The organism is Ciceribacter sp. RN22 (assembly GCF_024054295.1).
GTDB classification, from domain to species: domain Bacteria; phylum Pseudomonadota; class Alphaproteobacteria; order Rhizobiales; family Rhizobiaceae; genus Allorhizobium; species Allorhizobium lividum.
The window spans coordinates 2,808,792-2,864,376 of record NZ_JAMXLD010000001.1; the positions used below are offsets into that span (position 1 = coordinate 2,808,792).

57 protein-coding genes, 1 tRNA gene and 1 pseudogene are annotated in these 55,585 nt (G+C 63.4%); 31 read left to right on the forward strand and 28 right to left on the reverse strand.

Annotated elements, in window-relative coordinates:
* The first annotated feature begins 86 nt into the window (after positions 1-86).
* Positions 87-284, forward strand: coding sequence for a hypothetical protein (locus NHF53_RS13675; protein ID WP_252834638.1), 198 nt, complete (start codon positions 87-89; stop codon positions 282-284).
* 189 nt (positions 285-473) lie between these two features.
* On the opposite strand, the gene NHF53_RS13680 is transcribed toward NHF53_RS13675, so the two are convergent.
* Complete coding sequence (locus NHF53_RS13680) at positions 474-617, reverse strand: hypothetical protein (RefSeq protein WP_252834639.1); 144 nt, start codon at positions 615-617, stop codon at positions 474-476.
* 154 nt (positions 618-771) lie between these two features.
* Between NHF53_RS13680 and puuD the strand changes: the two genes are divergently transcribed.
* Genes puuD through NHF53_RS13695 form a run of 3 tightly spaced genes read left to right on the forward strand, consistent with a single transcriptional unit; the run spans position 772 to position 3,785 of the window.
* A complete protein-coding gene (gene puuD, locus NHF53_RS13685) occupies positions 772-2,007 on the forward strand; it encodes a urate hydroxylase PuuD (RefSeq protein ID WP_252834640.1) in 1,236 nt (411 codons plus the stop codon).
* Positions 2,004-3,323, forward strand: coding sequence for a guanine deaminase (gene guaD, locus NHF53_RS13690; RefSeq protein ID WP_252834641.1), 1,320 nt, complete (start codon positions 2,004-2,006; stop codon positions 3,321-3,323). Before puuD ends, guaD begins: the two co-directional genes overlap by 4 nt.
* Before the next feature lie 21 nt (positions 3,324-3,344).
* Positions 3,345-3,785, forward strand: a complete 441-nt coding sequence (locus NHF53_RS13695; RefSeq protein WP_252834642.1) for a potassium channel family protein — start codon at positions 3,345-3,347, stop codon at positions 3,783-3,785.
* Between the two features lie 30 nt (positions 3,786-3,815).
* On the opposite strand, the gene NHF53_RS13700 is transcribed toward NHF53_RS13695, so the two are convergent.
* The 6 genes from NHF53_RS13700 to NHF53_RS13725 form a co-directional block, all read right to left on the reverse strand.
* Positions 3,816-4,556 (reverse strand): metallophosphoesterase, encoded by a 741-nt coding sequence (locus tag NHF53_RS13700; RefSeq protein WP_252834643.1) that lies wholly within the window; start codon positions 4,554-4,556, stop codon positions 3,816-3,818.
* Between the two features lie 3 nt (positions 4,557-4,559).
* Positions 4,560-4,916: a hydroxyisourate hydrolase gene (uraH, locus tag NHF53_RS13705; protein ID WP_114361238.1), complete on the reverse strand. Its 357-nt coding sequence runs from the start codon at positions 4,914-4,916 to the stop codon at positions 4,560-4,562.
* Positions 4,913-5,413 (reverse strand): ureidoglycolate lyase, encoded by a 501-nt coding sequence (locus NHF53_RS13710; protein ID WP_252834644.1) that lies wholly within the window; start codon positions 5,411-5,413, stop codon positions 4,913-4,915. The genes uraH and NHF53_RS13710 overlap by 4 nt, the downstream gene beginning before the upstream one ends.
* Positions 5,414-5,415: 2 nt before the next feature.
* Complete coding sequence (locus NHF53_RS13715; RefSeq protein WP_252834645.1) at positions 5,416-5,781, reverse strand: DUF86 domain-containing protein; 366 nt, start codon at positions 5,779-5,781, stop codon at positions 5,416-5,418.
* Complete coding sequence (locus tag NHF53_RS13720; RefSeq protein ID WP_114361235.1) at positions 5,778-6,071, reverse strand: nucleotidyltransferase family protein; 294 nt, start codon at positions 6,069-6,071, stop codon at positions 5,778-5,780. The genes NHF53_RS13715 and NHF53_RS13720 overlap by 4 nt, the downstream gene beginning before the upstream one ends.
* Positions 6,072-6,170: 99 nt before the next feature.
* Positions 6,171-7,205 (reverse strand): glutamine synthetase beta-grasp domain-containing protein, encoded by a 1,035-nt coding sequence (locus tag NHF53_RS13725; RefSeq protein ID WP_252834646.1) that lies wholly within the window; start codon positions 7,203-7,205, stop codon positions 6,171-6,173.
* A 403-nt stretch (positions 7,206-7,608) separates the two neighbouring features.
* Between NHF53_RS13725 and NHF53_RS13730 the strand changes: the two genes are divergently transcribed.
* Complete coding sequence (locus tag NHF53_RS13730) at positions 7,609-7,785, forward strand: DUF2735 domain-containing protein (protein ID WP_114361233.1); 177 nt, start codon at positions 7,609-7,611, stop codon at positions 7,783-7,785.
* Positions 7,786-7,803: 18 nt separating this feature from the next.
* Here the strand turns inward: NHF53_RS13730 and alc are convergent, their stop codons facing one another.
* From alc to NHF53_RS13755, 5 genes are all read right to left on the reverse strand, one after another.
* Complete coding sequence (gene alc / locus NHF53_RS13735) at positions 7,804-8,826, reverse strand: allantoicase (RefSeq protein ID WP_252834647.1); 1,023 nt, start codon at positions 8,824-8,826, stop codon at positions 7,804-7,806.
* Between the two features lies 1 nt (position 8,827).
* Positions 8,828-9,328 carry a 2-oxo-4-hydroxy-4-carboxy-5-ureidoimidazoline decarboxylase gene (uraD, locus tag NHF53_RS13740; RefSeq protein ID WP_252834648.1) on the reverse strand — a complete coding sequence of 167 codons (501 nt, stop codon included), beginning with the start codon at positions 9,326-9,328 and terminating at the stop codon, positions 8,828-8,830.
* 1 nt (position 9,329) lies between these two features.
* Complete coding sequence (gene puuE, locus NHF53_RS13745) at positions 9,330-10,253, reverse strand: allantoinase PuuE (protein ID WP_252834649.1); 924 nt, start codon at positions 10,251-10,253, stop codon at positions 9,330-9,332.
* 111 nt (positions 10,254-10,364) lie between these two features.
* Entirely contained in the window at positions 10,365-11,072 is a 708-nt protein-coding gene (locus NHF53_RS13750; protein ID WP_252834650.1) for a DUF1045 domain-containing protein, read from the reverse strand.
* Positions 11,073-11,185: 113 nt separating this feature from the next.
* Entirely contained in the window at positions 11,186-12,364 is a 1,179-nt protein-coding gene (locus tag NHF53_RS13755; protein ID WP_252834651.1) for an FAD-binding oxidoreductase, read from the reverse strand.
* Here NHF53_RS13755 and mnmD point away from each other — a divergent pair.
* Positions 12,363-13,094, forward strand: coding sequence for a tRNA (5-methylaminomethyl-2-thiouridine)(34)-methyltransferase MnmD (mnmD, locus tag NHF53_RS13760; protein WP_252834652.1), 732 nt, complete (start codon positions 12,363-12,365; stop codon positions 13,092-13,094). The genes NHF53_RS13755 and mnmD overlap by 2 nt on opposite strands.
* On the opposite strand, the gene NHF53_RS13765 is transcribed toward mnmD, so the two are convergent.
* Complete coding sequence (locus NHF53_RS13765) at positions 13,083-16,727, reverse strand: response regulator (RefSeq protein WP_252834653.1); 3,645 nt, start codon at positions 16,725-16,727, stop codon at positions 13,083-13,085. The two genes, mnmD and NHF53_RS13765, sit on opposite strands and share 12 nt — an antisense overlap.
* 227 nt (positions 16,728-16,954) lie before the next feature.
* Positions 16,955-17,635, reverse strand: coding sequence for a YafY family protein (locus tag NHF53_RS13770; protein WP_252834654.1), 681 nt, complete (start codon positions 17,633-17,635; stop codon positions 16,955-16,957).
* Between the two features lie 106 nt (positions 17,636-17,741).
* Here NHF53_RS13770 and NHF53_RS13775 point away from each other — a divergent pair, with 106 nt between their 5' ends.
* Positions 17,742-18,026 carry a hypothetical protein gene (locus NHF53_RS13775; protein ID WP_114361222.1) on the forward strand — a complete coding sequence of 95 codons (285 nt, stop codon included), beginning with the start codon at positions 17,742-17,744 and terminating at the stop codon, positions 18,024-18,026.
* Positions 18,027-18,078: 52 nt separating this feature from the next.
* On the opposite strand, the gene NHF53_RS13780 is transcribed toward NHF53_RS13775, so the two are convergent.
* Entirely contained in the window at positions 18,079-18,651 is a 573-nt protein-coding gene (locus NHF53_RS13780) for a cytochrome b/b6 domain-containing protein (protein ID WP_252834655.1), read from the reverse strand.
* Positions 18,651-18,926 carry a PepSY domain-containing protein gene (locus NHF53_RS13785; protein ID WP_252834656.1) on the reverse strand — a complete coding sequence of 92 codons (276 nt, stop codon included), beginning with the start codon at positions 18,924-18,926 and terminating at the stop codon, positions 18,651-18,653. The genes NHF53_RS13780 and NHF53_RS13785 overlap by 1 nt, the downstream gene beginning before the upstream one ends.
* A gap of 134 nt (positions 18,927-19,060) precedes the next feature.
* Between NHF53_RS13785 and NHF53_RS13790 the strand changes: the two genes are divergently transcribed.
* From NHF53_RS13790 to NHF53_RS13805, 4 genes are all read left to right on the forward strand, one after another.
* Entirely contained in the window at positions 19,061-19,561 is a 501-nt protein-coding gene (locus NHF53_RS13790; RefSeq protein WP_252834657.1) for a PepSY domain-containing protein, read from the forward strand.
* Positions 19,561-20,226, forward strand: a complete 666-nt coding sequence (locus tag NHF53_RS13795; protein WP_114361218.1) for a response regulator transcription factor — start codon at positions 19,561-19,563, stop codon at positions 20,224-20,226. The genes NHF53_RS13790 and NHF53_RS13795 overlap by 1 nt, the downstream gene beginning before the upstream one ends.
* The gene (locus tag NHF53_RS13800; protein ID WP_252834658.1) at positions 20,226-21,593 is read left to right on the forward strand and encodes a sensor histidine kinase; all 1,368 of its coding nucleotides are present in this window, start codon (positions 20,226-20,228) and stop codon (positions 21,591-21,593) included. Before NHF53_RS13795 ends, NHF53_RS13800 begins: the two co-directional genes overlap by 1 nt.
* Positions 21,594-21,854: 261 nt before the next feature.
* A complete protein-coding gene (locus tag NHF53_RS13805; RefSeq protein WP_252834659.1) occupies positions 21,855-23,222 on the forward strand; it encodes a DEAD/DEAH box helicase in 1,368 nt (455 codons plus the stop codon).
* 67 nt (positions 23,223-23,289) lie between these two features.
* On the opposite strand, the gene NHF53_RS13810 is transcribed toward NHF53_RS13805, so the two are convergent.
* Positions 23,290-24,174 (reverse strand): DMT family transporter, encoded by an 885-nt coding sequence (locus NHF53_RS13810; RefSeq protein WP_252834660.1) that lies wholly within the window; start codon positions 24,172-24,174, stop codon positions 23,290-23,292.
* A gap of 345 nt (positions 24,175-24,519) precedes the next feature.
* On the opposite strand from NHF53_RS13810, the gene NHF53_RS13815 reads away from it, so the two are divergent.
* The 3 genes from NHF53_RS13815 to NHF53_RS13825 are packed head-to-tail and all read left to right on the forward strand — an operon-like array spanning position 24,520 to position 27,715.
* Complete coding sequence (locus tag NHF53_RS13815) at positions 24,520-25,929, forward strand: circularly permuted type 2 ATP-grasp protein (protein ID WP_114361214.1); 1,410 nt, start codon at positions 24,520-24,522, stop codon at positions 25,927-25,929.
* Between the two features lie 4 nt (positions 25,930-25,933).
* A complete protein-coding gene (locus tag NHF53_RS13820) occupies positions 25,934-26,875 on the forward strand; it encodes an alpha-E domain-containing protein (RefSeq protein ID WP_252834661.1) in 942 nt (313 codons plus the stop codon).
* Positions 26,876-26,896: 21 nt separating this feature from the next.
* Positions 26,897-27,715: a transglutaminase family protein gene (locus NHF53_RS13825; RefSeq protein ID WP_252834662.1), complete on the forward strand. Its 819-nt coding sequence runs from the start codon at positions 26,897-26,899 to the stop codon at positions 27,713-27,715.
* On the opposite strand, the gene NHF53_RS13830 is transcribed toward NHF53_RS13825, so the two are convergent.
* Positions 27,681-28,571, reverse strand: coding sequence for a LysR family transcriptional regulator (locus NHF53_RS13830; RefSeq protein WP_252834663.1), 891 nt, complete (start codon positions 28,569-28,571; stop codon positions 27,681-27,683). The two genes, NHF53_RS13825 and NHF53_RS13830, sit on opposite strands and share 35 nt — an antisense overlap.
* Positions 28,572-28,686: 115 nt before the next feature.
* Here NHF53_RS13830 and NHF53_RS13835 point away from each other — a divergent pair, with 115 nt between their 5' ends.
* Entirely contained in the window at positions 28,687-29,655 is a 969-nt protein-coding gene (locus tag NHF53_RS13835; RefSeq protein WP_252834664.1) for a quinone oxidoreductase, read from the forward strand.
* A 71-nt stretch (positions 29,656-29,726) separates the two neighbouring features.
* Complete coding sequence (locus tag NHF53_RS13840; protein WP_252834665.1) at positions 29,727-30,197, forward strand: hypothetical protein; 471 nt, start codon at positions 29,727-29,729, stop codon at positions 30,195-30,197.
* Positions 30,198-30,203: 6 nt separating this feature from the next.
* On the opposite strand, the gene NHF53_RS13845 is transcribed toward NHF53_RS13840, so the two are convergent.
* On the reverse strand, positions 30,204-30,668 hold the full coding sequence (locus NHF53_RS13845) for a MarR family winged helix-turn-helix transcriptional regulator (RefSeq protein ID WP_252834666.1): 465 nt from the start codon (positions 30,666-30,668) through the stop codon (positions 30,204-30,206).
* A gap of 328 nt (positions 30,669-30,996) precedes the next feature.
* Between NHF53_RS13845 and NHF53_RS13850 the strand changes: the two genes are divergently transcribed.
* Positions 30,997-31,073: transfer RNA gene (locus tag NHF53_RS13850), tRNA-Arg, on the forward strand.
* 125 nt (positions 31,074-31,198) lie between these two features.
* Here NHF53_RS13850 and NHF53_RS24090 read toward each other — a convergent pair.
* Positions 31,199-31,516: pseudogene (locus tag NHF53_RS24090) on the reverse strand (helix-turn-helix domain-containing protein); the annotation flags it as partial.
* 63 nt (positions 31,517-31,579) lie between these two features.
* Positions 31,580-32,485, reverse strand: a complete 906-nt coding sequence (locus tag NHF53_RS13860) for a LysR family transcriptional regulator (RefSeq protein ID WP_252834667.1) — start codon at positions 32,483-32,485, stop codon at positions 31,580-31,582.
* A gap of 101 nt (positions 32,486-32,586) precedes the next feature.
* On the opposite strand from NHF53_RS13860, the gene NHF53_RS13865 reads away from it, so the two are divergent.
* Positions 32,587-33,348, forward strand: a complete 762-nt coding sequence (locus NHF53_RS13865) for an SDR family NAD(P)-dependent oxidoreductase (RefSeq protein ID WP_252834668.1) — start codon at positions 32,587-32,589, stop codon at positions 33,346-33,348.
* Between the two features lie 199 nt (positions 33,349-33,547).
* On the opposite strand, the gene NHF53_RS13870 is transcribed toward NHF53_RS13865, so the two are convergent.
* The 3 genes from NHF53_RS13870 to NHF53_RS13880 all read right to left on the reverse strand — a co-directional run bounded on the left by NHF53_RS13870 (position 33,548) and on the right by NHF53_RS13880 (position 35,885).
* Positions 33,548-34,366: a class I SAM-dependent methyltransferase gene (locus NHF53_RS13870; RefSeq protein WP_252834669.1), complete on the reverse strand. Its 819-nt coding sequence runs from the start codon at positions 34,364-34,366 to the stop codon at positions 33,548-33,550.
* 408 nt (positions 34,367-34,774) lie between these two features.
* Complete coding sequence (locus tag NHF53_RS13875) at positions 34,775-35,077, reverse strand: hypothetical protein (RefSeq protein WP_252834670.1); 303 nt, start codon at positions 35,075-35,077, stop codon at positions 34,775-34,777.
* A gap of 202 nt (positions 35,078-35,279) precedes the next feature.
* Positions 35,280-35,885 (reverse strand): recombinase family protein, encoded by a 606-nt coding sequence (locus NHF53_RS13880; protein ID WP_252834978.1) that lies wholly within the window; start codon positions 35,883-35,885, stop codon positions 35,280-35,282.
* A 399-nt stretch (positions 35,886-36,284) separates the two neighbouring features.
* Here NHF53_RS13880 and NHF53_RS13885 point away from each other — a divergent pair, with 399 nt between their 5' ends.
* From NHF53_RS13885 to NHF53_RS13900, 4 genes are all read left to right on the forward strand, one after another.
* On the forward strand, positions 36,285-36,980 hold the full coding sequence (locus NHF53_RS13885) for a hypothetical protein (protein WP_205687899.1): 696 nt from the start codon (positions 36,285-36,287) through the stop codon (positions 36,978-36,980).
* A 146-nt stretch (positions 36,981-37,126) separates the two neighbouring features.
* Entirely contained in the window at positions 37,127-38,077 is a 951-nt protein-coding gene (locus tag NHF53_RS13890; protein ID WP_114361206.1) for a serine protease, read from the forward strand.
* A gap of 228 nt (positions 38,078-38,305) precedes the next feature.
* On the forward strand, positions 38,306-38,695 hold the full coding sequence (locus NHF53_RS13895) for a group II truncated hemoglobin (protein WP_252834671.1): 390 nt from the start codon (positions 38,306-38,308) through the stop codon (positions 38,693-38,695).
* 8 nt (positions 38,696-38,703) lie between these two features.
* Positions 38,704-39,066, forward strand: coding sequence for a DUF423 domain-containing protein (locus tag NHF53_RS13900; RefSeq protein ID WP_252834672.1), 363 nt, complete (start codon positions 38,704-38,706; stop codon positions 39,064-39,066).
* A gap of 33 nt (positions 39,067-39,099) precedes the next feature.
* Here NHF53_RS13900 and NHF53_RS13905 read toward each other — a convergent pair whose 3' ends face one another.
* The 3 genes from NHF53_RS13905 to pobA form a co-directional block, all read right to left on the reverse strand.
* Positions 39,100-39,384 (reverse strand): hypothetical protein, encoded by a 285-nt coding sequence (locus tag NHF53_RS13905; RefSeq protein ID WP_252834673.1) that lies wholly within the window; start codon positions 39,382-39,384, stop codon positions 39,100-39,102.
* Positions 39,381-39,779, reverse strand: a complete 399-nt coding sequence (locus tag NHF53_RS13910; protein ID WP_252834674.1) for a DUF2325 domain-containing protein — start codon at positions 39,777-39,779, stop codon at positions 39,381-39,383. The genes NHF53_RS13905 and NHF53_RS13910 overlap by 4 nt, the downstream gene beginning before the upstream one ends.
* A gap of 183 nt (positions 39,780-39,962) precedes the next feature.
* Positions 39,963-41,132, reverse strand: a complete 1,170-nt coding sequence (gene pobA / locus NHF53_RS13915) for a 4-hydroxybenzoate 3-monooxygenase (RefSeq protein WP_252834675.1) — start codon at positions 41,130-41,132, stop codon at positions 39,963-39,965.
* Positions 41,133-41,240: 108 nt separating this feature from the next.
* On the opposite strand from pobA, the gene NHF53_RS13920 reads away from it, so the two are divergent.
* The 8 genes from NHF53_RS13920 (at position 41,241) to NHF53_RS13955 (ending at position 53,385) form a co-directional block, all read left to right on the forward strand.
* Positions 41,241-42,122, forward strand: coding sequence for a helix-turn-helix domain-containing protein (locus NHF53_RS13920; RefSeq protein ID WP_252834676.1), 882 nt, complete (start codon positions 41,241-41,243; stop codon positions 42,120-42,122).
* 116 nt (positions 42,123-42,238) lie between these two features.
* A complete protein-coding gene (locus NHF53_RS13925; protein WP_252834677.1) occupies positions 42,239-43,600 on the forward strand; it encodes an NAD(P)-dependent oxidoreductase in 1,362 nt (453 codons plus the stop codon).
* 18 nt (positions 43,601-43,618) lie between these two features.
* Entirely contained in the window at positions 43,619-44,932 is a 1,314-nt protein-coding gene (gene preA, locus NHF53_RS13930) for an NAD-dependent dihydropyrimidine dehydrogenase subunit PreA (RefSeq protein WP_252834678.1), read from the forward strand.
* Positions 44,933-45,265: 333 nt separating this feature from the next.
* Positions 45,266-47,323, forward strand: coding sequence for a bifunctional diguanylate cyclase/phosphodiesterase (locus NHF53_RS13935; RefSeq protein ID WP_252834679.1), 2,058 nt, complete (start codon positions 45,266-45,268; stop codon positions 47,321-47,323).
* A gap of 49 nt (positions 47,324-47,372) precedes the next feature.
* A complete protein-coding gene (locus NHF53_RS13940) occupies positions 47,373-48,635 on the forward strand; it encodes an ABC transporter substrate-binding protein (RefSeq protein ID WP_252834680.1) in 1,263 nt (420 codons plus the stop codon).
* 178 nt (positions 48,636-48,813) lie between these two features.
* Positions 48,814-51,501, forward strand: a complete 2,688-nt coding sequence (locus tag NHF53_RS13945; protein ID WP_252834681.1) for an EAL domain-containing protein — start codon at positions 48,814-48,816, stop codon at positions 51,499-51,501.
* A 3-nt stretch (positions 51,502-51,504) separates the two neighbouring features.
* Positions 51,505-52,341, forward strand: a complete 837-nt coding sequence (locus tag NHF53_RS13950; RefSeq protein WP_252834682.1) for an EamA family transporter — start codon at positions 51,505-51,507, stop codon at positions 52,339-52,341.
* A 114-nt stretch (positions 52,342-52,455) separates the two neighbouring features.
* Entirely contained in the window at positions 52,456-53,385 is a 930-nt protein-coding gene (locus NHF53_RS13955) for a DMT family transporter (protein ID WP_252834683.1), read from the forward strand.
* Here NHF53_RS13955 and NHF53_RS13960 read toward each other — a convergent pair whose 3' ends face one another.
* Complete coding sequence (locus NHF53_RS13960; RefSeq protein ID WP_252834684.1) at positions 53,386-54,033, reverse strand: TetR family transcriptional regulator C-terminal domain-containing protein; 648 nt, start codon at positions 54,031-54,033, stop codon at positions 53,386-53,388. It abuts the gene before it with no gap.
* A gap of 291 nt (positions 54,034-54,324) precedes the next feature.
* Here NHF53_RS13960 and NHF53_RS13965 point away from each other — a divergent pair, with 291 nt between their 5' ends.
* The gene (locus NHF53_RS13965; RefSeq protein ID WP_252834685.1) at positions 54,325-55,578 is read left to right on the forward strand and encodes a Zn-dependent hydrolase; all 1,254 of its coding nucleotides are present in this window, start codon (positions 54,325-54,327) and stop codon (positions 55,576-55,578) included.
* Positions 55,579-55,585: the final 7 nt, after the last annotated feature.

Below are 55,585 nucleotides of genomic sequence, written 5' to 3' on the forward strand. Positions count from 1 at the left end.
TGTTCCATGCTGCGAATATCAAGGCCGGACACATGTGAGCACTCTACCGGAGTTCATTTTTATCAAATCAGGCCTTGACCGAAGGGGTGTCCACACATCACCGCGAGGAACTGGAGGCCGGCCGCCTGATCATGCCCTTCGACATCTTCAAAGAGGACGACAGGACCTACTGGCTTATCTCGCCAAAAAGCCGGCGCAGGTCGGCCAAGGTCATCGCCTTCCACCAATGGATGAAAGAAGCGCTGCCACCCTGGGCCGCACCCGCCGCATCATCCGATCACTAGGCCATGTCCCGCGCATAGAAGCGGCGGAAAGCATACTCGTTATGATCGCAGAAGAGAGCTTCGTATTTCCATCTGGACATGGCCTCATTGGGCGCCAAGGATGGATGGGAACGCAAATCTTTGTGCAATCATCACAGGGGTTGGAACGCTTTGCATCGTCATAGTTTCCGTCGCTGAATGCCTTTCATCTCAGGTGAAGCCGGAAGACTCACCGTCATCGGCTGTCTTGCGTCCATCAATCAGCGGGGCTGCAGACTTCTGCAAACCGGTGAGCTTTCGCAATGCTCCGAAGATCCGGGCCTTCGCGGCCTGGATCACTGCGGCGCTGTCCAATGGAAAAGCGCCTTGATTTCACAGACTTCGGGACGAACAAAGAATCTTCGCATAAACCCCCTTTGCCATGCCCCTCGCCATGGCCAGGGGCTTCCCTTGGCGGCCAATATTTTCCACAGTGTCTAGCCGGGAGGACAAACGGGGAAGTTTTTCAATGTATGAATTCGCCATTGCCTGGGAATGGCTGTCGTTCGCGGCGCGCTGGTTGCACGTCGTCACGGCCATCGCCTGGATCGGTTCGTCCTTCTATTTCATCGCGCTCGACCTCGGGCTGGTGAAGCGGCCGCATCTGCCGGTCGGTGCCTATGGCGAGGAATGGCAGGTCCATGGCGGCGGCTTCTACCATATCCAGAAATACCTGGTCGCACCGGCCACCATGCCGGAACACCTGACCTGGTTCAAATGGGAATCTTACGCGACCTGGCTTTCCGGCTTCGCGATGCTCTGCATCGTCTATTACGGCGGCGCCGATCTCTTCCTCATCGATCGTCACGTGCTCGACCTCACCCAATGGCAGGCGATCGGCCTTTCCGCCGGGTCGCTCGCGGTCGGCTGGATCATTTACGATCTCCTCTGCAAGTCGCCGCTCGGCAGGAACATCTGGGTGCTGATGGGCGTGCTCTACGTCGCGCTGGTCGCCATGGCCTGGGGGTACACGCAGGTCTTCACCGGCCGCGCCGCCTTCCTGCATCTCGGCGCCTTCACTGCGACGATCATGTCGGCCAACGTCTTCCTGATCATCATCCCGAACCAGAAGATCGTGGTCGCGGACCTGATCGCCGGCCGCACGCCCGACCCGAAATACGGCGTCATCGCCAAGCAGCGCTCGCTGCACAACAACTACCTGACGCTGCCCGTCATCTTCTTCATGCTGTCTAACCATTATCCGCTGGCCTTCGCCACGGCCTACAACTGGGTGATCGCCGCGCTGGTCTTCCTGATGGGCGTCACCATCCGACACTGGTTCAACACCGTGCATGCCCGCAAAGGTCGCCCGCTCTGGACCTGGATGCTGACGACGGTGATCTTCATCGTCATCATGTGGCTCTCGACCGTCCAGAAGCCGCCGGCGAACGAGGAAAGCTCTGTCGCGCCGGCCTTCCGGCAATTTGCCGAGAACGCGCATTTCTCCGCCGCCCGCGATGTCGTGCAGTCGCGCTGTTCGATGTGCCACGCCGAGCAGCCCGTCTGGGAGGGTATCCCGCGGCCGCCGAAGGGCGTGAAGCTTGAAACGGATGCGGACATCGCGGCCCATGCGCGGGAAATCTACTTGCAGGCGGGGCGCACCCATGCCATGCCGCCCGGCAACATAACCGAGGTGAGCGGCGAGGAACGCGCGCTGCTCGTCGCCTGGTTCGAAAGCGCCGTGGAGGAAAACAGGACCCGATGAGCGACAGGACGATTATCCGCGGCCGGCTTCTCTCCTTCCTCCGCAAGCCGGAATCGGCGAGCGATGAAGGATGCTATCGTTACGAGAGCGACGGCGCGCTGATCGTCGAGGGCGGCCGGATCGTCGCCTGCGGCGCCTATGCAGACGTGAAGGACAAGGCGCCGGAGGGGACGCGCGAGATCGACCATCGACCCCATCTGCTGATGCCCGGTTTCATCGACACTCACCTGCACTTCCCGCAGATGCAGGTGATCGGCTCCTATGCCGGCGGCCTTCTCGAATGGCTGAACACCTATACCTTCCCGGAGGAGCGCCGGTTCGCCGACGCGGCTCACGCCTCGCGGATCGCGAGTGAATTTTTCGACGAGCTGCTGCGCAACGGTACGACGACCGCGGTCGCCTACTGCACAGTGCACAAGACCTCCGCCGACGCCTATTTCGCCGAAAGCCTCAGGCGCGGCACGCTGATGCTCGGCGGCAAGGTGATGATGGACCGCAATGCTCCGGAGGGTCTCCTCGATACGCCGGAACAGGCCTACGAGGAAACGAAGGCGGTGATCGCTGCCTGGCATGGCCGCGGCCGCAACCTCGTCGCAATCACGCCGCGCTTTGCCATCACCTCGACGCCGGAGCAGATGGAGGTCGCCCGCGTCCTCGCCGGCGAATTCCCGGATCTTCACATCCAGACCCACCTGTCGGAAAATCACGACGAGATCCGCTACACCTGCGAGCTCTTTCCCGAGGCGAAGGACTATACGGACATCTACGCCCGCTACGGCCTGCTCGGACCGAAAAGCCTGTTCGGGCACGCAATTCATCTATCGGAGCGAGAGGCGGACGCGATGAGCGAAACCCGCTCGGTCGCCGTGCACTGCCCGACCTCCAACCTCTTCCTCGGTTCCGGGCTCTTTCCCTGGCGGACGTACGAGCGGCGCGGCAAGCCGCTCAGAATCGCGGTCGCAACCGACGTCGGCGGCGGTACGAGCTATTCCATGCTCTCCACCATGGCCGAGGCCTACAAGATCCAGCAATTGCTGGGCGAGCGCCTCAATCCGCTCGAGAGCTTCTACCACATGACGCTCGGCAATGCGGAAGCCCTGTCGCTCTCCGACCGGATCGGTACGCTGGAGCCGGGCACCGATGCCGACTTCATCGTCCTCGATGCTGCGGCCACGCCGGTGATGAAGCTCCGGATGGAAACGGTGAGCACGCTCACGGAAGAGCTGTTCCTCCTGCAAACGCTCGGCGACGACCGCTCCGTCATCGAAACCTATGTGGCCGGCAAACCGATGAAGCCGGCGACATCGCCGGCCTGAACTTCACCCGGGAGATAGATCATGGGCTTGCTGTTTCTGAACCTCTTCGTCGGAACCGTGATGATCTCCCTCAATGTGGTCATCCACAGCTTCGGGCTGATCTGGGTGACCCATGCCATGGGCTGGATAACGGATCGGATGCGGCTGCATCGCCGCCGTAGTCACCTGCTCGCAATGAACAGCGTCGTGATCGGCGTCTTCGCCGTTCTGACCTGCGAAGTCTGGCTCTGGGCGATCTGTTACAGCCTCATCGGCGTCATTTCGGACTTCCCTACCGCCCTCTACTTCTCCACGATAACCTTTGCCACCGTCGGCTACGGCGACATCGTCGCCCATTCCGACTGGCGGATGCTCTCGGCCCTGGAGGGCGTGTGCGGCTTCCTGCTGATCGGCTGGTCGACAGCCTATCTCGTTGCCGCCGGCATCCGCGTCGGCCCGTTCCGCTCGGGCGAGCACTTCTGACCGGTAGCGCGGTGAGCGCCCGTTTCCGCCCTACCGGATGAAGCCCGTGGCGAGAGCGCTTGCCCAGTCCGATCGGCCGTTCGCCGCGGCAAGCTCCGCCATAGCCATATGATCGTAGGGCACCTGCCGGAACGTGACCGCCCAGGCGTCGCCACGCTTCTCGCAGACGGCGTAACAGGCATGCACGTTGCGGGCTTCCACCTTGTGCGGATAGGGCCGGTCGTCGGTATACGCCGGGCAGCCGACGCTGCCGGGATTGACGACGAGGCGCCCGTCCGCAAGCCGCACGGTGCGGGGCAGATGGGTGTGGCCGCAGAGAATGAGCGGCTGCGAAACGCCCGCCGCCGACGCTTCGATTTCGGTAGCCGGACGCGGCACGACGTGCCCACCGGACGTGACCGTTTCCAGCCAGTACGTGCTGTCGTCCTTCGGCGTTGCGTGGCAGAGATAGACCTCGTCCCGCCAGATCATGTTGGACGGCAAGGCTCTGATCCAGTCCCGGCTGCGCTCGTCGAGCTGCCGGAAAGCGTGAGCATCCGACGGCCCCATGGCTTCCACGGGCTGCTCGACGAGATAGCGATCATGGTTGCCGCGCACGGTCGGAAGACCGAGTCCGAGCAGGATTTCTGCCGTTTTCCCGGCCTCCAGAGGTCCGGAAAAGCAATCGCCGAGATTGACGATCGCGTCGATACCGAGCCGGCGGATATCCTTCAACACCGCCTCGAGGGCGAGATGATTGCCGTGGATGTCGGCGATCGCGGCGAAGATCATCGCTCAGCTGCCCCGGTAGGTCGAATATCCGTAGGGCGAAAGCAGGAGCGGGACGTGATAGTGCGCCTGCGGATCGCAGACGCCGAACCGGATCGGTATCACGTCGAGGAAGGGGGGAACCGTCAGCGGCGCGCCCTGTCCGTGCAGGTAGTCGCCGGCATGGAAGAGCAGTTCGTACTGGCCGACCTTGAAATTCTCGCCCGAAAGGATCGCGCCTCCGTCGATCCGTCCGTCGGCATTGGTGAACACGGTGCGGATGATCTCCGCCTCCTCGCCGTTCATGCGCAGAAGCTGGATCTTCATGCCCTCGGCGGGTTTTCCAAGCGCTGTGTCGAGAACATGGGTGGTGAGACCGGTCATAAATGCGGCTCCAGTATCGTGAACGGGGAATCGAAAAAATACTCTTCCAGATTGTTGCCGGGCCCGTCCCGGTCGACAACCAGAAAATCGCTCACCTCCCCGACGGCCATCAGCGGATGGTGCCAGACATTGCGGCGATAGTTGACGCCCTGGTCCGGTCGCGCGAGGAAGACCTGCGGGCGCCCCGGCCTGCCGCCCTCGTCTGGCGAAACGGCGACCAGAAAGGGCCGCCCGGAAAGGGGAGAAAAGCTCTGGCTGCCGAACGGATGACGCTCCATCATGCCGATCGCATAAGGGAAGGCGCGCGGCTGCCCACGGAAAATGTTGACGATCACCCGCGCGCCCTCGCCCGCGACTTCCGGCGAAAACAGCGCGTGGAAGCGTTCCGTCGTGCCGCCGTTGATGAGACGCATGGTCGAGGGATCGGCCTCGATCACCTCGCCGAAGGGGGAAAAGGTTTCGGCGGTGAGAGGCTGGACCGTGAGGGCCTGAGACAATCCTATTCCCCTTGCGCGTATCGGTTGAGAATACCGTCCAGCGTCGCGGCCAAAGCCGGCGCCTCGACGAGAGCGGCCTCGTATACCACACGTAGATTGACCGAAAGATAACCGTGCGCCATGCGGTTTCTCATACCGCGCATAGCCGTCCAGGGTATATCCGGGTGCTCGGCGACAAATTCGGGAGCCTTCACTGTTACCTGGCTTGCGGCTTCCGCGACGATGAGCAGGGTCATGTCGATGGCCCGCTGCAGCACCAGATCACGCTCAAACTCTTCGAACGACCGGTCTCCCAGCATCTGCCTGGCCTCGCCGGCAGCCTGCCTCATCTCCCGCAGCAGTAACGGCAGGCGTTCTGAGGCATTCATACCGGTCTCGCCTCGGCTAATACTCGCGATCGGATCTCCGGCGGGAGATCACCCGGGGTAAGTAGATTCACAGGGACGCCCTGCAGAAGGTCTTCCAGCGCCGACTGTAGTCCCCCGAGAGTAAACAACGTAGAGCCCGGAAGATCGTCTACCAGAATATCCAGGTCACTGTCCGGCCGATCCTCGCCGCGGGCGACGGAGCCGAAGACACGCGGGTTCGCCGCGTTGAAGCGCTTCGTCGCTTCGCGGATCGCCTGCCTGTTCTTCTCCAATGCTTCCGAGGGGCGCATCTCTTTGTCTCCTTTCGCCAATATAGCGAAGACCCGCGCAAACGAAAACAGCGCCGGCTTTCGCCGGCGCTGCCGCAATGTCAGTTCGTTCGTCGGGCTTCAGGCCGCGGCAGAAGCCGCCAGCGGAACTTCCGAGATCGTCTTCAGAACCTGCGAGGCGATCGCATAGGGGTCGCCCTGGGAGTTCGGACGGCGGTCTTCGAGATAGCCGCGGTAGCCGTTGTTGACGAAGGAATGCGGAACGCGGATCGAAGCGCCGCGGTCGGCAATGCCGTAGGAGAACTTGTTCCACGGAGCCGTCTCGTGCTTGCCGGTCAGGCGCATATGGTTGTCCGGACCGTAGACGTCGATGTGCTCCTTCCAGTTCTTGGCGAAGGCAGCCATGAGGGCTTCGAAGTATTCCTTGCCGCCCACTTCGCGCATGTACTTGGTCGAGAAGTTGCAGTGCATGCCCGAGCCGTTCCAGTCGGTGTCGCCGAGCGGCTTGCAGTGGAACTCGACGTCGATGCCGTACTTTTCGCAGAGACGGAGAAGCAGGTAGCGCGCCATCCAGATCTGGTCGGCGGCTTTCTTGGAGCCCTTGCCGAAGACCTGGAATTCCCACTGGCCCTTGGCCACTTCGGCGTTGATGCCTTCATGGTTGATGCCAGCGGCGAGGCAGAGGTCGAGGTGCTCTTCGACGATCTCGCGGGCGATCGCGCCGACGTTCTTGTAGCCGACGCCGGTGTAATACGGGCCCTGCGGCGCCGGGAAACCCTGTTCCGGGAAGCCGAGCGGACGGCCGTTTTCGTAGAAGAAGTACTCCTGCTCGAAGCCGAACCAGGCATCCTCGTCATCGAGAATGGTGGCGCGGGTGTTCGACGCATGCGGCGTGACGCCGTCCGGCATCATGACTTCGCACATGACGAGAACGCCGTTCGTGCGGGCCGGGTCCGGGTAGACGGCGACGGGCTTCAGAACGCAGTCCGAGCTGTGGCCTTCGGCCTGCATCGTCGAAGAGCCGTCGAAGCCCCAGAGCGGGAGCTGTTCGAGGGTCGGGAAGTTGTCGAATTCCTTGACCTGCGTCTTGCCGCGGAGGTTCGCTACCGGCTTGTAACCGTCGAGCCAGATATACTCGAGTTTGTACTTGGTCATCCTTGGTCTCTCTTCAGTGGGCACTCATCTGACGCACCACAAAGGTGAAACCTCCGGGCGACGCCATTCCGCGTCTAATAAAGCAGGAACCGTGCCAACTGCGACCGACCACGCTCCGGCCGGCACGTTTTGTCGCAGGCACGGGTTCGCGGGCACGTCTGAGATATGAAGATTCCTTAACAATTTCGGCCGATCTCGTGGACGCTGACCTGCCTCACTTTTGACCGCCGGCGGAAGAGCGCGATGATGAATTCGTGCTCAGTACCGCCCCTGATGCATAATTGCCCACTTTTTATGCAATTAGCACATTTGGTGTGCATTCGCTTTCAAAAACTGCTAGAAACGAATTATCGCGCCCGGGCGTTCTCAGCCCGGAGCAGAATGGAAAACGAGAGGCAGCAGCATGGCGACGAACATTGTTCGGGAATCTGCGAAGATCTACGAATTCCCGGTTCGCAACATCCAGAGACTGAAGGACGCGCAGGAGAACCGCGCCCGCCCGCTGATCTACGACAGCGGCTGCGGCAGCTGGTATCACGAGGAAGCCATCCGCGAAGAGGAAGAGGCGCGCAAGCAGTAGCGCGCCCCGGATTCGGAATCAGGCCTTCACACCGAAGAGCCGCAGGCGCATGACGCCACCGTCGGGATGCATGGCGAAGCGCACATGGGTGACCGGCCCGATATCGGCGATCACTTCGCCGGCATACTCGTGGACCTTGTCCATCTCCAGCTTCTGGCGGGGAAGAACCGGTCTCCAGGCCTCCGATGCCGCGATGTCGGCTTCCGACAGCGTGTCGCCGAGCTCCGGCAGATAGGCGCCGAGCAACTCGCAAGTGTCGGGATAATTTCCCTTGAAGAAGTGCGTGTCGACGACCACCCGGCGGATGATGCCCGGATGGCCGAGGCGGATCACCGCCCAGTCGTGCCCCGGACCGCGGCGGCGCTTGGTCTCCCAGCCGTCGCCCATGTTGAGGCCACGCTCCGGTCCGAGCATCTTGTCGGGATGACCGTAATGGGCATCCGACCAGGCGAGCGATTTCGCACCGTGAAAGATATAAGCGAGATCGATTTCCTCGTCTGATCCGACCTTGGACCAGTCGAAATAGGCCGTGCCGTAGACGCGGAGACGGGCAACGCCACCGTCCGGATAGATGTGCAGGCGAAGATGCGTCCACACCCGCTCGCGATCGGCATTCTCGAAGAAATGCTGCGCCGAAGGGCCGAGCGGGCTCTTGGGCAAAAGTTCGGACCATTCGGTCGCATCTGTCGGATCGCCGTCCGCCACGAAGGCTGCCTCAATCGAGCAGTGCGGCGGATAATTGCCGGTGAAGAAGTGCGTGTCGACGTCGAAGCCGGTGATCCGGCCCGGCATGGCAAGGCGGATCACCGACCAGTCGTGGCCGGGCACGCGCTTGCGACGGCTTTCCCAGCCGTCCATGTACTTGCCGTTGTCGTCGTAGAGTTCAGGATCGAAGGTGGCCGGCGCGTCATTCAACATACGCTCCAGCGGCGCGAAGAACTCGTCGGTCGCAAAGACGCCCTTCGCCCCGAGGCGAGCCGAGGCGAGGTTGACGCAGCCTGCCGCGAAACCGGGCAGGAGGACGGTCGAAATTTCGGGCATGTCAGTCGTTCTCCGGAATGAGGCTTTCGAGTCGAAGCCGGGCAATCTTCTCGACCTGCGCGCAGGCGGTCTCGAACTCCTGCTCTCGGCTGTTGGCGATACGGGTTTCGAAGGCAGACAGGATGTCGTCCCTGGTCAGCCCCTTGACGGCAATGATGAAGGGAAAGCCGAACTTTTCCGTATAGGCCTCGTTGAGCGCGGTGAAACGGGCGTGCTGCGCAGGCGACAGCCGGTCGAGGCCGGCGCCGGCCTGTTCCTTGCGACTGTCCTCGGTCAGTTCGCCGGCGATCGCCAGCCGCCCCGCGAGGTCCGGGTGCGCGCGCAGCACGCCGAGCCGTTCCGCTTCGCTCGCTGCACGGAATGCCGCGCACATGGGCGCGTGCACGCCGGAGGCGGTGAGAGGTCCGCGAATGGCTCCCGCGTCGAAAGCACGCTCGGCAATGAAGGGGGAATGCTCGAATACGCCGCCAAAGCGGGCGATGAAGTCGTCTCTGGCCACCATGTCAGATGCTGTCCGGCTTGTGGTGTTCGTGCCAGTGGCGGGCGATCTCGATCCGACGCGGGATCCAGACCTTCTCGTGCGAGAGCACGTAGTCGATGAAGCGGGCGAGCGCCGCGGCGCGGCCCGGCCTGCCGACGAGGCGGCAGTGCAGGCCGACATTCATCATCTTCGGCGCGCCGCTCTTCCCCTCCGCATAGAGCACGTCGAACGCATCCTTCAGATAGGTGAAGAACTGGTCGCCGGAATTGAAGCCCTGCGGCGTCGCGAACCGCATGTCGTTGGTTTCGAGCGTATAGGGGATGATGAGGAAGGGCTTTCCGTCCAGGCCCTTCACCCAATAGGGCAGATCGTCGGCATAGCTGTCGGAGGAATAGAGGAAGCCGCCCTCCTCCATGACGAGCCTGAGCGTGTTCTCGGAGGGCTTGCCCTGGTACATGCCGAGCGGGTGCGAGCCGGTCAGTTCCTTGTGAAGGCGCACCGCTTCGAGAATATGCTGGCGCTCGACCTCTTCCGGGAAATCCTTGTATTCCAGCCAGCGATACCCGTGGCTGGCGATCTCCCAGCCGGCTTCCTTCATGGCGGCGACCGCTTCCGGGTTGCGGGCCATGGCAAGCGTCACGCCATAGACGGTCACCGGCACCTTGCGTTCGGTGAACATCCGCCAGAGCCGCCAGAAACCGGCCCGCGAACCGTATTCGTAGATCGATTCCATGTTGAGATTGCGCTGGCCTGGCCAGGGTTGCGCCCCGACGATCTCGGAAAGCAGGTTTTCCGACGCCGGATCACCGTCGAGGATCGAGCTTTCGCCGCCCTCCTCGTAATTGACTACGAATTGCACGGCAATGCGGGCGTCGTTCGGCCATTTCGGATCGGGAGCGGCACGGCCGTAGCCAACGAGATCACGCGGATAATCGTCCTTCAGCATCAAATCACCTTCGTCATGCGGATGCCGAACGGTAAGCACGGAGACCGGCGATGTCGAGACGGAAAAGATGCGCGGAGCGCTGCCTTTCCGGCAGCGGTGACGACCGCCCGGTCAGGCGATCTTGCGCACCGAAATTCGGCCGAGCGGGTGCAGCGAATGCACCTGGAAGGGCGCGCCCGGCTCCCGCTCGACAAAGAGCGCGAGATTGGCGACGACCAGCCGGTCCTGCAGCACAGGATCGAAATGGCGACGCAGTGCCGCTTCGACCCTCTGAAAATCCTTGGCGAGCAGCGGCCCCGTCAGCGTCATGTGAAAGCGAAACTCGTCCATCACGTAAGGATGGCCCCAGCGGTAGAGATTGGCGAACTGCGGCGCCGACAGTCCTTCCGGACTGCGCCGTTCGATCTCCGCCTCGCTGAACGGCGCACGGAAGGCATCGAACTCCTGGACGACGGACGCAGCGAGATGGTCGAGCGGCGGGCAGGCATTCGACAGCAGGAGACCGTAGAAATCGCCGAGCCGGGCGACCTCCAGCCGCGGAAGCGCGATCGGTTCGACGGTGCCGGCAAAGCGCATGAGGCGATTGAGAAGCGAGGCCTCCGTCTGCCCCTCGGCCAGCCGGAACGGTGCCTTGAAGGTCGCATGGAAGCCGGCGCGGCGCGGCAGCGCCGTATGGAAAGCAATCTCGTGCAGACCGAGCCCGGGCACCACCGGATGGTCGACGGGAAGGTCCGAAAAGACGTTCCGCCCGAGCCATGCCGAAGCGGCGTGGGTCAGAGGATCGCCCGGAGGCGGCGTGAAATAGATCGCATACCGCATCGCAACTTCTCCGCGTGACTGCTGACGGCGAACTTTAGCAATCGCCGTTACACGCAAGCTGATAGGTGATTTGCGTGACAGTATGACGACGGGAGGTCGTTGAAATTTCTCGTTTAACGAGAGGCGACGGCGACGTGGCTCGAAAGGTGGAAGGATGTCGGAAGAACAGGAGTGCCGCCTTCGACGGCCTGCAGCGCGGCGTCGGCGAGCCGGTGCGCGAGACCGAAACTGACCTTGAAACCGCCCGTCAGCGCGATCACGTTGCGGTGATCGGGATGCTCTCCCACCATCGGATCGCGGTCGATCGCCTTCGGCCGCAGGCCGGCCCAACGCTCGACCACCTCGGCGTTTTCGAGCACCGGCGCGAGGACGCGCGCACGCGCGACGACCTCGTCCAGTTGCGCGTCGGTCGAGAAGGGGTCGGCAAAGCGGTTCTCGCTGGTGCTGCCGACGGCAACGCGCCCGCCTTCGTGCGGGACGACGTAGAGTCCGTCCAAATAGAGGAGCGGAAGATCAGGATCGATATCGGCAGCAAGCAGGGCCGCCTGCCCCTTCACCGGCTGGCCGAGCGGGCGGGGAAGCGGCGCGCCAAGCGCCTCCAGGATCGGGAACGACCGGTATCCGGCCGCGACGATCGCGTGACCGAAAGCCACCTCTTCTCCGGTGGAGAGCGTTGCAATGCCGCGGGCGGCGTCGAAGCGGTCGAGTTCGGCGCCTTCGCGAATTCGCACATGCCGTGCCGAACGCAGGAAGGCTCCGAGAAGAGCAGAGACGCGACGCGGGAAGACATGGGCGGCCAGCGTGTCGAAGACCAGGCCCGATGCGGCGTGCTCGGCGGCCGGCCAGTCGTTTCCGCAGGGCGATGCGTCACGCACGCTCCAGGCGAAACTGCGGCCTCCCGCAATCCAGCGCTCGCCGGCCTCCTTCTCGTGCTTTTCGGCGATCACCCGCAAATGCGGCTTCGGCAACGGGATCAGCCGGCCGCTGCGCCGATAGCCCGCCAAGACACCGGTCTCACGCTCCAGCGATGCGATCTCCTCCTCCAGCGAGACGAGCGCCTCGAACTGGAACTGCTTCTTGTCCGACCAGTTGTCCGGCATATGCGGCATCAGCGCACCCATGAGGCCGCCGCTCGCGCCGCGGCCGATCTGGCCGCTGTCGATCAGCAGGGTGTCAATGCCGCGGCGCTCGGCCCGAACGGCCGCCCAGAGGCCCATGACGCCGCCGCCGACGATCAGGAGGCCGACGCGCGATTGACCCGCGCGGACAGGAGCAGTATCGGCTACGTGCATGACAGGATCCAGTTCGATACCGACGGCCGGCGACAGCGGCACGCTCTTGTGGCACGAGGGCGATATGCCCTATTCGGCCGCCTTTGGCGATCACTTTTATTGCCAGACGGACGGCCGCCTCGAATGCGGCCATGTCTTCCTCTCGGGCAACGGGCTGCCGGCGCGCTGGGAGACGGACGGGCTCTTCCGGATCGGCGAACTCGGCTTCGGCACCGGCCTCAACGCCTGCGAGACCTGGCGGCAGTGGAAGCTCACCCGCAGGCCCGGCGGCGCACTGCACCTCGTCTCCTTCGAGCTTTATCCGATGTCGACAAACGATCTTTCGCGCGCTCTCTCCCGCTGGCCGGAGATCGAAGCCGAGCGCGAGATGCTGACGGCGCTCTGGCCGCCGGAACCCGGCGGCACCATCGACCTCGCGCTTGACGAGGCGACGAGACTGACGGTCGTCTGCGGCGACGCATTCGCGTCCGTCTCAGCCACCGAACTCGCCTTCGACGCCTGGTACCTCGATGGCTTTGCGCCCTCCCGCAACAGCGCCATGTGGTCGGCCGAACTGATGAGCGCCGTCTTCGCGAAAACCGTGGAGGGCGGCACGTTCGCGACCTATGCGGCGGCGGGCTTCGTCAGGCGGAACCTGATTGCCGCAGGCTTCGAGGTCGAGCGGCGAAAGGGCTTCGCCGGCAAGCGGGAAATGCTCTGCGGCGTGAAGCCGGCCCGTTCAGGCGCCTGAAACGGCGGCCTTGGTCCCGTCCCCGGACCCCGCGAGCCAACGCCCCATCTTGGCGGCGAGTTGTTCCGGTCCGACCGGCTTGGAGAGATAGTCGTCCATGCCGGCACCGAGGCAGATGTCCCGGTCGCTGTCGAGTGCATGGGCGGTAACGCCGATGATCGGGACGTGCCGGCCGTCTCCCGCGGCCCTCTCGCGCTCGCGGATCGTCTGCGTCGCCTGAAGCCCGTTCATGACCGGCATCGAGACATCCATCAGGATGAGACGCGGGCAATGCCACTCCCAGGCGTTCACGGCGGCCTGCCCGTCGGTGACGATGGCAAAGCTCAGGCCGGCGGCCTGCAGGATCTGGGTAAAGACGATCTGGTTGACCTCGTTGTCCTCCGCCACCAGGATTTCGTAGCCGGCTGCGGCAACACCGGTTTCCTTCTCCGCCTCACCGGCGGGCAAGGCTCCTGACAAATCCGGAAGGGCGGACGTTGCCTCCGAGGCAGAATTGCCATGGCGCAGGCGCGCCGCGCGCACTACGTCGATGATCGCATTCCGCAGGAGATTGCTGCGCGCCGGCTTCATCAGATGGGCATCGACCTTCAACTGCTCAAAGGCGCGCTCGTCGCCCACCGCATCCATCGACGTGAGGAAGATGATCGCCACATCGCAGAAGCGCGCGTCTTCGCGAATCCTGCGCGCCAGATCGACACCGCTCATGCCCGGCATCTGATCGTCGATGATCAGGGCATCGACAGTCACACCGACGCGGAAGGCCTCCTCGATGATCGCGAAGGCGGCCGGACCGCCATCGACGGCCAGGCCATCGAAACCCCAGCCGACGAGCTGTTCGGCAAGAATGTTCCGGTTGAGGGCGTTGTCGTCGACGACGAGCACTCGCGCGCCCTCGACATTCGGAGGCAGTGCGCGATGCTGAAGGCGGGTGCCTGCCGTCTTGAACGGCAGTCGGACCGTGAAAACCGAACCTCGCCCGAGTTCGCTGCCGACCTCGACGCTGCCCCCGAAGAGCCCGACGAGGCCGGCGGTGATCGCCAGTCCGAGCCCGGTCCCTTCGTGCCGGCGGGTCGAGGATGCGTCGGCCTGCGAGAACTTCTCGAAAATCGTCCGTCGCTTGTCTTCCGGAATACCGATGCCGGTGTCCTCGATCCTCACCGTCATCATGACCTCGCCGTCGGCGGCGGGCTCGCTGGAAAGGGCGACGAGCACATGCCCCTTCTCGGTGAACTTGATGGCGTTGCCGACCAGATTGGTGACGATCTGCCGGAACCGCCCGGCATCGCCGATGATCAGATGGCGGGCGGCGGCATCTCCTTCCACGACGAGTTCAATGTCCTTTTCTGCTGCCGCCGTAGAAAGCAGCGTCGCCACGTCTTCGACCGCGTCGATCGGATCGAACGCCATCTTGCGCAACTGCATCTGCCCGGCGTCGATCTTCGAGAAATCGAGAATGTCGTTGATGATGGTCAGCAGGGCCTTGCCGGATTTCACGATGATATCGACGAAGGTCTTCTGGCGGGTGTCGAGATTGGAGCCGGCCAGCAGCTCCGCCATGCCGAGCACCCCGTTCATCGGTGTGCGGATTTCATGACTCATGTTGGCCAGGAACTCCGACTTCGCCCGGTCTGCCGCTTCGCTCCGCGCGAGCAGGACCGTGAGCTCATGCTCGCGCTTCTTCATCTCCGTTATGTCCGAATAGACGAGCATCCAGTGTCCGCGGCCGCTCACCGTCGCATCGACCTGGACCCAAGTCCGGCCGTCGGCGAGGAAGACCTCGGAGAAACCCTTCTGCGCCTCGATCTTCTCCTGCCACTTGCCGAGCCGCTCCATCGGATCGGCGCCGAAATCCCCGCGCCTGGCGCAATAGGCGAAGGAGGCATGCCAGCTCTGGCCTGGCTCCACAAGCCGCGCCGGGACATTCAGGATTCGCGCCAGCGCCTCGTTCGACTGCAGGATCACGCCGTCCTCGACGAAGGCTAGGCCCTGCGACATGACCCGCGTTGCATCGTGCATGAACTGGCCGAGCCGCTCCAGTTGCAGGCGCGCCTCGGTGATTTCCTGCTCCTGCCTGCGGAAGGCAGTGAGGTCGGAATAGGTAATCAGGATCTTGTTGTCGAACAGCTTCGTCGTGGTAATCAGCACCTGCTTGCCGTCCGGGTAGACGACCTCATGCTGCATCGTGCCGTCGAGGGCCTGCAACTCCGCAATGCGCGCGACGAGACCGGTCTCGAAGGGCTGGTTGTCCGGCCAGCCCCAACCGCGATCGAAGTTCGCCTTCGTATAACTTCTGAACGAGAGACCCTCGAGCGGTGCCCCATCCGGCCAAGCCCAGATCTCGCGGCTCCGCGGGTTGGAAAACTCCACGACGAGATTCTGGTTCAGCACGACGACGCCGACCGGCATGGTTTGCAGCACGGATTCGAGCCCGTGATAGAGCTTTTCGGTCCGTGCCTGCGCATCCAGCAACTGCTGCTCGCGTGCCTTGAGCAGCGTCACATCCGAGATGGAGCCGACGAGGTAGGGCGTCTGGTTCGGCGTGATGATCCGGCTCACCCGCGTGACGACGGCAGCGGGACGGCCGTCCGGAAGGGTCACGTCGGCAGCTCGTTCGATCAACTCTCCGGTCCGCAGCACTTCGACATTGTCCCGATGAAACTCCGCGCCGAGTTCGGGAATCATCTGCTCCTCGTCGAGCCCGTACACGCTTTCCAGCGTGCACTGATGCATCTCCTCGTAAGCCTTGTTGGCAAAGATGAAGCGATGTTCCTTGTCGCGAATGAACACGGGAACCGGTAGCTGTTCGATGGTCGTGCGGTAAAGGACGCTTTCCTGCTCGCGCCTGTGCAGGGTCGTCACGTCCGAGTAGGTAACGAGAATCTCGCCGCTTTCCAGATACTGGGCCACGACCGACAGCACCATTCCCCGCGTCGTCTCGAACTGTGCAGTACCGCCCTGCCCGTCGTTGCTCAGGATCTGTGCGAGCCGACGGGTATAGAAGGTTTCGAAATCCTCCTCCCCGTGCTGGTAGACACCCCGGCAGTAGTTGCTACGGACGAAATCCCGGTAGCTCATGCCAACGAGTCGCGCTGGCCGATCGGCGCCGAGCATGGCGCCGAGAGCCTCGTTGAAATACTCGATGACGAGCTGGTCGCTGAGCAACAGGACACCGACCGGCAGGAACCGCAGCAGGCTTTCGACATGACGATCCAGGGAGGCCACGCCCTCTTTCGCCTCCGGTACAGATGTCGGTGGCGCGACGGTGACCGCCTGGCCCGAGATATCGCTCGCCTCGGCTCCCTCGGCGAAAAGGTAGGAGCGGCCGTCTTCGTTCGAGAATCGCTCGATTGTCAGGCGGTACGCCCGTCCGGAGCAACCCGAGACCAGAACCGTCTCTTCTTCCCCGAAGACGATCGCCCGCCGCTCGCGGTCGTCACGTCCACCGGCGTCCACACGGTCGAAGAGCTCCTGATCGGTCTTGCCGACAAGATCCTCGGGATGGAGGCCGAAGAGCCGCGCATAGGCCTCGTTGACGGCGACGTAGCGAAGCTCGCTGTCCTTGATGCATGCGGGATCGGCCAGATCGGAGATCTTGGTGCACGCCCTTTCCAGCAAATCACTAACACGCGTCATCGCTCATCCCCCGAAGCGAAGATGCCGATCAATGGTAAAGGGTCCGTCACCAGCCCACCCGAACGGCCGGCACGCACATCGGGATGTGTGCTCATTGTCGACCGGGCGGGGAAAGACGAAGAAAAGGGCAAGAGAATCAGGACCGGAGAACGGGTTCAAAACGAAGTGACATCAAAATACGCCGCAAGACTTGCCCCAGCCTGAAAGCCGCGCGACCGGCCGCCCCTTCAACCGGCGACGCCGTCCAGATAGCGCTCGAAACTCCGTTCCTCGTCGGGCGGAAAGGTTTCATCGAGCAGGATCGCACCTTCGAGACGGTCGAGACGAAAATCCCGGAAGCCGTCACGCAGCTCGCACCAGGCCGTCAGCAACCAGAGATTTCCGAAGGCGCTGAGGCCGAGTGGCCGAACGACGCGCCGGGTCACCCCTCCGGAGAGACTGTGATAGCCGATCTCGATCTTGCGACGGGCGGAGATCGCCTTTCGGACGAGATCAAAAGAAGTCGGAACGCCCGCATGGCTGCCGCTGCGGAACGCCCGGAGCGGCGCCCGCCGCAGCCTCTCGACATGCTCCTTCGGCAGCGAGGCCTCGAGCTTTTCCAGCGCCTCGCGCGCCGCGCGGCCGAGCGAATCATTGCCGAGCATCTGTACCGCCCGCACGCCGAAGGCGAGCGCCTCCAGTTGCTCGAAGGTGAAGACCAGCGGCGGCGCGTCGAAATCCTCCCGCAGCAGGTAACCGACGCCGGGTTCGCCATCGATCGGCGCCCCCGATCCGACGAGATGCTCCATGTCGCGGTAGATCGTGCGCCGGGAGACCTCCATCTTCTCGGCGATCTCGGCGGCGGTCATCGCCCGGCCGGTGGCGCGCATCAACTGGATGATTCGGAAGAGGCGGTCGGCAGGACGCATGAATCGGTACTCAGCTGAGCGATTGTGGCCACAAGGCTGTCAGCAGCACTGTGCTTAAACCTCGCCATCCGGTCAACCGGCCGGCAGTCAAGACAAGGAGCACGACATGGAAAAGGCATACGAACTGGTGGTCTACGACGTCGCGGACCGGGAGAGCGCGATCGCGGCGCGGGAAAGCATCAAGGCGGTTCTCTCCACCTTTCCCGGCTATCTCGGCTGGACGACGCTCGCCGCCGCCGACGGCAGCGCCAAGCTCGCCGACATGGTGACATGGCGTTCGCTCGAAGAGGCGAAATCGGCGGCAAAGAAGTTCGAGAGCGATCCGGCCTTCGCGCCGTTCATGGCGCACGTCGCCGGAATCAATCTGATGGGGCATTTTTCCGAGGTCTGAACTCCGGAAAAGAACATCCGGCGCCAGGCGAAGGCCTGCCGCCGGTCTTCTTTCATTCGGCTCTTTTCCAGCCGGTGATCATGGCGCGCACGAGGTTTTCCTTGTGCTCCAGACTGGCGAGAACGACGCCGCAGATGTGGAGAGCGACCAGCGCGAGCGTCGCATAGACGAACGTCTCGTGCGCTTCCTCTACCCACTCGACGCCCCAGAAGGTGTCGGTGGTCATCATGTAGCCGCTCGTGGCAATCCCCGCGATCATCAGGAGAAGAGCCACCACCATCGCGCCGCCGGCCGGATTGTGGCCGATGTAGCGCTTGGCACGCATGCGGGCGGTATCGAGAAGGAACGACAGGACCGTGAGCGGGCTGTAGACGAAGCTCGAAAACCGGGCATGGTGGCTACCGAAGAGCCCCCACAGCACCCTGAACGCGATCAGTCCGGCGATCACGTAACCGGAAATGATGTGGGCCGATTTCCACTCGTCCCCGGTCAGGTACGAAAAGGCGAAGAAGCCGACCAGCGACCAGTGGAACAACCGCACCAGCGGGTCCCAGACTTTCACAACCCCCGGCCGCGATTCGCGGCCGGAAGCGGTGCCGGGCATTTTCCGCACGGCTTCGTTCATCAGTCGGCTCCGGCAGTGCCGGCCTGCTCACCGGTTTCCGGGTTGTAGAGCGCTTCGACCTTGCCGCCCTTCGAGTCGATGCCGTAGACTTCGTAGCAGCCGTTCTCGACCTTGATCTTGCGGACTTCCATGCCTTCGCCGGTCAGCTTCGCCTTCAGGGCGTCCTCGGCCATCCACTTGTCCTTCGCAACGTCGCAGGAGGTGCTTTCTTCCGCGTGAGCGACAGCGCCGAGGGCGGAAAGAGCGAAGATCGAAGCGATAAAGGTCTTTTTCATGGGAACATCCTTTTGCAACCGGCCGCAGCACCATTGCCGCCGACCGTTGATGCGGAACCTAGTCGACCGATGCTGATCGATAACTGACAGAGATTGTCAGTGAAATGTCAGCTTCACGGTGTTACATCGCTCCCATGAGTAAGAGACTTGGAGACTGGCTGTCGCGACTCTCGCTCGCGGGGCTGGTCGTCACGGTTCTGCTGGCGACGACTCCGCATGTGTATGCGGACGACGACGGTCACGATGATGGGCACGAGAGTTCAGACAGCGATTCTGGCGACGGCGGACACGACGACGGCGGCGGTGATGACGGCGGCGACGGCGGTAGTGGTGGTGGTGGTAGTAGCGGCGGCGGTAGCTCGAGCGGCAGAAGCGGCGGCAGCTCCTCGTCCGGTGACCGCGACGACAGCCGCGATCGTATCCAGAAGGCGGTCGCCCTCGGCAAGATGAAGTCTCTGGCGACGCTCCAGAAGATTCTCCGCCAGCGTGTCAGCGGCGACATCGTATCCGTCGAGCTCCTCCGCCGGGGCCGGCGCCCCGTGTACGAGTTCCGCGTGCTGAAACCGAACGGTCGGGTCGTCGAAGTCAATATAGACGCCGCGACCGGCAGTATCCTGCAGATCGAGAATAACTGATGCGTCTCCTGCTTGTCGAAGATGACCGGCTCATCGCCCGGAACGTGATCGCCCATCTGGAGCGCGAAGGTTTCGTCGTGACCCATGAAACCGACGGCGAATGCGGCTGGTTCACCGGCGATTCGGAGGAGTTCGCCGCCGTGGTGCTCGACCTCGGCCTGCCCGGCATGGACGGGCTTTCGGTCCTCAAGCGCTGGCGAAGCGGTGGACGGGCAATGCCCGTCCTGATCCTCACCGCCCGAGGCAACTGGCAGGAGCGTGTCGAAGGCATCGACGCCGGCGCCGACGACTACCTCACCAAGCCCTTCCAGATCCCGGAGCTTCTTGCACGCCTGCGCGCCATCATTCGCCGCAGTTGCGGTCAGTCGACACCGGTCATGCTCATCGGCAGCATCGAGATCGATCCGAGGACCAAGTCTGTCAAGCGCGACGGACTGCCGGTGAGCCTGACGCCGCTCGAATATCGCTGTCTGGTCCATCTGGCGCACAACCGCCAGCGCAACGTCTCGCAGGCGGAGCTCACCGAACAGCTCTACGCACAGGACTTCGAACGGGAGAGCAATTCGGTCGAGGTGTTGATCGGCCGCCTGCGCCGCAAGCTCGGACGCGAAATCATCGAGACCAGGCGCGGCTACGGCTATCGCATCGCCGGAGATGACGGCTGATGCATTCCATCCGCAGCCGCTTCTTTCTCGTCTCGGTTGCCAGCGTGCTGCTGGCCCTGACGATGGCGAGCCTCGCCTTCATCGAACTCTTCAGGAGCAATCTGGAGCGACGCGTCGATCAGGAACTGACCAACCACATCAACAACATCGCCGGCGCCCTGCGGGTGACCGGGGAAGGCAATCTGGCGCTGCCCAAGACCCCGACCGACCTCCGCTTCCAGATGCCCTATGGCGGGCTCTACTGGCAGGCGGAGGATGACATTCGCAAGCAGACGCTACGCTCGCCTTCGCTGTGGGACTACGTGCTGGCCCTTCCGGTCGATGTCCACGAAAGCGGAGAGATCCACAGGTATCACCTGAGGGGGCCGGATGAATCGGATCTCATTGTCCAGGAGCGCAAGGTGATCCTGACGGCACCGGAAGGAGAACGCGAGATCCGGATTGCCGCCGCGATCGACGCCGCGGTGGTCGCGAAGGCCGGCGGCGAGTTCGCCCGCGACATGCTGCCCTACGCGGCAGCGCTCGCAATCTTCCTGATCGCCGCCTCGCTTGCTCAGCTCACCTACGGCCTGCGTCCGATCTCTTCCGTCAGCGAAGGGTTGAACCGTATCCGGGAGCGCAAGGCCGACCGGCTGACGGGCCGGTTTCCGGAGGAGCTTCGCCCCGTCGTCGAAGCGGTCAACCGGCTGCTCGATTCGCAGTCCGATATCCTCACGCGGGCACGCGCCGCCGCCGGTGATCTCGCGCATGGATTGAAGACCCCGCTCACCATTCTCGCAAACGATGCCGAAACCCTGCGTGAAAAGGGTGAAACCGAGCTCGCCCACGAACTCGCGCACATCGCGACCGTCATGCAGGCCCACGTCGACCGCGAACTGACCCGCAGTCGCCTCGCCGTCAATGCGGAGCTGCATCGTTCCGTCTCCGATCTCCGCAACACCGTCCAGACCATCGTGAGAACGTTGAAACGGACACCGCTCGGCGAGCACCTCGACTGGAGAATCTCGATACCGCCGGACGTCGTGCTCGACGTCGACCCGCATGACCTGCACGAACTGATCGGCAACATCCTCGAGAATGCATCGAAATGGAGCCGCAACTGGGTCTCGATCCGTCACGTCGAGACGGGCGGCAAGCTCATGCTCATCGTGGAGGACGACGGTCCCGGGGCCGACGCAGAAGGCATAAGCCTGATGACGGAACGTGGGATGCGGCTCGACACGCAGAAGCCGGGTACGGGCCTCGGACTGGCCATCGTCCGCGATATCGCGACCGCCTACGAGATCGATTTGCTCATCGAAAACCGTGAGGAAGGCGGGCTGCGGGTGACGCTCGGCTTCGGTCCGGCACGCTGCGCTGCAAAATAACTGCTTGACTTTCCTGACCGCAGGCCCCACATCCGGTGTGCTTTCACCTTCCGGCCGCCGCGTGAGCGAGCCCAGCGACATCTGAGACGCGAAGAAGGCAAGGCGCAGAGAGAATGCGGCGATCACCATCGCCGATGCGCTGGAAAGTTCTTCCAACTTACAAGTTCCCAAATCACGCGGGGTTCTTGACGCCAATGCCAACCGGTTCGCAAACCCGCGATCCGGACGAATGGTTTTTGGCGCCCCCGAAAGGCAAATGCTTTGACCACTTTCGACGACCTTGGCTTGTCCAAGAAAATCGTGAAGACCCTCGGCCATCTCGGCTTCGAGACGCCCACCCCCATCCAGGCCCAGGCCATCCCGATCGTCATGGAAGGCCGCGACCTGATCGGCCTCGCCCAGACCGGCACCGGCAAGACGGCCGCCTTCGGCCTGCCGATCATCGAGGCGCTGATGGCGAGCGAAGCTCGTCCCCAGAGCCGCTCCACCCGCGTTCTCATCCTCGCACCGACCCGCGAACTGGTGAACCAGATCGGCGACAACCTGCGCGCCTTCTGCCAGAAGCTTCCGCTCAAGATCATCCAGGTCGTCGGCGGCGCCTCGATCAACAAGCAGCAGTTCCAGCTGGAGCGCGGCACCGACATCCTCGTCGCCACCCCCGGCCGCCTGCTTGACCTGATCAGCCGCGAAGCCGTGACGCTGCGTCACGTCACGCACCTCGTCCTCGACGAGGCCGACCAGATGCTCGACCTCGGCTTCATCCATGATCTTCGCAAGATCGCCAAGATGGTTCCGACGAAGCGCCAGACGCTCCTGTTCTCGGCCACCATGCCGAAGACGATCGCCGACCTCTCCGCCCAGTTCCTCTCGAACCCGGCCAAGGTCGAAGTGACCCCGCCCGGGAAGGCTGCCGACAAGATCGAACAGCACGTCCATTTCGTCGCCGGGCAGAACGCCAAGACCGAGATGCTGAAGAAGATCCTGACGGAAAATCCGGACGGCCGCTCCATCGTCTTCCTGCGCACCAAGCACGGTGCGGAAAAGCTGATGAAGCACCTCGACATCACCGGCTATTCGGTCGCCTCGATCCACGGCAACAAGAGCCAGGGTCAGCGCGAGCGGGCGCTGAAGGGCTTCCGCGACGGCGAGATCAAGACGCTGATCGCCACCGACGTTGCCGCCCGCGGCATCGACATCCCGGCTGTCAGCCACGTCTTCAACTACGATCTTCCGGAAGTCCCGGACGCCTACGTCCACCGCATCGGCCGTACCGCACGTGCCGGCCGCGACGGCATCGCCATCGCGTTTTGTGGCCCGGATGAAGGCCGCCTGCTGCGCGACATCGAAAAGCTGATGGGCATCGAGATCGCCGTCGCCTCGGGTGAACCGCCGGCGAACCTTTCCCGGCCCGTCCGTCCGCAGCGCCGTGGCGGCGCCGGTGGCGGTGGCAACAACCGCAACCACCAGGGCGGCCAGGGTCGCGGCAAGTCCGAAGGCGGCGCCAAGGCCGACGGTCGCCCCGCCGGCAAGCCGGGCCACCGCAAGGGCGGCAACCGCCCGGGCAACGGCTTCGGCCAGGGCCGTCCCGCACGCTCCGGCAACGCCGGTGGACGCCGCCGCGAGGCGTGATGCTCCGCTACGAGCAAGAAAAGTTGAATGGCGTGGCTTCGGCCGCGCCATTTTCGTTTGGGCAGGTTCACGCCCCTTTCGGCACGGCCTTGCGGTTGGTGAGGTAGACGCCGGCGACGGCGAGCGCCGTTCCGGTCATCATCCAGACGGTCAATTGTTCACCGAAGGCGATCGCCGCCTCGACGGCGGCAAGCGGCGGGACGAGATAGATGAGCGAGGCGGCTTTCGACACGTCCCCGCGGCGGATCAGGTAGAGGAGCAGCATCACAGCTCCCATCGAGATTCCGAGCACCGACCAGCCGAGCGTCGCAAAGAGACCGAGGCCCCATTCGACCCGCATGTCCTCGATCAGGTAGGCGGCGGGCAGTGTGACGGCAAGCGCGCCGACATATTGCAGCGTGGCGACCGTGCGGATGTCGCCTTCGTGCAGGTAGCGCTTCTGGTAGATCGTGCCACCGCTGACGAAGGCCATGCCGATGATGTTGACCACGACCGCAAAAGCGGGAATGGCAGAGGCGTCGACGGCGAAGACCTTCGGCAGCACGGCGATCGCGATGCCAACGAAGCCGAGCAGCAGCCCCAGCCGCTGCGACGGGCTGAGCCGTTCGCCGACCAGGCGGGTCGCCGCGATGCCGGTCATCAGCGGCTGCAGTCCGGCGATGATACCCGAGAGCGCTGCCGGGACGCCCTGCCCGATCGCCCACCACAAAGCGCCGAGATAGAGACCGTGAAGAAGAATTCCGGAAACCAGGGCATGGAAGAATGCCTCCGGCCTCTTCGGCCATGCCGCGCCGGTCGAACGGCAGACGATGTAGAACAGCGCCGCCGCCACGGCGTAGCGCAATGCGAGAAATGTCAGCGGATCGGCAAACCGGTCGGCGAACTTCGCGACCACCCAGCCCGTCGACCAGAGAAACACGAAGAGGATGGGCGCAAGGCGGGCAAGTGTCACGGGTCTCTCCGGATCGGGAGATTACGGGTTAGCGGGCGGGAGGGGCAAGCTCAACGGAGTTTTGTTGATCGCTGTCATCAATTCCGCTAATCGGCAGAGATGCCCAAAAGTTACGCACTCGCCAATGCCCAAATTTCAGGCAGCCGAGAGCAGATCCAGGCCGCAACCGTTCGTCGCGCCGCCCGCATCCCGGCGCCTGCCCTGAATATTCGCCGAAAAAGCGCAAGCGATGTCGCGCAGCGAAAGGAGAACGACCACCGAAAAAAGTAGGTATTCCCGATTGTGCACGCTTCTTGCATCGTTGAAGATGCTGTTGCGGAACGAAGAACGACAAAGGGGGGCGCATTGACGTTCGATGAAATGCTGACCGCGGACAAGGATCCGCGGACGCCGTACCGGACCTACCACGAGTGGTACTCCGGACAGGATCCCGTAAGGCTGGTGGCGAAGTCCAGGGACGCGGAGAACATCTTCCGCAAGACCGGCATCACCTTCGCCGTCTACGGCCACGCCGATTCCTCGGAGAAACTGATCCCCTTCGACATCATTCCGCGCATCATTTCCGGCCGGGAATGGCGCCGTCTCGCCCAGGGCATCGAGCAGCGCGTGCTGGCGCTCAACGCCTTTCTCGACGACATCTACCACAAGCAGGAGATCGTTCGCGCCGGCCGCATTCCCGCCCGGCTCATCGAGCGGAACGAGGCCTTCCTGCCGGAGATGATCGGTTTCCGCCCGCCGGGCGGCGTCTACACCCACATCGTCGGCACCGACATCGTACGCACCGGCGAGGACCAGTTCTACGTGCTGGAGGACAATGCCCGCACGCCCTCCGGCGTCAGCTACATGCTGGAAAACCGGGAAACCATGATGCAGATGTTTCCCGAGCTCTTCCAGCTCAACAAGGTCCGACGCGTCGAGGACTACCCGCACCTGCTGCGCCAGAGCCTCGCCTCGCTCGCCCCGCCCGGATGCAAGGGCAAGCCGCGCGTCGCCGTCCTCACGCCGGGCATCTACAATTCCGCCTATTACGAGCATTCCTTCCTGGCGGACATGATGGGCGTCGAGCTCGTCGAGAGCTCGGACCTGCGCGTCATTGACGGAAAGGTGAAGATGCGCACCACCCGCGGCTACGAGGCGATCGACGTGCTCTATCGCCGCGTCGACGACGACTTCCTCGATCCTTTGACGTTCCGGCCGGACTCCTGCCTCGGGGTTGCGGGAATCATGGACGTCTACCGCGCCGGCAACATCACGATCGCCAACGCGCCCGGCACCGGGATTGCCGACGACAAGGCGATCTATTCCTACATGCCGGAAATCGTCGAGTTCTACACCGGCCGCAAGGCGCTTCTCGAAAACGTGCCGACCTGGCGCTGCTCCGAGCCCGACAGCCTGAAATACGTGCTGGAGCATCTCGAGGAACTGGTCGTCAAGGAGGTGCACGGCTCCGGCGGCTACGGTATGCTGGTCGGGCCCGCCGCCTCCAGGAAGGAGCGGGCCGCCTTCGCCGCCAAGCTCAAGGCGCAGCCCTCGAACTACATCGCCCAGCCGACGCTTTCGCTTTCCACGGTACCGATCTTCGTCAACAAGGGCATGGCGCCGCGCCATGTCGACCTGCGGCCCTACGTGCTCGTCTCCGACAAGGTGCAGATCATCCCCGGCGGGCTGACGCGCGTGGCCCTGAAACAGGGATCGCTCGTCGTCAATTCGAGCCAGGGCGGCGGCACCAAGGACACCTGGGTTCTGGAGGACTGACGGAATGCTCGGAAGAACTGCCAACGGCCTTTACTGGATGTTCCGCTACATCGAGCGGGCGGAAAACGTCGCCCGCCTCGTCGATGCCGGCCTCAGGGTTTCGCTCACCCGCAGCAGCGCCTCGGAGGAGGACTGGGATGCGGTGTTGCACAGCGCCGGCGTGCGCGACGCCTTCGGCGCCGGGCGCGACAGGCTCACCGCGGCCGACGCGATCGATTTCATGCTGCGCGATCCGGCCAATCCCTCGAGCGTCGCCGCCTCGATCGACGCGGCCCGCAACAATGCCCGCATGGTGCGCACGGCGCTCACCCGCGAGACGTGGGAGGCGACCAACGAGTGCTGGATCAGCCTCAGGCAGACGCTTGCCCGCCGGCTGAAACCCGCCGACCTCCCCGAGGCGATCGACGCGATCAAGAACCGGACCGGCCTGATCCGCGGCGCCTTCCACGGGTCGATGCTGAGGAACGAGATCTACAACTTCGCGCGCATCGGCACCTTCATCGAGCGGGCGGACAATACGAGCCGCATCCTCGACGTGAAGTACTACGTGCTGCTGCCGGCAGTGAGCCACGTCGGCTCCTCGCTCGACAACATGCAGTGGGAATCGATCCTGCGCTCGGTCTCGGCCCACCGGTCCTACCGCTGGGTCTACGACGGCGATCACCGCGCCGCCAACATTGCCGACTTCCTGATCCTCAACGTGCAGATGCCGCGTTCGCTCGCCTATTCCTACGAGAAGATCACCAGCAATCTCGACTATATCGCCCGCGACTACGGCGAGCGGCTACCGGCCCACGACACGGCCGAGGACGTGCGCCGGTGCCTGCGCTCGACCTCCGTCGCCGAGATCATGGATCAGGGACTGCACGAGTTCCTCGGCAATTTCATCGCCCGCAACAGCCAGCTCGGGCGGGAGATATCCGACGGATACCGGTTCTACAGCTAATTCGAACGGATGGAACACGCCATGCGGCTGAAGATCACCCACACGACCGAATACCGCTACGACCAGCCGGTCTTCTACTCGCTGCAAAGGCTGCGGCTCACTCCGCAGACCTCGCCCGGCCAGACGGTCCTCTCCTGGCAGGTCGCCGTCGACGGTGCCGCGGTCGAGGTCGGCTACGACGATCACTTCGGCAACCACGTGCAACTGGTCGCCGGAGAGGGCGGCGACAGCCGTCTCCACATCGTCGCCTCGGGAGAGGTCGATACGGAGGACCGCGCCGGTGTCTTCGGGCCGCATGTCGGTGACGCGCCGCTCTGGCTCTTCAATCGCGAGACACCGCGCACCAAGGCCGGCAGACTGGTGCGCGACCTGGCCCGCGGCCTGCCGGAGGATGATCCGCTCGCCCGCATGCATGCGCTGATGAACGCCATCCACGACAGCGTCAGCTACCAGCCGGGAATGACCGGCACGGAGACGACCGCCGAAGAGGCGCTGAAGGCCGGCCACGGCGTCTGCCAGGACCATGCCCACATCTTCATCGCCGCGGCGCGGGTTCTCGACATCCCCGCCCGCTACATCTCCGGCTATCTGATGATGGACGGACAGGAGGAGCAGACGGCGACCCACGCCTGGGCGGAAGTGCACCTGCCGGGGCTCGGCTGGGTCGGCTTCGATGCCGCAAACCGCGTCTGCCCGGATTCCCGCTACGTACGGATCGCCTCCGGCCTCTGCTATGCGGACGCCGCGCCGGTCTCCGGCATGCGGATCGGCCCGGCGGGGGAAAACCTCTCGGTCGCCGTCGTCGTCAGGCGCCAGGAGCAGGCCCAGAGCCAGAACTGACGTTCCCGAAGGCGGGATCGGCGCGGACGAGCTCGACAAGCCAGTCGAGAACGGCCCGGATACGCGGCGTGTGGCGCAGATCCTCGTGCACCACGAGCCACAGCTCCCTCGCGGGCGTCTGCAGGCGGCTCGGCAGGCGGACCAGTGACGTGTACATCCGCGCGACATAGTCCGGCAACAGCGCCACGCCGGCCCCGCCGGCCGCAGCGGCGGCCTGGCTTGCCGCGTCATTGCTGCGCAGGACGAAGGTGCGGCCGCCGAGCTGGGCCTGCAGCCAGGCTTGCTGCGGCAACGGCTCTTCGCCGTCGTCATAGCCGATGAAATCCCACTCCGCCTCCGGCCGGTCGTAGGACGCCGCCGCATAGAAGGAGAACCGCACCTCCCCGAGTTTGCGGACCACGAGTCCCGGCGATACCGGCCGCGAGAGCCGAAGCGCGATGTCGGCGTCCAGACGGTTCAGGTTCGCAAAGGTCTTTTCCCCGATCAGGCTGAGGACGATGCCGGGATGACGCCCGCGAAACGCTGTCGCCTCCGGGGCAAGAACGGCGAGGGTCAGCGACGGTGGCGCCGAAACGCGGACGCCGCCGCGAACTTCCGCGGCGGCGCCGCTTGCCACCCGCGCGACCCTGGCCAGGGCTTCCTCGACGTCGCCGCCGAGTTCGGCAAGGCGCTCGCCCTCTACCGTCAGATGTACGGAACGCGGCAGCCGGTGAACGAGCCGGACATTCAGGTCCGCCTCGAGAGCGGCGACGCGGCGACCGACGGTCGTGTGGTCGAGCTTCAGGAGATCGGCGGCGCGCGACAGGCTGCCTGCCCGCGCCAGGACCAGGAAAATGCGGTAATCATCCCAGTTCATTTGTGCAAATTTCCACATACAACATGCATATTTCTGCAATATTGCACATTCATCGACTATTTTAAAACAGCTCCGGACCGTGAGGACACAGACCTTCAGCACACAGGAGCAGACGATGAACTTGGTCATGGAATTTGCACAACCCGGCACCCCCGACGTTCTTCGAAGCGCCGAACGGCCGGTCATGCCGCCTGCCGCCGGCGAGGTCCGGATCCGTCAGACGATGGCGGGCGTCAACTTCGTCGACATCTATCATCGTTCCGGCCTCTATCCGCTTCCCTTGCCGGCCGTTCCCGGCGTCGAGGCCACTGGCGTCGTTGAGGCGGTCGCGGAAGACGTCACGGACCTGAAGGTCGGCGACCGGGTTGGCTATGCCGGCCTGCCGGCCGGAAGCTACGCCACGGTCCGCACCCTGCCCCGGGGCCGGGTCCTTCGTCTCGGCGACGACCTGCCGGACGAAAAGGTCGCCGGATCGCTGCTGCGGGGCCTGACCGCCCATATGCTGCTCGTCACCGTCGGGCGGGTGAAGGCCGGCGATACCGTGCTCATTCACGCAGCCGCCGGCGGCCTCGGCCTCATCCTCACGCGCTGGGCAAAACGGATCGGCGCGCGCACGATCGGCACCGTCGGTTCGCCAGAAAAGGCGGCGCTCGCCCGCTTCCACGGACTGGATCACGCCATACCCTACAGAGAGACCGACTTCGTCGACGAAACGCTGCGTCTCACCGGCGGGCGTGGCGTCGAGTTCGCGATCGACGGCATCGGGGCGGATACGACGGCGAGGACGCTCAAGGTCCTGCGGCCCTTCGGAACGCTCGCCAATGTCGGTCAGGTTGCGGGTCCGGTGCCGACGATCGAGCCGGCGGCCCTCAACAACCGCTTCTTCACCCGGCCGAGCATCCTCGCGCTGACGCAGGACGGTGAAGCCTATCATGCCGCGGCGCGCGAATGGTTTGCCTTGTTGCGCGACGGCCTTGAGGTCCCCGCCGGCCACACTTACGCGCTTGCCGAGGCCGCGACAGCCCACCGCGACATGGAGGCCGGGCAGACGACCGGCGCCGTGCGTCTCGCGATCCCCGGCTGACGAGGTCAGTCCGGCACCATGCTCACGGCCTAAAATACCACGCGAAACAGGCTTCTCGGGCGGAGAGCAGGGTGTTCGGACGATCGGTTTTCCAGTCGGTGGTGGAACGGCTCGCGGCGGAACGCGCCGCCGAAGGCGACGATGACGTGCCGCGCGCCTACCGCGTTTCGGGGCTCTCGTCCGGCTTTGTTCACGAGGCCGGCGCCGCGCCCGCAACGGACGGCCGGCGGGCGGAAGACCTCTATCGCGACCTGATGGCGGAGGACGGACAGGCGGAGATCGTTGTACCGCCAGCGGAACCGGCGCCGCCGGAAGAGCCGCCCGTCATGCCGGCGCACCTTGCCCGGCTCTCGCCGCAGGAGATCGCCGAGGATCTGGCGCTTTTGGCGAGCGACACCGCCGCGACGCTTGCCGAAAAGCGGCGCCGGTTTGCCCGCGCCAATCACCCGGACGGCGTTCATGAGGCTTTCCGCGATGCCGCCAACATGCGGATGAAGATCGCCAACCTGCTGATCGACGAGGCGCTCGCCCGGCTCGCCTGACGCCGCTCAGTCGCAGAGGCGCTTCAGCAGATCGATAAGCCGGTCCCGCTCTTCGGCGCCGCCGAGCCGCGCGATCAGGCGCTTCTCGTGCGCCGCCCAGATCGGCATCAGTTCCTTGAGATAGTCGCAGCCGGCCCTGGTCGTGTAGAGCGCCTGCACGCGCCGGTCCGTCTCCGACTTCCGGCGTTCGACCAGCCCCTTTCCCTCGAGGCCGTCGACGATCGCGACGAAATTCGCCCGCTGGATGCCGAGCGCTTCGGCGACCTCGCTCTGCTTCAGACCCTGGTTGCCGCTCAAAAGCAGGAGAACGGCAAAGTCCGTCGGGCGCAGGTCCTTGGCGGCGAACGCCTCGTTGAATTGCTGGAAGACCGCCAGTTGCGCCCGGCGCAAACGGTATCCGACCGCGTCTTCCATCATCGAAAAATCGATTGCCGACGATGGATGTGTTTCCCCGGTTTTTGTTTTCGGCATGCTTGCGCCATTCTCCCCCACTCCGCTCCGCAGGAGGATGCCGCACGCATTCCCGACGAAGCCTTGCGTCATAGTACAAGAACACCTGAGCGGCACAAGCCTCACCGTCCAAGTGACTGCGAAACAAATATATTCCGGAAAAGTATGTCTTTTTCACAGATCGCTTTTCCGTTCGGGGAGACCGGGCTCCCTCGCCTTCGCAGGGCGCGATCCCGACGCGGCAGGAGACGCGGGCGAAGACCCGTGCCTTTTCATTTTCGCGATTGCAGGCGAACCGACTCTAGGGTATGACCGCTTCGTCAGCGCTTCGGCCGCACAGGCCGACGGAGCACCCGTAGCTCAGCTGGATAGAGTGTTGGATTCCGATTCCAAAGGTCACAGGTTCGAATCCTGTCGGGTGCGCCAAATTTTGAATGTCCATACCGAAGACATAGGTAACATCGTGTACCTAAGACATGGGTGACAACCTCGTGCCGAACGGGTTGTCGATGGTTTGCAAAGTCCTCTGCTCGTGCAAGCTTGCGCACCAGGAGCTCCCTGATTTTACGCGCTCCCCAGTGCGGCTTGTCCTTCTTCGATGCGGTGATCATCGCCTCGATCTGATCAGGCAACTGATTGGCGTAGCGCACCGGACGGCGTGACCGGTCCGTCAGCGCCTCCAGGCCGTCCTGCCTGTAGCGATTGAAGATCTTGTAGCCAGTCTTGCGGGATATGCCGAAGTCCCGGCACACCTCGCTCATCCCTTCGCCCTCAAGAAGCCGGGCGACAAAACGAAGACGTTCCTCCATCACCGAAGTCTCTCTCCACGGCATCAACACCTCCCGCAAAAAGCGAAAAGTGTTACCCATGTCTCCGGTACAATTCGTCACCTATCTCTCAGCCCGGACAGAAACGCAGCGTTCTTGGGCGAACTACCTTCTATTATCCGTGCTCGATGATGATCCAAATGCGGTCATGGAAAAAGCAATAAAACTACGCAAGCGTGGCGTCATGCGCCGATCGCGTTGGTAGAGAAGCCACATGGGTCGTTCACCCAGTCGCCAATCCGGGAAGAGCCGAACCAGGCAGCCGGTCTCAAGGTCGCGTTTCACGAGGATTTCCGGCTGCATGATGATACCAAGACCTGCGCGTGCTGCGGCACGGACAGCTTGGCCGTTATTAACGGTGATCATCCGTGGAGGTGTAACCGCCTTCTCTTCGCCCTCCCTGGCGAACTTCCATGGCGACCTCGCTGACGGCGTGAAGGCGATGGTATCATGGCCAGTCAGCTCATCGGGGTGAATCGGGACTCCTCGGCGGGAGAGATAGTCGGGGGCGGCGCAGACGGCCATGCGGTAAGGGGCCAAAGGTCTGGCAATCATCGCGCTGTCCTGCATCACGCCGATGCGGAAGGCGATATCGAAGCCTTCCTCCACCAAGTCGACGGTACGATCGGACAAGGCGATGTCGAGTTCTACATCGGGCGCGGACAGTCGGTAGGTGGCGAGTGCCGGCATCAGCGCCTCCGAGCCGAAGGTGGTGGGCGCGGTGATACGCAATCGACCTTGCACCCGCGTCTGCTCAAGCTCTGCAGCCTCTTCTGCAAGCGCGATACGGCCCAGAATATCGCGACACTGCTCAACATAGCTCGCCCCGAAAACCGTCAGGCTTTGTCGCCGTGTCGTGCGATTGAGAAGGCGCGTTCCGAGACGGTTCTCCAAAGCCGCGATCTGCTGACCGACCATGGCCGCAGATTGGCCCAGCGCCGCGGCCGCAGCACTCATCGAACCCGACTGAACCGTTGTGACGAAGGCTTGCATACAGCGCACGACGTCCATTCAATGGTATTCCTTTATAATGATAGCTTTATAATGCCGATTATCATCAAATTTTCCATCAGTTACAACAGCCCCGAAAGTCGTCCTTGAAGGAGTTGGATATGACACTGACGCGATTTGCGGGAAAAACGATTGTCATCACGGGTGCGGGAACAGGCATGGGGCGCGCGGCGGCGATCCGCCTCTCGAAGGAAGGCGCACAGTGCGTTCTCGTCGGCCGCCGTCAGGCACCCCTTGAAGAGGTTGCAGCCGAGATCGTTGCTGAAGGCAGGAAAGCCTTGGCAATTGCCTGCGATATTGGAAACGCCGCTGCGGTTGAGGCGATGGTACGGTTGGCGAAGAGCGCCAACGGTCGCATCGACGGCCTTTTTGCGAATGCTGGCGTCTTGGGCGCGTTCAAGCCTCTCGCCGAGACGGAGACTGCCGACTTCGAGGAGCTTGTCAGTACGAACCTCCTGGGAACCTTCCTATCGATCAAGCACTCTCTGCCACATCTTGAGGGCGGCGCCGTCGTCATCAACGCCTCATGGACCGTCAACAGCGTCATGCCCGGCGCGGGTGCCTATGCGGCGACCAAGGGGGCGTTGATCGCCATGATGCACACGCTTGCCATGGAACAAGGAGCCCGCAACGTTCGCGTCAACAGCATCAGTCCCGGCATCATCCTGACGCCGATGGCCGACGAGGTTCTGGACCCGGCATTCTCCGCCAAGCTTGCCGCCCACGCGCCCTTGGGGCGAAACGGAACTCCCGACGACATTGCCGGCACCGTCGCATGGCTGCTCTCCGACGATGCCCGGTTCATTACAGGTCAGGATATTCTGATTGATGGCGGCTTCACACTCGGAGGACCGCGACTGTGAGCGATGCACTCAACAGACCCCGGAGCGGCCTTTGAGACGCGGATCTGCACGATTTTCTACGAATGCGGACATAAAAGGGGGCTTAGAGGGCTATAGCGTAAACATAGTTCTCGTCATCACCCGGCGCGGTGCGCCAAAACCTCACCATCAGTGAGAGACTTGAGAACTTCGCCGCATGGCCGCCGGCAGCTGACCGCGTTTACGCCTCGCAAACGTAGCTGACCGTACGGATTCGGCGCTCCCGCAGATTGATCACCTGATTGCGCGCCATCGTCGCAAAGTCATTTCCGAGAAAGGCCTGGAAAGTCACGGGTGGGGCTGAGCTTGCCATACGCCCGGCCATCTCTTCGAACCAGTGTTGGCTTGCCTCCGTCGAGTCTTCTATTTTCTTGATTCTGAACCCTGCATTGGACAGGAGCGATGCCATGGCGTCGGGCGTAACCAGATGGCTGATGGAGCGCTCTCGCGCCCAGGGCACCGGATAGATCACCTCGCCACCTTCGCCCTGAAGCACGTCATAGGCACCGAAACGGCCATCCGGCTTCAATATACGCCTTGCTTCCTCATACATCCTGTCCTTGGCAGCTATGTTCATGGCCACATGCATGGTTATTGCCGCGTCGAACGCATTATCGTCAAACGGAAGGTCGGTCGCGTCACCCTGTCGGAAGTCGACACGGTCCGAGAGGCCAACCCAAGCGCTGAGTGTCGTCGCGGCATCGCAGAATGCCTGCGTGAGGTCGATACCCGTAACATGACAGCCAAAGGTCTCGGCCAGCGTTCGCGCCGGCCCTCCAAGCCCGCTGCCGATATCGATCACACGAGAGCGAGCGTCGAGATTCAATGATCCGGCCAGCTCTAGCGTCGCCTTGCGACCACGGATGTGAAACTCGTCAACAGTCCCGAGGTCGGCCGTTGTGAGCTTCGCCATATCCTTGCCGGCCATGCGCAGCCTGTCAGCGATCGTACTGGCCAGATCGCCTCCGCCGCCATAGTGACTTGCCACCTCGTCTGTCATGATCGCTCCTTCCCCGATCACCCGATGAGCCATTCCGGCGAGAACACTGCTTTGCGTAGTGAAGCATGTTTGCTTCTTTAAGTCGATCCGACAACAGCATCCTTCAAAGGGAGATACCCGACAGGCGCATCAGAGTTCCACAGGAACGACAAGGAGATAGGGGCGCATTTTCACCCTCATGGCTGCGCCATCTAGATCAGGAGGTTGCCATATCCGCTCAAAGTCACGAAATCAGGAGGAAGCGTATAGGAAGCAGGCGAAAAGCCTAGGGCTCCCAATGGCGCCGCCCATAGCCGGCGACCTCAATCCTATCCAGCTTTGTGAATGCCGGGAGAGCTACGTCGCGACAGAGGATGTCCAAGTCAACGCAGCACTTCTCCACCTGCCTGGCCCGACAAGTCTCCCCCCTCACTCACATTTCCCCGGAACCTCGACCCGATAAGTCGTCTTGCCCGGTCCTTCGGGCAGGATGGGCACGAGGTAGACGGTGAGGTCGCATTCCTGCGTCCGCACCTGCCATTCGCTGGCGCCGTCCTTGCGCGTGCCGGTGTTGGAGATCGCGCCGACCGGCGCCTGGCGGACGGCGTTCGCGACGTCGCTGCTGGCGAGGATCGTGTTGATCCGCTCGGCGCTGTCGTAAAACCCTGAAAGCGCGGCGGCGGCCGGCGTTGCGAGGGCGGTGGCCATGACGGCGGCGATCATGCGTCTCATGTGTTCCCCCTGACGAAATTCGTGCAAAGCGTCCCATGACGCGCGCAATCCGCGCAAGGCCCGGCCGGCGACCGAGGCGGAAAAAACGGGAGAAAGCCCCAAAAAGGCCGGAGACGGTTCGCGTCAGGGAAGCGAGGCACACGGAGGGCAAGGGATAGCCGTACGGGCGCTCTCGCCTACGGTCGCGATGCCACCCGGCCGGTCAGGCGAGCGCTTCTCCCAGCAGGTCCAGTGCGCCGCACTCGCCCTTGCGGCGCTTGCGTCCCATCGCCCGGTAGAGCGTGGCACGGCTGACCCCGAGCTCGCGGGCGGCATCGGTGGCCGAGAGTTCGCCGGCCCCGATCGCCTGCATCGCGTCGGCGACGCTGTCGGGCCGAAGTTTCACCGGCCGGCCGATCTGCCGGCCGCGGGCGCGTGCCGCCGACATGCCGGCCTTGGTCCGCTCCGAGATCAGCGTCCGCTCGAATTCCGCAAGCGCCCCCATGATGTGGAAGATCAGGATGCCGCCGGCGGACGCCGTGTTGATCGCCTCGGTGATCGAGTAGAGGCCGATGTTACGACGCCCGAGCTCGCTCACCACCTCGATGAGATGCGAGAGCGAACGCCCCAGCCGGTCGAGCCGCCAGATGACGAGCGTGTCGCCCGGTTTCAGCCGGCGCATGGACTGCACCAGGCCCGGGCGGTTGCGCGAGGCGCCGGAATGGCCCTGGTCGGTGAAGACATGGTCGCATCCGGCCTCCGAGAGCGCCTGCAGCTGCAGGTCTATGTTCTGGTCAGACGTCGATACACGCGCATAGCCTATCCGCATCGTCGAAAGCGCATCCGTTTCTAGGTCGCCCGCCGGCATCGAAGCCTCCGAAAACACCCGGGCCCCGAAGGCGATATGTATCATAAACGTTCCCTTTTGAGCACATCCTTAAGTACAGGTCAACAAGAAAATACATCTATAAGTATACATATCATGACACCGAGAGGACCGGCGGATTTGTTGCCATCCGTCTCGCATAGATACTACACAATTGAAAAACAAAGACAATTTCGCCATATCGGCCACAACACCCGTCTCCCGCCCGGGAAAGGCTCGCAACCTCAGCAAAATCACGAGTTGCAAACTGGATTTCGGCGATTGCGCAAATAGGAACGCTTTCGAGACGCAGACGGCGCCTTCCGAAGCGCATCGTTCACCCCGAGAAAAAGGATATGGGAAATGCCCAACTATAGCTTGACCCTGAACATCGCACCGGACGACCTGAAGAACATCAAGGCCGCCCAGCAGCGCATCACGCTCGCAAAGCCGGTCGGCAGCGGCGACCCGAACGTCATCTGGCTGTCGATCGACCCGTTCCAGTCCACCACGGTCGAATGGACCGAAGACTATTGGGTCTTCGCCTCCACCACCGCGGTCGCCCAGGGGGCGAGCATCACCAAGCTCTCCGAGGTGACGCCCGGCCCGGCGCTTGACGCCGGCTACTATCCGTTCACCTCGGCGGCCGTCTTCAACCCCTTCCAGAAGGACGCCTCGATCCCCGGTGGCACCTTTGCCGCCAACAACGACATGCCGAACTCGCAGTACCCCTATCTCACCTTCGGCCTGTCGCAGTCGGCGCTCATCAACAAGAAGCCGGCGGAGCGCAAGCCGATCTCCGCCCAGACGGTGCTCGCCACCCAGCAGATCCAGATGACGCCGTTCACCACGATCTACATCTGGCTGCAGAGCCAGTTCTCCAGCGAGACGATCATCACCAAGATCATCGGTCATACGGCGGTCGCCAAGTTCGGCGGCGGCGTCAATTCCATGACGCTGAAATACGATCCGGACCGCGGCGTCTTCGTCCCCGAAGCCTCGTCGAAGGGCCTGCTCGAGCAGGGGCTCATCGAGCTGCGGACGCCGCTGCTGCTCTGATCGCCCCCGCCCCGGCGGCCGGTTCCATCCGGGCCGGCCGCCGGGCACCCGAAAGGTCACGCTTTCCACGACACCGAAGGTCAAAGGCGCCGTCTCCCGCCATCGCGAGGAGCCGAAGGCCTTGCCCGACGAGAAAGGCCAAGGTCATGAAACGCATATCCATTCGCTTTGCCGGGGCGAGCCTGGCGGCCACCGCCCTCCTTGTCGTCGCGCCAGCCGCCGCGGCGAACGGGCTGAAGATCGAGAACCTGAAGAACACCGGCGCCGACATGCTCACCGCGGAGGACGTCGAGACCGCCGTTCCCTTGCCTGAGAGGACCGTGAGCCCGGAAGCGCTCGAGGAAATGAAAGAGCGCTTCCGCGAACTGAGCCCCGGCGCCCCGGAGATCGAACGAAAATCAAACCTCAGGCAGCAGGGCGTGCCGGAGCGGGTCGACAACCCCAATGCCGCCAATCCCTACTGGAGTACGGGGCGGCTCATCTTCCGCAAGGCCGACGGCAACCTCTACGCCTGCACGGCGCAGTTCACCGAGGATTTCAAGGTGGTGCTGACCGCAGCGCATTGTGTCTACGACACCGACGACGCCCACGACTGGAACAGCGACTTCCTCTTCCAGCGTGGCTACACGAACGGCGTCTCCACGCAGGACGTCGGCTGGAAATGCATGTCGCTCTTCACTTCCTATCACACGCCGTCGGAGAACTTCGCCTACGACTACGCCTTCATCCTGACAGATGTCGACGACGGGCGCCCGCCGCTCGCCCTTCGCACCGGCGAGCCCGAGGACGATGCGATCACCGCCGTCGGCTATCCGAACAACTACGACCAGGGGCGCTATCTCTACAAGGTTGACGGCCAGTGGTCGTCGATCTCCGGCGGCATCGTCACCATGAAGGGCAATCCGATGCGCAGCGGCAACAGCGGCGGCGCCTGGTTTGCCAGCTTCAAGGTCGACGGCGGCGTCGATGACAACCTCGTCGTCAGCCTCAACTCGCACCATCTCGAAGGCGTCGACGACGAGGAAAACGGCCCCCTCTTCACTGCCGACACCGAGCGGCTGATGGAGCACGTGCGCCAGGCCAAGTGCGACAACTGATCCGGCCACGCCGGATACTCCGACCCGGCGCCACCCCGGGGTCGGCGTCGATCGCCTGCCACCGCCCTCGTCTCCGTGCCGCCGGGCATCCGCAGACGAAGGCAGGCGATCGACGACGTTTACCCTGCGCGCCGGACATGTGCCCGATCGCCGCATGGCCGTCCGCACGGTTGCGCTACCGCTTCAAACCCGCCATGTAGAGCATGGCGGCTCCTTGAGGTTCTATCAGTGACTGAAGACGTAATCACGCTCTATGAAGCGATCGGCGGCGACGCCACTGTCCGCGCGCTGGTCCGGCATTTCTACCATCTCATGGACACGCTGCCGGAAGCGGCCCACTGCCGCGCCGTCCACCCGAAGGATCTGAGCGGCAGCGAAGAGAAGTTCTACGAATATCTGACCGGCTATCTCGGTGGCCCGCCCATTTACATGGAGAAGCGCGGCCATCCGATGCTGCGCCGGCGGCACATGTTTGCAGAAATCGGCCCGGTCGAGCGTGACGAATGGCTCCTCTGCTTCCGCCGCGCACTCGACGAGACCGTCGAGAGCGAAATGCTGCGGAACATCATCTGGGATCCGGTCGAACGGCTCGCCCATCACATGCAGAACAAGGAATAGCGATCCGGATGAACCGCATTCGCCCCCTCCTCCTGCTGCTCGCGGGATTGATCGGCGCCGCCGGCGTCGGGCTCGCCGCGGCCGCCACCCATCTCGGTTCGGAGGGCCTGCTGCGTCCCGCCTCGATGATGTGCCTCGCCCATGCCCCGGCGCTGCTTGCGCTCTATGCGGGCCACCGGCAGATCCGCACGGCGACCGCCGCCGGGCTGGTGCTCGCCATCGGCACGCTGCTCTTTGCCGGAGATCTGTCGATGAAGCAGTTCGCCGGTGCCAGCCTCTTTCCGATGGCCGCCCCGACGGGCGGCATCCTGATGATGCTCGGCTGGCTCATTGCCGGGTTCGGTGCGTTCTTCCGTACGCGGGCGGAATAGGCTTACGCCACCGCCGTCGTCCGCGACGACGGATCAGTTCCGCCGCCGCTTCTCGTTGCGCTTCCAGCGCGGCAGCGGAAACGGGATGACGTTTGCCGCGCCGCGTCCGTTTTCGCCGCCGCTATAGGCGCCGTGCGGCAGGCGGGTGACCGGCCGCTGGTGCAGCCCCGGAATGGCGACCACCTCGGCACCCGCCTCGTTCCTTTCGGCCTGCTCGGCCAGCCGCTCGCCGAGTTCCGTGGCGAGGCCGTCGCCATGTCGTCCGGCGTGTTTCTGGAGACCGATCAGCAGAGCGGGATCGAAACCATCATGGTTCATGAGACATCATTCCTTTCGCTCATCGTCTGGAGCGCTCGCTCCAGGCTGGACTTCGAGCCATTGCGCAGAGGAATGAATGTCTTGCCGAACTTCTTGCAGCCGGTCTTCACCCTCAGACATGCGTCGTGGCTGATACAGTCGATCGGGCAGAACACGCAGTCGACCGAGGGAAGCACCGTGTCGATGCGCGACACCGCCTCCCGCAAACCGCCGTCGTGGTGGATAAGTTCCGCGCCGTAGCTGCTGGCGATCTGGCGAAGATGGGCGACCTGGCAATCGCGCCCGCCGACATAGAGAAAGCTGCGCACCTCGCCTGCGGACCGGCCGCCCGCTTCCGGCACGGCGGCCGTCTCGGAGGTGTTTCGAGGGCTGCTCTTCCTGTTCTTCTTCGCCATGCGTCACCTTGTATCGGTTGCGTCTGCCCGGTGGCGCCCGGAGTTTCCGGGCGCTGCGACACGCAACCTACAAAACTTGAGTTTCACAGTAAAGAATAAACTTGAGCCTTATGCTCATCTTTGTTTTCGAAATGAAAGCGGCGGGGTTTTGCCCCGCCGCCGTTCCTCGCGCTGCCCTCAACCTCAGTAGGGAAGGCCGACATAGTTCTCCGCCATCGCAGTCTGTGCGGCTTGCGAGGAGGAGAGGTAGTCGAGCTCCGCCTCCTGCACCCGGCTGCCGAAGTCGCCGTCCTCGGGAAAGCGATGGAGCAGCATGGTCATCGACCAGGAGAAGCGCTCCGCCTTCCAGATGCGCGACAGTGCCCGGCCGGAATAGGCGTCGAGCCCGGCGGCTTTCCTGTCGGCATAATATTCCCGAAGCCCCTCGAAAAGGTAGTGAACGTCGGAGGCGGCGAGATTGAGGCCCTTTGCGCCGGTCGGCGGCACGATGTGGCCGGCGTCGCCGACGAGAAAGAGCCGCCCGAACCGCAGGGGCTCGGCCACGAAGGACCGCAGCGGCGCGATCGATTTTTCGATCGACGGTCCGGTCACCATCGCCTCGGCCACGTCCTGCGGCAGCCGCCGGCGGATTTCGTCCCAGAACGCATCGTCCGACCAGTCCTCCACCTTGTCCGTCAGCGGCACCTGCACATAGTAGCGGCTGCGCGTATGGGAACGCTGCGAACAGAGCGCAAAGCCACGCACATGATTGGCGTAGATGAGTTCGTGGTGGACGGGCGGAACGTCCGCGAGAAGGCCGAGCCAGCCGAAGGGATAGACCTTCTCGAAGGTGCGGAGGCCCTTTCCCTCGACCGATGCGCGGCAGACCCCGTGAAAGCCGTCGCAGCCGGCGATGTAGTCGCAGTCGATACGGTGCGTGACCCCGTCCTGCTCGTAGGTGACATAGGGTGAGGCACCGTCGAAATCGTGTGGCGTGACGTTGGCGGCATTGTAGATCGTCGTTCCGCCGGTCGCGGCACGATGGTCCATCAGATCGCGGGTGAGTTCCGTCTGGCCGTAGACCATGACCGACGTACCGGTCAGGCCTTTCAGGTGAATGCGGTGGCGACGTCCCGCGAAGGAAAGCTCGAAGCCGTCGTGAACGAGACCTTCCTTGTGCATCCGATCGCCGCAGCCGGCACGGTCGAGCAGGTCGACGGCGCCGACCTCCAGCACCCCGGCACGGATACGTCCGAGAATGTAATCGCGGTCGACGCGGTCGAGGATGATATTGTCTATGCCCGCATTGGCGAGCAATTGGCCGAGCAGCAGCCCGGACGGACCGGAGCCGACGATGACGACTTGAGTGCGCATGGAAATCCTCCCTGATTTCTTGCCAAATGATAAGCGCGCGGCGCTTGCCCACAATGGAAAATTCCGGCAAATACTTGGACGTTTCGAACATCACGCCGGCGACCCAGAATGAATACGCGCGTTCCGACCTATGCCCTCTACGGCGAAGACACCGCCGAAATCCCGGAATTTTGGGTTCATGCGGAATCAATCGCCAGCCGAAGCCGCCTCCACGGCTGGGAGATCAAACGGCACCGCCACGCATGCCTTTTTCAAATTTTGCACATCCGCCACGGCAAGGGCGAGGCGTTGATCGGCAACGGATGGCACGCCTTCACGGCGCCGGCGGCGATCGTCGTGCCGGAGCGGCATGAGCACGGCTTTCGCTTCTCGACCGACGTCGACGGCGCCGTCATCACCCTGATGTCGAAACGGCTTCCCGCCCGGCTGCCGGCACACAAGGGGATCGCGGAATGGCTGGCCCACCCTCGCCTGACACAGATGCCGGCGGATCATCCGGATACTCCCTACATCGGAGAAACCCTGAACCACATCGAGCGCGAGATCATCCAGGCGGGCGCCAGCCCCTCGCCGCTTCTGGAAGCGATGCTCGTCACGGCGCTCCTCCTCGTCTTCCGGATGGGCGGAACGACGGAAGCGATGGAGGCCGGCCGGGATCAGGTGCGTTTCGAGCAACTGAACGCGCTCATCAACGACGGCTTTCGCGCGCACCGTCCCGTGACGTTCTATGCACGCGAACTCGGCGTCTCGGTCACCCACCTCAACCGCATCGCGCGCGCAATCGCCGGAAAGCCGGTGAGCCGTCTCATCGCCGAACGGATCATCTCGGAAGCGAAGCGAGACCTCGTCTTCGCGGGCATCACCATCCAGCAGGTCGCCGACGGCCTGGGTTTCGAGGACCAGGCCTATTTCAGCCGATTCTTTTCCCGTCATGCGGGCCTCTCCCCTGCCCGTTACCGGGACCGCGAACGCGCCCTCCTCGGCGGCTGAAACCCTTGCATCGCCGGCATTGCACGATACGCCGACGAAGAACTTTTACCGTTTGATAAATTTTTTGTCTTGAGTTACCGTCATGGCAATCGCGCCATAAAAAAGAGGGAACTGCGATGCGAAGACTGGAACCGGGCCTGAAGGCCGGGCGGCTCGACGCTGCCGAATATGCGAAGAATTTCTCCGACCTGCACCCGCGCCTGGGCGACCACGAAGCACTGGTTGCCTCGGACCGCTGCTATTTCTGTCACGACGCGCCATGCATGACGGCCTGTCCCACCTCGATCGACATCCCGATGTTCATCCGCCAGATCGCGACCGGCAATGCGACCGGCGCGGCGAAGACGATCTTCGACCAGAACATCCTCGGCGGCATGTGCGCTCGCGTCTGTCCCACCGAAACGCTCTGCGAAGAGGCCTGCGTGCGGAATACGGCCGAGGAGCGCCCGGTCGAGATCGGCCGGCTGCAGCGCTACGCCACCGATCTCGCGATCGATGAGGGCCGCCAGTTCTACCAGCCCGCGGCCTCCAGCGGCAAAAGCGTCGCCGTCGTCGGCGCCGGTCCGGCAGGCCTCGCCTGCGCCCACCGGCTTGCGATGCACGGCCACCGCGTGACCATCTACGACCACCGCGAGAAGGCGGGCGGCCTCAACGAATACGGTATCGCCGCCTACAAGGCGACCAACGACTTCGCCCAGGCGGAAGTCGATTACGTGCTCTCCATCGGCAATATCGACGTCATCAACGGCGAGATGCTCGGCCGCGACTTCACGCTGGCCGATCTCCAGGCGAAGTACGACGCCGTCTTCCTCGGCACCGGCCTCGGCAACGTCAACATGCTCGGCATTCCGGGCGCCGACATCAACGGCGTGGCGGACGCGGTCGAGTTCATCTCCAACCTGCGCGAAGCCACGAACAAGGCCGATGTCCCCGTCGGCCGCGATGTGGTCGTGATCGGCGGCGGCATGACCGCGATCGATGCCGGCGTGCAGGCCAAGGCACTCGGCGCCGAAAATGTTACGATCTGCTACCGCCGCGGCAAGGAGCACATGAACGCCTCGGAGTTCGAGCAGGATCTCGCCGCTTCGAAGGGCGTCACCATCCGCCACTGGCTGCAGCCGAAGGAGGTCGCCCACCATCACGGGCACGTCTCCGCCATCACCTTCGAATACACCCACGTCGAAAACGGCATGATGAAGGGCACCGGCCACACCGCCGAGATCAAGGCCGATCAGGTCCTGGTGGCGATCGGCCAGAAGCTCGATCCGCTCGGCCTCGACGGGCTGAAGCTCGAGGGCGGCAAGATCGCGATCGACGCCGACGGTCGCACCTCCGTTCCGGGCGTCTGGGCCGGCGGTGACTGCGCGACCGGCGGCAAGGACCTGACGGTTTCCGCCGTCGCCATGGGCCGCGACGCGGCCGAAAGCATCAACCGGTCTCTCGCCGCTGCTGCGGCGGGCGTCACTGCTGTCGCTTAAAGGATCGGGAGAGATATCATGGCTGATCTTCGCAACAACTTCGTCGGCATCAAGTCTCCGAACCCGTTCTGGCTGGCTTCCGCACCGCCGACCGACAAGGCCTACAACGTCGAGCGCGCCTTCAAGGCCGGCTGGGGTGGCGTCGTCTGGAAGACGCTGGGCTCGGAAGGGCCGCCGGTCGTCAACGTCAACGGCCCGCGCTACGGCGCAATCTGGGGTGCCGACCGCCGCCTGCTCGGCCTCAACAACATCGAGCTCATCACCGACCGTCCGCTGCAGGTGAACCTGCAGGAGATGAAGATGGTCAAGAAGAATTGGCCCGACCGCGCACTGATCGCCTCGATCATGGTCCCCTGCGTCGAGGAAGAGTGGAAGGCGATCCTGCCGCTCGTGGAAGAGACCGGTGCCGACGGCATCGAGCTCAATTTCGGCTGCCCGCACGGCATGTCCGAGCGCGGCATGGGTGCAGCAGTCGGACAGGTGCCGGAATATATCGAAATGGTGGTGCGCTGGTGCAAGCAATACACCCGCATGCCGGTGATCACCAAGCTGACACCGAACATCACCGACATCCGCAAGCCCGCGCGCGCCGCAAAGGCCGGCGGTACCGACGCCGTATCGCTGATCAACACCATCAACTCGATCGTGTCGGTCGACCTCGACAGCTTCGCGCCGAACCCGACCGTCGGCGGCAAGGGTACGCACGGCGGCTATTGCGGTCCGGCGGTGAAGCCGATTGCGCTCAACATGGTGGCCGAAATCGCCCGCGATCCGGAGACCTACGGCCTGCCGATCTCCGGCATCGGCGGCGTCACCACCTGGCGCGACGCGGCGGAGTTCCTGGCGCTCGGCGCCGGCAATGTCCAGGTCTGCACCGCGGCGATGACCTACGGCTTCAAGATCGTGCAGGAGATGATCACCGGGCTCTCCGACTGGATGGACGCCAAGGGACATCGGACCCTCGACGACGTCTGCGGCCGTGCGGTGCCGAACGTCACCGACTGGAAATACCTGAACCTCAACTATATAGCCAAGGCGCATATCGATCAGGAAGCCTGCATCAAGTGCGGCCGCTGTCACATCGCCTGCGAGGACACCTCGCACCAGGCGATCACGAACATGGTCGACGGCGTTCGCCACTTCGAAGTCAAGGAAGAGGAATGCGTCGGCTGCAATCTCTGCGTCAACGTCTGTCCGGTCGAGAACTGCATCACCATGGTCGGCCTCGAGCCCGGCACGATCGACCAGCGCACCGGCAAGCCCGTCGATCCGAACTACGCCAACTGGACGACCCATCCGAACAACCCGATGGCGGTGCAGGCGGCGGAATAATCGTCAACGCTTCCCGTCCCTCGGAAATCTGATCGTCTTGCAGGGCCGCGCGAACCGCGGCCCTCTTTTTTCGCGCCGTGACATCGGGCGCGAAGGAGTGCCGCCGCGCGTCTCCCCATATCCGCCGCAAAGCGCATGCGGCCGGGCAAAGCGCCCACTGTTCGAGTTCTCTCGTCAGCTTTTAGTATGTCTTAAGTAGATCGCCCGTAGAATTGGAGAATTACATGACTTTAGAAAATACGAAATAATTGAACTTTTTATTCTGTTAGAAAACGTCGGACTTTATCCAGGGCTCCTGATCGTCTCAGGCGCGGGAAGAGGAATTTTCTTGGAATGACCAGGGCACCGTCGCTCTCGGTTGAACGCTATATCAGTTCGATCGCACGACTTTACATGAATGCGGCCATCGTCATGACGCTCCTCATCGGCGCGGGCTATGTCACCGTCAAGGTCGCTCTCGATCGCCATGCGCTGCAGCAAAGCGTCAGCTTCGCGACGAGCAGCCAGTTCATCAGCTTTCAGCAGCTCGCCAATCAGACGCGGGCGTTGATGCGGGCATCGGGCGACCGGGATCTGCCGGACAGCCTCTTGCAGCCGATGATCAAGGAGATCCGGCGCAACATCGCCCATATCAGGGCGCTCGGCGGGGAGCTTCGGCAGCTCAATCAGGCTCTCGGCGACAACGCTCTCGAACGGCTGAGGCCGCGGGACACGGAGTACGAGAGGCTCCGCGAGGAACTCAACGAGCGCCTCGAGGACTTTCTGTCGCGTGCCGAACGGGTGACAGGCACGTCGAGCAAAGAGCGCAGGCTGCGCTACAGCTTCTGGGGACCGATCGATTTCGCAACGTCGTCGGACGGTGCACTCATGCAGCAGTTCGGTGATCTGATTTCGAGAGTGCACGATCGGAGCGACATCAGCATCAACAATGCGGCCACGCTCTACACGCTTCTGGCGTTGCTGCTCGAGGCAACCCTCCTCTTTGCCAGCTTCTTCCTGTTCAAGCCGCTGCTGAAGAAACTGAAGCAGGAGCACGGGCAATCGAAGGAATACGAAGCGCAACTCGCGCATCAGGCACATACGGATGCACTGACCGGATTGAACAATCGCGCGGCTTTCCACGAGGAGCTGGAAGAAACGCTTGCCCTCCTGCCGGCAAACGGCGGCGGCTTCTCCCTGTTGCTGCTTGATCTCGACCGCTTCAAGGACATCAACGACAGCTATGGGCACCCGGCCGGCGATGCCGTTCTCTGCCACGTCGCGAAGGCCATAAGGGGAGCGGTCCGCGCGCAGGACGTCGCTGCGCGCCTCGGCGGCGACGAATTTGCCATCCTGGTACACGGCATCACCGACCCCGTCGTCCTTCAGGGCATCGCGGCGAGAATCCTTGAAGGAATTCGTGCCGACGTCTCGGTCGACGGGCATTTGGTGCACGTCTCAGCCAGCATCGGCGGGGCGATTGCCCCGGTGCATGCGGCGAGCAAGCAGGATCTGATCCGCATCGCCGACATTGCCCTTTACGCATCGAAGGGCCTGCGCGGCAAGGCCGTCATCTTCGACGAGGCATCCTGGGCGGAGAGGATGAAGCAGAATCAGCTCATGCTTGAACTCGTGACAGCGCCGGAGCGCGGCGAGTTCGTGGTGCACTACCAGCCGAAAGTGGACCTCGTGTCCGGGACGCCGCTCGGCTTCGAGGCGGTCGTTCGATGGCAACACCCCCAGCGCGGTTTGCTGCCTCCGATACAATTCCTGCCTCTCGTGGAGGGGGCCGGCGTCATGCGCCAGATGACGAGGGCAGTGATCGACGCCACCTGCAAGGACATCCGCAAGTGGAAGGACGCGGGGATTGCACCGGGACCGGTCGCGATCAACCTGCCGGAATCGTTGCTCGTCTGCGATGACGGGTTCCAGATGTTTGCCGACGCCATTCAGGCTAACGGCATCTGCTGGAGCGACCTTACCGTCGAAGTCACCGAGAACGTCTTCTTCGACCAGGGTTCGGACCGGATCTACAGGTCCGCCGATCGCTTCCGCGAGCACGGCGCGTCGGTCTCGCTCGACGACTTCGGCACGGGCTTTGCCTCGCTCCTGCATCTGCGCGACTTCCCGTTCGACGAGATGAAGATAGACCGCAGTTTTGTCTCCGGCATCGGTCACGACCCGCGTTCGGAACAGATCACCCGTTCCATGCTCGATCTTTCCCGTAGCCTCGGCAAAAACTGCGTCGCCGAAGGCGTGGAGACCGAAGTGCAGCGTACCTTCCTGGCTGCACATGGGTGCTCCGTCGCACAGGGCTATCTGTTCGCCAAACCGATGCCCGTCAACGAGGCGACTTCCTATCTCGAAACGTTCATCACGCGTGTTCCGCTGCGGCGAGAAGCCCGGCGCTGAAAGCGCGGCCATCCAGGCAAAAACAACACACGAGGGAACTGAAAGATACATGACAGAACTACGTAACACGGTGCGAAAGGCCACCCTTTCCCTAGCCCTCCTCGCCGGAGCCGCGTGGCCGGCGCAAACCGCCAAGGCCGACCCGATGACGATCGACGTCGTGCATTTCTGGATATCGCAGAGCGAGAGCAAGGCGCTCGACGTATTTCGCACGGCCTGGCGTAAGGACGGCCACGAGTGGATCGACCTTCCTGCTGAAAACAAGGTCGCGGTGCAACGCGTCGTCGCCGAACGCATCTCTTCGAGCTACCCTCCCGCCGTCATGCAGTGGAATGCAAACGAGGGCTCGCGCGAACTGCCGGAAATGGGCATCGCACTCTCGATCGACAGGATTGCGGAAGAGGAGAACTGGCGCGAGGTCCTTCCCAAATCCGTGTTTGAGCGAATTTCCTACAAGAAGCATGTCTACTTCGCACCGACCAACATTCATGCGGAAAACTGGCTGTGGACCAGCCGCAAGGCTTTCGCCAAAGCCGGCATCGCCGCACCCGAGACCTGGGGCGACGTGTTCGAGGCGGCCGACAAGCTGAAGGCGCAGGGCATACTTCCGATCGCGATTGGTGGCGGATCCTGGGAAATCTCCCTGATCTTCAACAATCTCGTGTATTACGCGCTGGGTGCGGAGGGATATGCAAGGGCCCTGCGAGCCGATGCCGCGGTCATGGACGAGCCCGGGATGACGGAAGCCTTACAGATGCTGCGCCGCATCTCGCAGCATGTCGAGCCCGAAGAGACTCGCAAGAGCAAGACGTGGGCCGATGCCTCCAACATGGTCGGCAGCGGCGAGGCCGGCATGCAGTTCATGGGAGACTGGGCGAAGGGAGAATTGTACGCACGCGGGTACGATGCCGAGGCCGACTTCGATTGCAAGCTGGCGCCCGGTACATCCATCGCCTATTTCATGGTCATCGACGCTTTCGCCTTCCCCCTGACCAATCGGGAGGAGACCGCCGCGGCACAGTACGCCTTCGCAAAGATGGTGCTCGATCCCCTCAACCAGTTGGAGTTCAGCAAGCTGAAGGGCTCGCTTCCAGTGCGCATGGACGTGAATCCGGAAGGTCTGGATCGTTGCGGCAAGCTCGGACTCCGGATGATCTCCGAACAAAACAAGGTCGTCAGCGCCCAGTCCATGGCCATGCCATCGCAGATGTCGGAAGGCTGGATCAGCGTGCTCGCAGACTTTTTCAACGACGAAAGCATATCGGTAGAGGAGGCACGAAAACGGCTGCGTCGGATCCTGGAACAGAAATAGGCGCTCGTTGCGGCGGCCCGTCGGGCGCCCGTTCGCGCCATCCACCCAAGGTAAGGCGTCCGGGCGTACACAGCTCGATTCAGAAATTCTTCAAGGGTTTCCTTCATTCTGCGGACTGCAAGGGGAGAACTGCTCAGCCTTTGTCGCCATTCAATCCGTTTCTTGATCCGTTTCGAATATGAGCCCCATCGACGATACACGTCCGAACTGGAAATACTTGCGTTCGGTTCTTCCATATTATTTGCCGGCGATCATCGTCGTTGCCGGGCTCGCGGTGTCGATGATTTATGCGGAAAAGCAGCGCCAGCGTATCGGATTGGACAACCTCCGGGCCGAAGTGACGGAAAATCTCGGTCTCGTCAGGGCGAAGCTCGAAGGCAATATGAGCGGCAACATCCAACTACTCAAGGGTCTCGTCGCGGCGCTCGAGACGCAACCGACAATCGACGAGGCACGGTTCTCGGCCCTTTCCGAGAGAATCCTGAGCGCCAAGTCGCAACTGCGTAATGTGGTCGGCGCGCCCGACCTGAAGGTCGCCTACGTCTACCCTTACGAAGCCAACAAGGCGGTCATCGGCCTCGATTACCGCACCAACCCTGCCCAGCGCGACGGTGCCATGAAGGCCGCACAAACCGGGAACTTCGTCGTCACCGGCCCTGTCAATCTCGTCCAGGGTGGACGCGGGCTCGTGGTGCGTTATCCGGTCAAGATCGAGAGGGAGGGCTCCTCTCCCATGCTGTGGGGCATCGTCTCGGGGGTCGTGGACATCGAAAAGCTGTTCGCCGACAGCGGCCTCTTCGGCAAGCCCACGAACATCGACGTGGCCATTGCGACAACCGAAGGCGGTCGGCTGATCGAGACCTTCTACGGCGACTCCGCGATATTCGCGAAAACGCCGGTCAGCATGCTCATCAATTTCGGCCATGAAAGCTGGAAGATCGCCGCGATCCCGAAAGGCGGCTGGGACCAGCCTCAGGAGGACATGTGGCTCTCGCGTCTGCTGATGCTGGCGGTGGGCGCCATGATCCTGGCACCCGTTCTCTGGGTCGCGCGCCTCTTGGCGGAGCGGCAAAAGAACATTGCCGTGCTCTCCCGCCACCAGGAAGAGCTGCACGCGCTCTCGCACCGGCTCGACATCGCGCTCGAAGCCTCCAAGATCGGGGTATGGGAACTCGACCTGACGACCGGCGCACTCAACTGGGACGGTCGCATGGCACAACTCTACGGCGTCGAAATATCCGCCTTCGGCAGCACCTACGAAACGTGGAGGAATGCGCTCCATCCTGACGATCTGGAAGAGGCCGAGAGGGTCTTTCGTGGCTGCATCGCCGAAGGCACGGACTACGCAACCGAGTTCCGCATCATCACGCCGTCGGGTCAGGTTCGCCATATCCGCGCACTCGGCACCACGTATCGTGACTCCTTCCTTCACCGCAAGATGGTGGGGGTCAACTGGAACGTGACGGCAGACATCACCCTGCAACAGGAGCTGCGCGAAGCAAAGGCACGCGCGGAGTTGCAGAACCGCGAGCTCGAGCTTGCCCGCCAGCATATGGAGCACAACTCGCTCCACGATGCGCTGACCAGCCTGCCGAACAGGCGCTATCTCGATCAGTATCTCGCCAAGCTGAGTGAGAAGGCGGGAGAAGCGGAACACTTCACGCTGCTTCACATCGATCTCGACCGCTTCAAGGATATCAACGACACGCTCGGACATGCCGCTGGCGACCACATCCTGCGGCAAGCGGCACTTCGGTTGCGCGCAAGCATCCGCGCGGACGATTTTGTCGCCCGCATCGGCGGGGACGAGTTCGTCGTCGTCTGCGCAGGTGTGTTCAACGAGCGGGAGCACCTCGATCTCGCCAAGCGGCTCATCGATGCGATCAACCTGCCCCTCACCTATGCCGGACACGAATGCCGCATCGGCGCCAGCATCGGGCTCGCGTCGCGTGCCGACTCCGGCATGCAGATCGAACAGTTGCTCGTCAACGCCGACATCGCCCTCTACGAGGCGAAGCGGCATGGCCGCAATCGCGTCGAACGCTACAACGACGACCTGAAGTCGCTGACCATCCATACCAAGAAGACCGCGGACGCCATCCTCCGTTCGCTCGAACAGAACGGCTTCGTCTCTTACTTCCAGCCCCAATTCTGCGCCCATACACTGGAGATCACCGGCGTGGAGGCGCTCGCCCGCTGGGATCACCCCGAGCACGGCATCCTCGGACCCGATACATTCCTGAAGGTCGCCGAGAACCTCAATGTGGTCTCGCAGATCGACGCGATGATCCTCGATCAGGCGCTGTTCCAGCTCGCACGCTGGCGTGCCAACGATCTCGACATCCGCAAGGTGTCGGTCAACATCTCGGCGCAGCGTCTCTTCGACGAAAGCCTGTTCCAGCACCTCGACCGGCTGGAGCTTCTGCCCGGAAGCCTGTCCTTCGAGCTCCTCGAGTCGATCTCCTTCGATGACAAGGGTTCGGCGGTCGTCGAAAGCATCGAGCGGATAAGGCGCCACGGCATCGACATCGAGATCGACGATTTCGGGACCGGCTATGCTTCGATCCTGTCGCTGCTGAAGATTTCTCCGCGTCGCTTGAAGATCGATCGCCAGCTGGTCTATCCGATCATCGAGGCGCCGGCACAGCGCCGCCTGATCAGCTCGATCGTCGAAATCGGCCGCTCGCTCGGCATCGAGATCGTCGCCGAAGGTGTGGAAACGATGGAGCACGCGGCGATCCTCCGCGACCTCGGTTGCCAATCCCTGCAGGGCTATGCCCTCGCCCGTCCGATGGACGGGGCGACCTTCCTGCGCTTTGCGAAGGAACGGGCTTGCGTGGCGGCAGAAAACAACCGATCGGCATAGCCCTTGGCCCTTTCCGTCTTCGCGATCGTTCTCTTCGCAGCCGCGCTGCACGCGACGTGGAACGCGCTCGTCAAGGGCGCCGGAGACAAGCTTCTGACGACGGTGCTCGTCGCAGCCTCCGCCTCGCTGATCGCCGCCGTGGTCCTCCCCTTCCTCCCTCAGCCCGCATCTGCGAGCTGGCCCTTCATCGCCACGTCGACCGTCCTGCAGGTCGGGTATTTCGTGCTGGTCGCCCGTGCCTATCACGCTGCCGACATGAGCCAGACCTATCCGCTGATGCGTGGAACGGCGCCCCTGCTGGTCGCGGTCGCAAGCACGGCCTGGATCGGCGAACCCCTTTCGACGGCCGGCTGGATCGGCGTCGCCGTCATCTGCGCCGGCATCCTCAGCATGATGGGCGGAATTCCCGGACGCGACAGCAGGACGGGCGTCCTGCTCGCCCTCATGAACGCCGTCGTCATCGCCGGCTACACACTGGTGGACGGTGTCGGCGTCCGGCTCTCCGGATCGCCGGCCGCCTACACGCTCTGGCTTTCGCTCCTCACCGGCCCGCCGCTGGTGCTCTGGGCTCTCCTCACCCGCCGCGAGGTCTTCCGGCGCTACACCGCCGGCAACTGGCATCTCGGCCTGATCGGCGGTGTCGGAACGGTATCCTCCTACGGCATCGCGCTCTGGGCGATGACGCTCGCGCCCGTTGCGGTCGTTGCAGCGCTCCGGGAGACGTCGATCCTGTTCGGCGCGGCGATATCCGGGCTAGTACTCAAGGAAAAGGTCGGCCGCACGAGAATCGCCGCCGCACTCATCATCGCCGCCGGCGCGATGATCCTGCGCATGCGCTGACCGGCGTTCGCCAGCCGCCAGGACGAGCCTCGCCCCGAAATCGGTTCTTCCGACCACCGCCGCACCATGCTACGGCGGTGCCGCGACATCGGTCGCAGTCGGTAAGGAATAATCATGACGAACGAGCGAACGTCCGCAAACAGGCACAATGTCCACGCCACGGGACGGCAGAAGCTGCTCGCCCATCTCGCCATGCTGCTCTTTGCCATGCTGATCGCCTCGTCCTTCTCGATCGGCGGGCTGGCGACCCGTTCCATGCCGCCGGTCGCGCTGCAGGCGGTCCGCTATGCGGCAACGGTCGCCGTCATCGGCGTCTTGTGTTTCGGCGTATTCCGCCACCGGTTCCGCGCCCCCTCCGAGCCGGCACGCTTCCTCGTCCTCGGCCTGCTGATGGCCGTCTACATGGTCACCATGTTCATCGCGCTGCAGTTCACCGCACCCATAGCGACCGGCGCGGTGTTCACGCTGATGCCGCTGGCAAGCGCCGTCTTCGCCTGGATGCTCATGCGTCAGCGCACCCGGCCCGACGTGCTGCTGAGCCTGCTGCTTGCCGCCGTCGGCGCCATCTGGGTGATCTTTCGCGGCGACCTCGCGGCACTCCTCGCCTTCGACGTCGGTCGCGGCGAACTCATCTATTTCGTCGGCGTGCTCTGCCACGCGGCCTATGTGCCGCTGCTCCGCCGCTTCAATCGCGGCGAACCGGCGATCGTCTTCGTCTTCTGGGCGACCGTTTGCACGCTCTTCTTCATCCTGATTCCGGCGACGCCGCAGCTCCTGAGCATCGATTACGCCGCCCTGCCCGGCTTTGTCTGGTTTGCCGCGATCTATCTCGCGGTCGTCACCACCGGCATCACCTTCTTCCTGCTGCAGTTCGCCTCGATGCGCCTGCCCGCGCCGAAGGTGCTCGGCTACGGTTACCTGACGCCGACCTTCATCATCATTCTGGAAGGACTGATCGGCCACGGTTGGGCGTCCGCGTCCGTCTTTGCCGGCGCGCTGGTGACGGCGGGCGGTCTCCTCCTGATGGCGCGACTGCCGGACTGATCAGCGGCTCGCTGCAGGAATCAACCCGCGCGTGAAAAAGGCTTCGAGGAAGCGTGCCGCGTCCTCGAAGCGGTCGTCGCAAGCCCAGCCCTCGCCGAGAACCGCCCGGACCTGGACGTCGAAATCCGCATAGTGCTGGGTCGTCGACCAGATCGAGAAAATCAGGTGATAGGGATCGCAGTCGTAGACCTTGCCGGCCCTTATCCAGGAGCGGATGACCTCGACCTTCTCGTCGACCAGCGCCTTCAGCGAGCCCTTGAGCACGTCCTCGATATTCGGGGCGCCCTGCAGGATCTCGTTGGCGAAGAGACGGCTCTCGCGCGGAAAATCGCGCGCCATTTCGAGCTTCCGCCGGATATAGGAGCGCACCTCCTCCTCCGGGTCCCCGTCTGCGTCGAAGGCGCGAAGTGGCTCGAGCCAGGTGTCGAGCACCCGGTCGATCAGGGTGCGGTGCATCGCCTCCTTGGTGCGGAAATAGTAGAGCAGGTTCGGCTTCGACATGCCGGCGACCTCGGCGATCTGATCGATGGTCGCACCGCGGAACCCCCGTCGGGAAAACACGTCCAGAGCCGCTTCGAGGATGATCTCCTCCTTCTCCTCCTGGATGCGTGTCCGGCGCTGGGTCTGTGCTGCCCTCGGTATCGCCATGCCGTCCCTCCTGTCGCCTGTCGGCCGTCGCTTTTTTTGCCTTTTTCCGCCGCACATCTTTTTGGCAATTGCCTGCCAAATTGTCGTGTCTTTTTTTGTTTTTTCCGGCTTGAGTGCGGCGACGGAAGTAGTAATGTTTACCAATCGGTCAAATTATCTGCCAGTTGTCTGACAAAGGCAACCGGCATGTGACACCGGACAAGGCACGAAGAGGCCGCCGGGGACCACGGGAACAAGAAAGAGGGCATGCGCCTTGCATGGCCCTGTCGAAAAACTGGTGAGGACTTTGCAATGACGGCTGCACCCGGCGAGAATCTGCGCATTAACGGCGATCGCCTGTGGGATTCACTCATGGAAATGGCGAAGATCGGCCCCGGCGTTGCCGGCGGCAACAATCGCCAGACGCTGACGGACGCTGACGGCGAAGGCCGCCATCTCTTCAAGAAGTGGTGCGACGACGCCGGGCTCACCATGGGTGTCGACAAGATGGGCACCATGTTCATGACCCGCCCCGGCACCGATCCGGATGCGCTTCCCGTCTATGTCGGTTCGCATCTCGACACCCAGCCGACCGGCGGCAAGTTCGACGGCGTGCTCGGCGTGCTCTCCGCTCTCGAAGTCGTCCGCTCGATGAACGACTTGGGCATCAAGACCAAGCATCCGATCGTCGTCACCAACTGGGCCAACGAGGAAGGCGCGCGCTTCGCACCGGCCATGCTCGCCTCCGGCGTCTTCGCCGGCGTCCACACCCTGGATTATGCCTATGACCGCAAGGACCCTGAGGGCAAGACCTACGGCGAGGAGTTGAAGCGCATCGGCTGGCAGGGCGACGAGGAGGTCGGCGCCAGAAAGATGCACGCCTATTTCGAGTATCACATCGAACAGGGGCCGATCCTCGAGGCCGAGAACAAGCAGATTGGTGTCGTCACGCACTGTCAGGGCCTCTGGTGGCTGGAATTCACGCTGACCGGCCGCGAGGCCCATACCGGCTCGACGCCGATGACGATGCGCGTCAATGCCGGGCTCGCCATGTCCCGCATCATGGAAATGGTGCAGACGGTCGCCATGGAAAACCAGCCGGGCGCCGTCGGCGGCGTCGGGCAGGTCTTCTTCTCTCCCAATTCCCGCAATGTGCTGCCGGGCAAGGTCGTCTTCACCGTCGACATCCGCACCCCCGACCTCGCCAAGCTCAACGCCATGCGCGCGCGGATCGAGAAGGAGGCGGCCGTGATCTGCGAAGGACTGGGCGTCGGCTGCTCGGTCGAGGCCGTCGGACATTTCGATCCGGTCACCTTCGACCCGGTTCTGGTGGAGCGTGTCCGCAAGGCCGCCGAACGGCTCGGCTACAGCCACATGAACATCATCTCCGGCGCCGGCCATGACGCCTGCTGGGCGGCCAAGGTCGCGCCCGCAACCATGGTCATGTGCCCCTGCGTCGGCGGCCTCAGCCACAACGAGGCCGAGGACATCTCCAGGGCATGGGCCGCCGCCGGCGCCGACGTGCTCTTCCACGCGGTGCTGGAAACCGCGGAGATTGTGGGGTGACGGCTTT

Coding starts and splice junctions, on each gene's coding strand:
- puuD (WP_252834640.1), top strand. CDS start 772: ATGTATGAATTCGCCATTGCCTGGGAATGGCTGTCGTTCGCGGCGCGC.
- guaD (WP_252834641.1), top strand. CDS start 2,004: ATGAGCGACAGGACGATTATCCGCGGCCGGCTTCTCTCCTTCCTCCGC.
- NHF53_RS13695 (WP_252834642.1), top strand. CDS start 3,345: ATGGGCTTGCTGTTTCTGAACCTCTTCGTCGGAACCGTGATGATCTCC.
- NHF53_RS13700 (WP_252834643.1), bottom strand. CDS start 4,556: ATGATCTTCGCCGCGATCGCCGACATCCACGGCAATCATCTCGCCCTC.
- uraH (WP_114361238.1), bottom strand. CDS start 4,916: ATGACCGGTCTCACCACCCATGTTCTCGACACAGCGCTTGGAAAACCC.
- NHF53_RS13715 (WP_252834645.1), bottom strand. CDS start 5,781: ATGAATGCCTCAGAACGCCTGCCGTTACTGCTGCGGGAGATGAGGCAG.
- NHF53_RS13720 (WP_114361235.1), bottom strand. CDS start 6,071: ATGCGCCCCTCGGAAGCATTGGAGAAGAACAGGCAGGCGATCCGCGAA.
- NHF53_RS13725 (WP_252834646.1), bottom strand. CDS start 7,205: ATGACCAAGTACAAACTCGAGTATATCTGGCTCGACGGTTACAAGCCG.
- NHF53_RS13730 (WP_114361233.1), top strand. CDS start 7,609: ATGGCGACGAACATTGTTCGGGAATCTGCGAAGATCTACGAATTCCCG.
- alc (WP_252834647.1), bottom strand. CDS start 8,826: ATGCCCGAAATTTCGACCGTCCTCCTGCCCGGTTTCGCGGCAGGCTGC.
- uraD (WP_252834648.1), bottom strand. CDS start 9,328: ATGGTGGCCAGAGACGACTTCATCGCCCGCTTTGGCGGCGTATTCGAG.
- puuE (WP_252834649.1), bottom strand. CDS start 10,253: ATGCTGAAGGACGATTATCCGCGTGATCTCGTTGGCTACGGCCGTGCC.
- NHF53_RS13750 (WP_252834650.1), bottom strand. CDS start 11,072: ATGCGGTATGCGATCTATTTCACGCCGCCTCCGGGCGATCCTCTGACC.
- mnmD (WP_252834652.1), top strand. CDS start 12,363: ATGACAGGATCCAGTTCGATACCGACGGCCGGCGACAGCGGCACGCTC.
- NHF53_RS13755 (WP_252834651.1), bottom strand. CDS start 12,364: ATGCACGTAGCCGATACTGCTCCTGTCCGCGCGGGTCAATCGCGCGTC.
- NHF53_RS13765 (WP_252834653.1), bottom strand. CDS start 16,727: ATGACGCGTGTTAGTGATTTGCTGGAAAGGGCGTGCACCAAGATCTCC.
- NHF53_RS13770 (WP_252834654.1), bottom strand. CDS start 17,635: ATGCGTCCTGCCGACCGCCTCTTCCGAATCATCCAGTTGATGCGCGCC.
- NHF53_RS13775 (WP_114361222.1), top strand. CDS start 17,742: ATGGAAAAGGCATACGAACTGGTGGTCTACGACGTCGCGGACCGGGAG.
- NHF53_RS13780 (WP_252834655.1), bottom strand. CDS start 18,651: ATGAACGAAGCCGTGCGGAAAATGCCCGGCACCGCTTCCGGCCGCGAA.
- NHF53_RS13785 (WP_252834656.1), bottom strand. CDS start 18,926: ATGAAAAAGACCTTTATCGCTTCGATCTTCGCTCTTTCCGCCCTCGGC.
- NHF53_RS13790 (WP_252834657.1), top strand. CDS start 19,061: ATGAGTAAGAGACTTGGAGACTGGCTGTCGCGACTCTCGCTCGCGGGG.
- NHF53_RS13795 (WP_114361218.1), top strand. CDS start 19,561: ATGCGTCTCCTGCTTGTCGAAGATGACCGGCTCATCGCCCGGAACGTG.
- NHF53_RS13800 (WP_252834658.1), top strand. CDS start 20,226: ATGCATTCCATCCGCAGCCGCTTCTTTCTCGTCTCGGTTGCCAGCGTG.
- NHF53_RS13820 (WP_252834661.1), top strand. CDS start 25,934: ATGCTCGGAAGAACTGCCAACGGCCTTTACTGGATGTTCCGCTACATC.
- NHF53_RS13825 (WP_252834662.1), top strand. CDS start 26,897: ATGCGGCTGAAGATCACCCACACGACCGAATACCGCTACGACCAGCCG.
- NHF53_RS13830 (WP_252834663.1), bottom strand. CDS start 28,571: ATGAACTGGGATGATTACCGCATTTTCCTGGTCCTGGCGCGGGCAGGC.
- NHF53_RS13835 (WP_252834664.1), top strand. CDS start 28,687: ATGAACTTGGTCATGGAATTTGCACAACCCGGCACCCCCGACGTTCTT.
- NHF53_RS13845 (WP_252834666.1), bottom strand. CDS start 30,668: ATGCCGAAAACAAAAACCGGGGAAACACATCCATCGTCGGCAATCGAT.
- NHF53_RS13860 (WP_252834667.1), bottom strand. CDS start 32,485: ATGGACGTCGTGCGCTGTATGCAAGCCTTCGTCACAACGGTTCAGTCG.
- NHF53_RS13865 (WP_252834668.1), top strand. CDS start 32,587: ATGACACTGACGCGATTTGCGGGAAAAACGATTGTCATCACGGGTGCG.
- NHF53_RS13870 (WP_252834669.1), bottom strand. CDS start 34,366: ATGACAGACGAGGTGGCAAGTCACTATGGCGGCGGAGGCGATCTGGCC.
- NHF53_RS13875 (WP_252834670.1), bottom strand. CDS start 35,077: ATGAGACGCATGATCGCCGCCGTCATGGCCACCGCCCTCGCAACGCCG.
- NHF53_RS13880 (WP_252834978.1), bottom strand. CDS start 35,885: ATGCGGATAGGCTATGCGCGTGTATCGACGTCTGACCAGAACATAGAC.
- NHF53_RS13885 (WP_205687899.1), top strand. CDS start 36,285: ATGCCCAACTATAGCTTGACCCTGAACATCGCACCGGACGACCTGAAG.
- NHF53_RS13890 (WP_114361206.1), top strand. CDS start 37,127: ATGAAACGCATATCCATTCGCTTTGCCGGGGCGAGCCTGGCGGCCACC.
- NHF53_RS13900 (WP_252834672.1), top strand. CDS start 38,704: ATGAACCGCATTCGCCCCCTCCTCCTGCTGCTCGCGGGATTGATCGGC.
- NHF53_RS13905 (WP_252834673.1), bottom strand. CDS start 39,384: ATGAACCATGATGGTTTCGATCCCGCTCTGCTGATCGGTCTCCAGAAA.
- NHF53_RS13910 (WP_252834674.1), bottom strand. CDS start 39,779: ATGGCGAAGAAGAACAGGAAGAGCAGCCCTCGAAACACCTCCGAGACG.
- pobA (WP_252834675.1), bottom strand. CDS start 41,132: ATGCGCACTCAAGTCGTCATCGTCGGCTCCGGTCCGTCCGGGCTGCTG.
- NHF53_RS13920 (WP_252834676.1), top strand. CDS start 41,241: ATGAATACGCGCGTTCCGACCTATGCCCTCTACGGCGAAGACACCGCC.
- NHF53_RS13925 (WP_252834677.1), top strand. CDS start 42,239: ATGCGAAGACTGGAACCGGGCCTGAAGGCCGGGCGGCTCGACGCTGCC.
- preA (WP_252834678.1), top strand. CDS start 43,619: ATGGCTGATCTTCGCAACAACTTCGTCGGCATCAAGTCTCCGAACCCG.
- NHF53_RS13935 (WP_252834679.1), top strand. CDS start 45,266: ATGACCAGGGCACCGTCGCTCTCGGTTGAACGCTATATCAGTTCGATC.
- NHF53_RS13940 (WP_252834680.1), top strand. CDS start 47,373: ATGACAGAACTACGTAACACGGTGCGAAAGGCCACCCTTTCCCTAGCC.
- NHF53_RS13945 (WP_252834681.1), top strand. CDS start 48,814: ATGAGCCCCATCGACGATACACGTCCGAACTGGAAATACTTGCGTTCG.
- NHF53_RS13955 (WP_252834683.1), top strand. CDS start 52,456: ATGACGAACGAGCGAACGTCCGCAAACAGGCACAATGTCCACGCCACG.
- NHF53_RS13960 (WP_252834684.1), bottom strand. CDS start 54,033: ATGGCGATACCGAGGGCAGCACAGACCCAGCGCCGGACACGCATCCAG.
- NHF53_RS13965 (WP_252834685.1), top strand. CDS start 54,325: ATGACGGCTGCACCCGGCGAGAATCTGCGCATTAACGGCGATCGCCTG.